Genomic DNA, 57,056 nt, shown 5'->3' with positions numbered 1-57,056 from the left:
AGCAGCTAAACAATCTGGTCTTCCTTTATCTACACATACGACACTAGGTACATGTGCGTTAGAACAAGTAGAGATGTTTCAAAAAGAAAACTTACCGTTAGATCAAGTCATTATCGGTCATCAAGATTTAAACACATCAGATGGGATCGTTCTTGAAGTACTGGAAAGCGGTGCTTTTGTTGCACTCGATACCATCGGAAAAACGAACTATCGGAGTGACGAAGACAGATTAGCATCACTGATTGCTTTTATTGGAAAAGGATATGAAGACCAAATCCTCCTTTCGAGCGACCTAACCCGTAAGTCACACTTAAGTGCTTTCGGAGGTCAGGGGTATGATGTGGTGCTGCGTGCGTTTATACCAGCTTTGCGACGAGAAGGCGTAACAGAGGATGTAATAAATAAACTCCTTGTTAAAAACCCGCAAAAAGCATTTAGCATACACAGCAGGAAGGGTGATTTACGTTGACACAAAAGTATGCTGATTCCATACTGCCGAATTTAACATTACAAGAAGCGACAGAACTGCAGTTTAAACTGCTTGATGATGTCACGAAGGTATTCAAGCATAACTCTTTCTTTGAAACAGGTGATGTTGGACTCCACCCTGACTATCATCGCCCGAAAACGACTGCTCTTGTGGAACAGGTATTAGCCTCGACTTTTAACACTGAAGCATGTGCTTTAGTTAGGGGAAGTGGAACAGGTGCGATTCGAATTGCGTTGAGTATGGTCGTAGAACCCGGTGATTCGGTCATCGTACATACCGCTCCTATGTATACGACGACAAAAGATACCTTTCGATTAATGGGGCTTAAACAAAACCCCGCAGATTTTAACGATGAAAAACAACTTCAAACAGTACTTGAGGGCGATCGTGAATCGAAAGTCTTTTACGTACAGCACGCGAGACAGCAGCCGACAGATACTTATTCCTTAAAAAATGTAATCCAAACCGTAAAGAAACTGCGTCCTGACTTATGTGTGATCGTGGACGATAACTACTGCACAATGAAAATGAAAGGAATTGGAGTAGAATACGGAGCGGATGTTTCAACTTTTTCTGGATATAAATTGATGGGGCCAGAAGGAATCGGAATTATTCTGGGTTCGAGTGATCTTATCAAAAACATTCATCAGCAGAACTACTCTGGAGGCGGCCAGGTTCAAGGCCATGAAGCGCATGAGCTACTTCGCAGTATGGTGTTTGCACCAGTTATGCTTGCCATTCAGAACGAGCAAGTTGAGCAACTGTGTAGCAGGCTGAACCAAAACGAACTGCCGCTAGTGAGGGAAGCTTATATCACGAACTCACAATCGAAGAACGTCATTCTGGAATTAGAAGAACCGATTGCACAAGTGGTGATCGCTAAGGCATCGGCATATGGAGCTGCTACATATCCGGTCGGTGCAGAGTCGAAGTATGAGCTGTTGCCGATGATTTACCGTGTATCAGGGAGTTTTATGGAGAGCAATCCTGAATTAAAGCATTCTGGAATACGCATTAATCCAATGAAATCTTCTGCAGATACTGTTATTCGCATCTTAAAAGAAGTGTTTACAGAGATAAGGGGTTGACCACAGCATGTTTTTACAGATGACCGCTAAACGAAACCCGGCATTGATAAGTTCAGCAGTGAAATTACATCAGAGTGGTGTAATCCCCCCTAACACATATGTAATTGATTTGGACAGCCTTTCATCCAATGTTCAAAGCTTAAGTGAGACGGCAAAAGAGCACGACATCAGCCTTTATTACATGACTAAGCAGATTGGCAGAAGCGGTTTTATTGGAAAAATCATAGAGAAAAACGGGATTGAACGAGCAGTTGCTGTGGATATTGATGAAGCGGAAAACCTCACTGACCACAACTGTAAGATCGGAAATATTGGTCATCTTGTTCAGCCTGGAAAACATCAATGGAAGCGTGTACTGACTGAAATGCAGCCAGAAGTCATCACCCTCTTTTCTTATGAGAGAGCGGTGCAGCTATCTCAGGAAGCAGAAAAAATTGGTCTTAAACAGGACGTGATTTTACGAATAGTTGGCGAAAACGATCTTATCTACCCGGGGCAATTTGGCGGTATACCACTTGCTGATTTAGAAGGTGCTGCTAGAGAAATAAAAAAATTGCCTGGAATCCAGATTACAGGCTTAACGAACTTCCCGATTATGCAGTTAAATACATCCCAGACAGATTATGAATTTACGCCTAATTTAAATACCCTTCTTAAAGCTAGTGAGATTTTTGGAAACCTCGGGATTAATGTAAAGCAATTAAACGCTCCAAGTTCCACCAGCTGCCATACGATTCCTTTATTAAAACAGCATGGCATTACACACGGAGAGCCAGGCCACGCCATAACAGGAACAACACCGCTGCATGCTTATGATGAAAATCAAATAGAGATTCCATCAATGGTTTATGTATCAGAAATTTCCCATATGGATAAGGATCATGCCTACACGATAGCGGGAGGTTACTATTCACGCTCCAATATGGAAAACGTCCTTTACGGAAACAACGAGAGTTCCATTCTTGAGAAAAGTACTCCTATACAAAAGGTTTCTATTGAAAATATTGATTACTACGGCTGTGTGAGAAAAAAGCAAGATATGCAAGTGGGCGATACGGCAATCTATGCGTTTCGCGCACAGATTTTTGTGACAAGAGCCCATATTGCATTTGTAAAAGGAGTAGATTCCCAATCACCAGAGGTCGTTTATTTTCAGAGAAGAGGGATGTAAATCATGGGGAAAATTACACTGTTAGTACTTGATGGGTTTGGTATTGGAGCAATGGAAGACTGTGCAGAAGTAAAGCCCGAGGACATGAAAGCGAATACCTATAAACATTTAAGAGAAGCGACCAAGTTGCACATACCATTTTTATATGAGTTAGGTTTGTGCAGACTTGTTGATCAGCAAGGTGAACCTAAGGCAGCATATGGAAGAAACAACCTTGCTCATCATGGTGCTGACACATATATGGGTCATCAAGAGCTGATGGGAAGCAGACCTGGGATTCCTCAAAAAAGATTTATGAAGGACACAGGGAATCAAATAAAAAAAAGTCTTGAAGATGAGGGCTACCAAGTTTCACATCCTATGGAGGGTGCAAGCATACTGCTCGTTGAAGGCTGTATTGTCGTAGGCGATAACCTGGAGTCTTCGCCAGGTAATATTATCAACGTCGTATGTGATATTAATCAGATTACGTTTGAAGAAGCAAGCAAGATCGGACGGATGGTGAGAAGCTGTGTAGATACGAGCAGGGTGATTGTCTTTGGTAATAAAAAGTCAGATATAGCGGACATTCTTTCTGCAGTAACCGAAAAGAATGGCATCCAATGGGGAGTAGACAGCCCAAAAACGAATGTTTACGGAGAAGGCTACCACGTTCTGCATTTAGGGTTTGGTGTAGATTTTCATAAGCAGTTCCCGTATATTGCTGAAGCCAATCACGTTCCGGTGTATCGCATCGGAAAAACAGCCGATGTTATCCAGGCATCCGGTTTTAAGGATCCAGTCGTTGATACGAGAGATGTTTTAAACAGATTTCGAGAATATCACAGAAAAGCCGAGAATAATGCTGTCCTTTTAGTTAATGTTCAAGAGACAGATTTAGCTGGTCACAAACAAGATGTTAACTGGTATAAGGATGTTTTGGAAGTGTCAGATCAATTTATCGGAGAGTTTATTGAAGAGATGGATGAAGAGGATGTTCTTTTGATCACAGGCGATCACGGAAACGATCCGACTATCGGACATTCCAATCATACAAGAGAACAAACACCACTTCTTGTGGTTGGAAAAAAGATAAACCCCGTTAATCTTGGTGTGAGAAGTACGATGGCTGATATTGCTGCCACCATGGCAGAACTGGCAGGTGTACCTCAGCCTGAATATGGTACAAGTTTTTTAAAAGAAGTAATGAGAGCTTAACAGATTCCTAACTAAAATACAGGAGGACTTAAGATGAGAAAAACGTTATCAGTTATGATGTTTATCACTCTTTGCTTTGTAACTTTATTAGGAAACATGAATGTAGGTCATGCACAGCCAAAAGCTACTAAACTTTCTTATGGAACACCTGAACGAGTTGGAATGGATGGAGAAAAGTTGTCAGAAGTAGATCTAGCAGTGGAAAAAGCCATCTCCGACGGAATTACACCAGGCGCCACTTTATTGATTGCAAAAGACGGTAAAATTGTAAAAGAAAAAGCGTACGGATATGCACAAAAGTATGACATGGGAGAGTTATTGGACAAGCCTAATCCTATGAAAAAAGACACGATGTTTGATCTTGCCTCTGTCACAAAAGTGATGGGCACAACTCAAGGGATCATGAAACTCGTAAGTGAAGGCAAACTGTCTGTCGATGATAAAGTTACAGAATATATTCCTGAGTTTGGGGCAAACGGGAAAGAACATGTTACGGTTGCAGATCTATTAACACACACATCTGGACTGACCCCTTGGTATCCAACCTATCTTTTTGTTCAAACACCTGAAGGAGTGCTTGATTACATTAATCAGCTGCCTCTAGAATATGAAACAGGTACAAACAGAAGATACAGTGATTTTAGCTTTATGACACTAGGATTTATCATAGAAAAAATAACAGGCCAACAGCTTGATGTGTATCTTGAATCTGAAATCTATGAGCCTCTTAAAATGAAGCATACGATGTTTACTCCTGACTATGTAAACAAGAAGAAAATAGCGGCTACTTCCTGGGGTAATCCTTATGAATATAAAATGATTGATGATCCAGATTTCGGTTATGATGTGGAAGAGAGTCCAGATTTATTTGTTGGATGGAGAGACTACACGCTGATTGGTGAAGTAAACGACGGCAACAGTTTCTATGGCAATGGCGGAGTTGCAGGACATGCCGGCCTCTTTTCAACAGCTAAAGACCTTGCGAAGTTAGGACAGCTTATGCTCAATGGCGGTTCATACGGGAAAACGGAGTTATATGACGAAAAAGTTATAGAAGATTTTACTTCGGAACAAGCATTTGGACAAGGCTATGGCTGGGAAAGACAGAAGAACTGGTACATGGGTGACCTATACTCTGACAAAGCATTCGGACATACCGGGTTTACAGGAACACAAGTTATTTTCGATCCGGAATACAACTTGCAGATTATCCTATTAACTAATAAACAAAACAACGGACCAAAACCGAATGGATCTTACCATAGTACTGGACCTTTATCTAAAGAGATTGCGAATATTGTTTATGAGTCCATTACAAAATAGAAAAAATAAAGAGCTGCCAACATTGGCGGCTCTTTAACTTTCTCTGTATAATCTATCAGCTCTTCGAACACTCAATATTAATATGACGAATGAAAAGACAATGGTTGAGATCCAAAAACTGTTGTTTTTAGACGCGATAAGGATCGCCATTACGTTCAATATGATTGCTAGACTAAAGCCGGTTACTGTCATCTTATCTTTTAATACTACCCAGTTCATTACTTACCTCCTTTTTCTTAACTGCTAGCTACATATTAACATATTTTTCCTTTCTAACTCGAAATTAATGTCTCCATAAAAAAACGAGTAAGCACTCTCTGCGATACTCGTTTTACTTCTTCTTTAGTTTCGATACCTTTCCAAAATCTGTTCGGTCAAGCTTTCCATATTTTTGTTTTCTCTTTTAGCCTCGGCATATCTCTCATAATCCTCAGCAGAAACCTCCAACAAAAAACTCTTCGGAAAGATATAAGGCTTTCCTTGATCCTGTTCGTCCAAGTTGTTCAACACTTCTAGCTCGTCTTCGTTTTCCTTGTTGCGTGCAGGATCATATACAAACATCTTTCCATACTCTTCTTCTACACTTTTGTTCACATTGATAAAATACTTCATTCACACAACACTCCTGTTTTTTGATTATGTAACTGTTATTCCCTAGACACGTTGTCATCAGACATATAAAGGCACAAAAAGGGAAGATAACCTATAAAAATTGTACAAGCACGACTCGTCATATTTCGAACTTTGTCCCGATATGATGTAGAGAGAGCCTGACAAGCACAGGCTTATCAAGCGGAAAGGGAGTTGGAAGTTATGAAAACTGCAGGTTCTTGGTCTCATTCGTTAAAATTTCTTTTGTTCAGTGCAGTTGGTATTTTCATGTTCTTCATTCCGATCACAGTGAAAGGAAAGTCATCGATCCCACTCGATCATCTTGTAACATGGGTGAGAGATACAGCGGGTGAAGCTGTACCGCTTTATGCATTGCTCGTCATATTGCTCGGTGCTGTTTATCCGTTCTACAAAAAAACGTGGAACAAAGACCGAGTCATGACCACCTTCTCATTGCTAAAAGTTGTGGGACTCGTTGCAGCTGTCCTACTTTACTTTGAATGGGGTCCGAGCTGGTTAAGCGATCCGAACATGGGACCGTTCTTATTTGAGAAACTCGTGATCCCTGTTGGGTTGCTCGTTCCACTCGGCGCTGTCTTCCTTGCCTTTATTGTAGGATATGGTCTGATGGAGTTTATTGGGGTGCTCGTGCAAAAGATCATGAGACCTATCTGGAAAACGCCGGGCAGGTCAGCGGTTGATGCCGTCGCTTCATTTGTCGGCAGTTATTCGATCGGTCTACTCATCACGAACCGCGTGTTTAAAGAAGGAAAGTATACGGTGAAAGAAGCAGCTATCATTGCAACTGGTTTCTCTACCGTTTCTGCAACGTTCATGATCATTGTGGCAAAAACGCTAGGTCTGATGGAAATGTGGAACACCTACTTCTGGACGACGCTTGTGGTAACTTTCTTAGTAACGGCAATCACAGTGAGACTTCGTCCGTTAAGCAGAATGGATGATACGTATTCTGGTGGGGAAGGTCAGCCGGAAGAAGAGGTGAATGAGAAATACTTGCAAACGGCTTGGCGAAACGCGATGGATTCATCTCAGAACGCCCCTGCATTCTTGACTAACATTTGGTCTAATTTAAGAGATGGCTTTCTGATGGCGATGAGTATATTGCCTTCCATTATGAGTGTCGGTTTAATCGCCCTTTTGTTGGCAGAATACACGCCTGTCTTTGACTGGCTGGGTTACGTTTTCTACCCGATCACATGGGCGCTGCAGCTTCCCGACGCTATGCTTGCGGCAAAAGCGGCTTCCATCGGGGTTGCTGAAATGTTCCTGCCTGCACTCTTAGTAGCTGAAGCGGCACTTGTAACGAAATTCGTAATCGGCGTCGTATCCGTAGCTTCCATTCTGTTTTTCTCAGCTAGTATTCCTTGTGTGTTGTCTACAGAAATTCCGGTGAGTGTGCCGAAGCTTGTGCTGATCTGGTTCCAGCGCACGGTGCTGGCGTTAATCCTAGCGACTCCACTGGCTTATCTGCTTCTATAAAAAAATAGATTCGTAAGGGTGCTGCTGAAGTGTTTCGGCAGCACTTTTTTATGTTATTTAGTAATCTAGAACTATTTTCTAAAATTATCAAAATATATCTTTATTTTCCCAGTTGTTATTGTATGATAATGAAGCAGTGATATGAATGGAATGGGGAGAAGAAAGAGTTGAAAAGGAAATTAGGTTCATTATTTTTAATGGCAGTATTGGTGTTAAGCATTTTTCCTTTTACTAGTTTTGCAAACGATGACTTTCCGAGGTATGAGAGTTTATCAGTAAGTCCGCAACAAGCAAAAATAAACGAACAGGTTGGGTTTGATCTTTATGCACCTGATTCTGCCTATTTTATGCTGGAAGCGCGTCTCACGTATCTGTCTCCGCAGGGAGAAGAGCATGTAATTGAATTATTGGGTCCAGACCATTGGAGTGGACAGTTTACAGCTACTTCTTTAGAAGACGTAGGTACGTGGCAGCTTCAAAGTATTTATCTATACGATGACAGCTATAACAGTAGTACGTTTACACGTGAACAAATAGAGCACCCTGAAGATTACGACTTTACTATATTAAATGAAGTGCAAGAAGTAGATGTAACAGCGCCAACTGTGGATGCAATTGCGTTTGAAAAAGAACAAGTACAAGCCGGTGATTTTACAAAGGTTACTGTAACAGCGAGTGATGATACAGAAGTAGAATGGATAACTCTTGGGCTTTATAATACAACTGGACGAGGAAACAATCACGTAACTGATTTTATAAAAACAGAAGATGGAACATTTGAAGCAACGTGGTGGATTCCGCAGTTTACAGACCCTGGTGAGTGGAGAGTGGACTGGATATATGCTGGTGATGCAGCAGGCAATCAGTATAATTGGGACGATTATATGGGTGAATACCCAACATTCTTTGACACCATTCAAGTGTTAAATGACAATCCTGACAATACAGCACCAACGGTATCAAGCATTCAATTTGTGAATGAAAGCGTAGAAGCAGGCAAAGATAATACCATTCAGCTTGTAGCAGAAGATGACGTCTCTGGAATCAACTTTCTTTCAGTAGAATTGAGAAATGAAATGGGACAACGACTTTATATAGATGGAATCTATCCAAATGAAGAGGGTTCATGGTCAGCCGATTTTGTCGTTCCATCTTATATGAAAAATTCAACGTTTAAAGTATGGAATGTATACACACAGGACAATGCAGGAAATGTTGATCATCAGTTTTATGAAGAAGAGTATCCAGTTGGATTTGATACATTTTTGGTTGTAAACGATAACGACGATGTGAATGCACCAATGATTGAAAGTGTAACATTTGAAAAAGATTCAATGGTTACTGAAGATTCCAATACAGTAAGAGTTGCGGCAAGTGACGATAACAGTGGTATCGAAAGTATTGAGATTTACATGACGAGCCCTACCGGTAAAGCAGAAACGAGCACAGCCCTTTTTCCTAACGATGAAGGCATCTTTTTAGGGGAGTTTACAATTCCGCCTTACACTGAACCAGGTGAATGGAGAGTTTCTAAAATTATCGCTAAAGACTTTGCAGGTAATGTTTTAGATAATGTGTATACAGCAGAAAACTATCCAATTACATTTGATACGTTTTCTGTAGAAAACACGGAATTTGATTTTACACCTCCAACAATTAATAAAGTGATTTTCCATACACCAGAAGTAAAAGGTAACGAAGAAGCAAAACTTACCATTTACGCTGAAGATTCTCAAACCGTACCAGCATATATAGAAGTTGAATTAGTGAGTCCAAGTGGTACTCAGATGTTAAAAGGAAGCTCTGATTATTTGGATGAAAGCGGATTGATGCACATCTCAATATCAATACCTAACGATGCTGAGTATGGAGATTGGTTTGTAAAGAATATAAAAGTTATAGATTTAGCCGGAAACGAAGCGAATTATTCATACAGTAGTGATGACTATCCATCTGAATTTGGTAAGCTTTTTGTAAACAACGATAAGATTGCTCCAAGCATCCCTTTTGTTAATGAAGTTAGCGATAATACTACTATAATAACGGGCAATGCAGAGCCGCTATCAACAATTACTGTTTTAGTAGGTGGAGAGTTGTTGGCAAAAGGCCAGGCGACAAAAGATGGTGCTTTTACCATTGAAATCCCATCACAAAAAGTAGGAACTTTATTAACAGTAAGTTCTGCTGATGCAGCGGGCAACGAGTCAAAAGTTGTAACTATTACAGTTTCAGATAAAACTGCGCCTAAAGCTCCAACCATTGTTAAAGTGACAAAGGAAATGATTGCAGGGATGGCAGAACCTCAATCAACTGTTACAGTTACCGATCAGGTAGGAAAAGTGATTGGTTCCTCTAAAGCAGATGAAAAAGGAAGCTTTGTAGTGAGATTCATCAAACAAAAAAATCATGCCGTTTTGTTTTTGAATGCAATAGATTCTGCCGAAAACAAAAGTGATAGGGTAGAGATTTATATTAAGGAAGCTAGAAAATAGATAAATACCAGTCTGAGTATTTTACTTCGACTGGTTTTTTTGTACCTTATTTTCTGCAACTGGTTGTTATGAAAGCCCTTTATCGATAGAATAGTAGTATATAAAATTAAATAATCATTACCACTAGGGGTGCCTTTGTTAAGGCTGAGATTAAAGTGAACTTTAAGACCCTTGGAACCTGATTTGGTTAGAACCAGCGTAGGGAAGTGGTGTGTGGATCAGATACTACGCTATAAATTCTTAAAACTGTGAAACCACCTCTTTGCTACATAAAGGAGGTGGTTTTTTATTGTGGAAAAACAGCTTCATGTAATTACTACGGGAAGGCAAAGTGATGAAGAGTTGGTTAAGATAGCGAAACTCATTCATCCGTACATCACGGCGCTGCATGTACGAGAAAAAACAAAGTCTGCGAAAGAACTCAGTCATCTTATCCATCTTCTGCAGAAAGCTGGAGTGCCTCCCTCTAAAATTATCGCAAATGATCGGGTGGATGTAGCGCTTTGTACAGGTATAAAAGGTGTTCAGCTGACACATCACAGTTTAGATGTGTCACAAGTGCGAAGAGCTCTGCCTGAAATGATGCTCGGCTGCTCTGTCCATTCTGTTTCAGAAGCACAGGATGCTGAACAAAACGGCGCCGACTTCATCATGTATGGTCATATTTTTAAGACTTCTTCCAAACGTGATGCGGAGCCAAGAGGGTTAGATCAGCTTCAACGTGTGGTAGATCAAATCACAATTCCGGTCATCGCGATCGGAGGCATTACACCAGAAAACGTACGGAATGTCATCGGAACAGGTGCATCTGGAATCGCCGTAATGTCAGGCATTTTAGAAGCGGAATCACCACTAAAAGCGGTGAAGCTGTACAAACAACAACTGGAGGTGTGGGATGCGCACAACGTATGATGCCATCATTATTGGAGGCGGCGTGATCGGCTGTTCCATCGCCTATGAGCTTTGTAAACGAAACAAACGTGTGCTGCTTCTTGAAAAAGAAACAATTGGGAGCAGGGCTTCAAGTGCTGCAGCTGGCATGCTCGGTGCAGAGATGGAGTTTGAGACCAATCATCCACTCTATCTGCTCGCAAAAGAAAGTCGGGACTCTTTTACCCCTTTATCACAGGAGCTTTTCGATGTTTGTGGGATAGACATTGAACTGATCCAGAAGGGGATTTATGAACTCGCGTTTACAGAGGAAGAAGCGGATGATTTAAAAAGAGAAGCGGCCAAGCGTCGAGATCAAGATGAAGAGGTTTTCTGGCTTTCAGCTGAAGAACTGATCATAAAAGAACCCGCATTATCCTCACTTGTAAAGGGAGCTCTCTATTTTGAAAAAGATGCTCAAGTGTCACCTGTTAAGCTTACTCGAGCCCTATATCAGTCCGCAAAAATTCTCGGTGCCGAGATAAAAGAGCATACCGAAGTGGTTAGGCTTCTCCAAACCAACAACAGAGTCACAGGTGTCGTAACAACGAAGGAAACGTTTCATGCTGATTCCGTCATAGTAGCTTGTGGGGTGTGGAGCTCAGATATCGAGCCTTCACTAAAAATGGTGCCTGTAAAAGGGGAATGTCTTTCCTTTAAAACACAGCGTCTACTACTCACAGGTACGGTAAAATACAAAAATTGTTACCTCGTTCCAAAGCGAGAAGATCGAATTTTTGTTGGCGCGACAAGTACATCACACGTCTTTAATGAAGAGGTTACATTTTCAGGTCTATTTGAATTGATGGAGAAGGCAAAACAAATCGTTCCTGAACTAAGTGGTGCTCATTTTGAAAAAGCATGGGGAGGCATCAGGCCCCAAACGCTATCCGGTCAACCCTATATCGGTCCTTCTCCACATAAAGAGGGGCTCATTCTTGCAACGGGGCACTATCGAAACGGCATTCTGCTTTCCGCTATAACTGGAAAAAGGATTGCTGACCATATTGAAAGCGAGGTATATCATTCGTGAAACTTATGATAAATGGAGAAGCGGTCATGGTGCCAAATTCTTTGCAGTCGATCACAGATCTGCTGAAGCACCTTAACTTACATGACCAAGTGGTGATTGCGGAAGTAAACGAAGAGATCATCAATAATCAAAAACAAAGTGAAACTCAAATAAAAGAAAACGACAAGATCGAACTTGTTCGATTTGTTGGCGGAGGTTGATTGTATGTTAAACATTGGACACTATTCCTTTTCATCTCGATTACTTTTAGGTACAGGCAAATACCCGGACTTTAAAACACAAAAAGAAGCGGTAGAAGCTTCTGGTTCTGAGATTTTGACGTTTGCAGTTCGTAGAATGAACATCTTTGAAGAAAGCCAACCAAACTTTTTAGAGATGCTTGATCTGAAAAAATACACATTGTTACCGAACACAGCAGGTGCGAAAACGGCAGCAGAAGCGGTACGCATTGCAAAACTGGCGAAAGCATCGGGATTATGTGATATGGTAAAAGTAGAAGTCATCGGATGCGACAAAACGCTGTTGCCGGATCCAGTGGAAACGCTTAAAGCCACAGAAGAGCTATTAAAAGAAGGGTTCATCGTGCTTCCTTATACGTCAGATGATGTGGTCCTCGCGAGACGATTAGAAGAGCTTGGTTCACATGCAATCATGCCTGCCGCTTCTCCAATCGGTTCCGGGCAAGGAATTATTAACCCGCTCTATTTAAAATTTATTATTGAGCAAACGAAGGTTCCGGTTATAGTTGATGCAGGGATCGGTAGTGCGAGTGACGCGATGATTGCGATGGAGCTCGGAGCAGACGGTGTGCTATTAAACACAGCCGTAGCGGGTGCGAAGGATCCTGTAAAGATGGCCCTTGCAATGAAAATGGCGGTAGAAGCTGGAAAGTTAGGGTATGAAGCGGGAAGAATCCCGAGAAAAGAAACGGCAACAGCGAGCAGTCCTTTAGAAGGGTTGAGTGTGAAGTGAATGAGCGTTATTCAAGACAGGAATTATTTAGCCCGATCGGTATAGAAGGGCAATCAAAAATTCGAACAAAAAGCGTGCTCATCGTTGGAGCAGGTGCCCTTGGAGCAGGAAGCGCTGAAGCTCTTACTCGTGCAGGGGTAAAACGGATTGTTCTTGTTGACCGCGATTACGTGGATTGGACGAACCTTCAGCGTCAGCAGCTCTATTCGGAAGAAGATGCAAGAAAACAGCTGCCAAAAGTAGTCGCTGCAAAAAACAGATTGAATCAGATTAATTCTGAAGTAGAAATTCAGGCACATGTGATGGACATGGGGATTGAGGAAGCAGAAGAACTGATCTCGGGTATCGATCTGATCATGGATGCGACCGATAATTTTGAGACGCGGTTGTTGATTAACGATTTGGCGCAGAAATATAAAGTTCCGTGGATTTATGGAGCGTGTGTTGGAAGCTACGGAATTTCTTACACGATTTTACCTGGAGATGGACCGTGTTTGAACTGTTTGCTTGATAAGATTCCGGCGAACGGACAAACATGCGATACAGCAGGAATTATCTCTCCAGCTGTACAGATGGTCACCGCTTATCAAACAGCCGAGGCGTTAAAGATTTTAGTTGAAGACTATGCATCTATCAGGAAAAAGATCGTAACATTTGATACGTGGACCAATCAGCACGTTCAATTAGGGATAGGAAAAGCGAAGAAGGTAGATTGTCCATCTTGCGGAGCTAACCCAACATATCCTTATTTAGAAAAAGGCGCTGCATTAAAAACAGCTGTTCTTTGCGGTCGGGATACTGTTCAAATCCGTCCCGCTCATGCTGTTGAAATTGATTTACAAGAGATGGAGAAAAGATTATTGCCACATGGTGACGTTCGCTGTAATCCTTATTTACTGGAGCTTCAAAGTGGCAGTCACCGCCTCGTTCTTTTTAAAGATGGACGTGCACTTGTTCATGGAACGAAGAATACGACAGAAGCGAAATCTCTGTATCATAGATTTATAGGGTAAGAATTTTGTATAATGAAGTATAGGAGGTGATTTGATTTATGGAGTTTTTTGATCTGCTGTATCAAACGGACGCATTAGTTTTATCCATTAGTATCGCACTAACGTTCATTATAGCTAAGCAGCTTTCGGTCGTTCATCGATCTCTTGTTCATAGATCAAATCACCATGTGAAGCAGGACAGGCTATGTTACGAGAAGAGAATGACCGACTCTCACCTCGTTCAAAACTATTGCTTCATTCGAGACGAGATCGCACGGACAATGTTTAGAAAAGAAACGCCAGATGATAAAGAAGGGCACGTTTACTCCTTGTTTGCTTAGATTTTTTTAAAAACAAGGAGGAACAAATTTGAAGAAATATATATCCATTCTTTCATTGCTAGCGATTTTTCTATTATCCGGGTGCAATAACACACCGATTACAGCAGAAAGCCCAGGTGTGTGGAACCATTTTTTCATCTACCCGTTTTCAAAGCTCATTCAATATGTGGCGTATCTGTTTAACGATAGCTATGGGATTGCGATCATCCTCTTGACGATTGTGATACGATTCCTGATCATGCCGTTAACGTTAAAACAAACGAAAAATCAGGAAAAGATGAAGGAAATTCAGCCGGAGATTCAACAGCTTCGTGAAAAACACACGGGGAAAGATCGAGAATCTCAACTGCAATTACAGAATGAACTGATGGCTGTTTATAAAAAACATGAAGTTAACCCGTTATCGATGGGGTGTTTGCCCCTCTTGATTCAGATGCCGATTCTGTTTGCGTTTTATTATGCAATCATCAAAACGAAAGAGATCGCATTGCACAACTTTCTTTGGTTTAACTTAGGCACAGCAGATCCTCTGCATCTGCTTCCGGTATTAGCGGCTTTAACAACGTTTATCCAATATAAAATGAGTACAACGGAGCTTGCTGCTTCAAATCCGCAAATCAAAATGATGGGTTACGTGATGCCGATCGTTATCCTATTTTCGGCATGGAAGCTTGCTGCCGTTCTGCCTCTTTATTGGATGGTCGGGAATGTGTTTTTAACGATTCAAAATGTGGTGCTGCAGAAACGGAAGAAGAAAACGGCTTCTGCTAGCTTGTAATAAGAAAACGACCAGATTTTTTTAATCTCTGGTCGTTTTTTATGTTCGTATGATGCTCTCTTTATGCCGCGTGTTTTTTGCGCAATCTTTTGTTCCGAATCTCTTCAACAGCACCAGATCCTAAGAGGACACCTGTGATGATAAGCAGAAATCCGAAAACATGCTGAAACAAGATTTGTTCACCTAAAAAGAGATACGCACCCACAAGAGCGAAAAATGGATTCAGGTTAATAAAGATGGAAGCTTCTGATGCTCCGATTTTACCGATGGCCTCATTATAGAGCATATGACCGACTGCTGTCGCAATACAAGCTGAAGCGAAATAGATCAGCCATAGCGAAACGGTCGAATTCTCAACAACTCCTGCAAATCCTTGTGGCTCTTCGATCAATCCGATTACGATCAGGAACAGTGAACCGATCACCATCATATAGCCGGTCATGAGTCGTGGATCTAACGTGTGCGCCACACGCTTGATCAGGATAAAGCTTACAGCTTGCGTGAGAACAGATAATAAAATGTATCCGTCACCGAACGAGATTCCTGCTACCTGACTGTTTCCTTCTAAAACGATGAATGCAACACCTGAGAACCCAAGAAGAAGTCCGATCGATTTTAAGAGCGTAAGAGGTGTTCCTAAAAACGAGATGGCAAGAATAGTCGTTAGAAGTGGCGACATTCCCATGATCAACCCGCCGTTCGTGGCTGTTGTTTCGGTTAACCCGATGGATAAAAAATAATGATGCGCAACAACATTAAAGATCGACGCCAGAAAGACATACCAAAACTCTTTTTTCGTAAGCCACCGAACTTTTTTTATTATAGAGAGAAGCAGAAATACGGTTAAGCCCGCAGTTAGAACACGAATTCCAGTGATTGTAACAGGCAAAAAGTTCGTAACCAAAATTTTCGTCGCGGTTACGTTTAACCCCCACACCACCATCACTAGGAATAAAATCACATACGTCCGATACGCTTTCATTATGTCATCTTCTTTCTTCTGCTTTTTACTTCATAAAGTAAAGTATTTCAATGATTTTAATTTCCATTGTACAGCATTCAAAGTGGATTTACAGGAAAAAAGCTTACAAATTTTAGATTGAGGCGAAATGACCATATCTACTTTAAAAGGTAGTCTGCTATAGTGGGAGAAAATGATTTTGAAGTTGTTGATAAAGGGTCTGTCAGGTTCCATTTTGTCGAATCGCCTTTATTTTTGATTTTTGACTTAATTGGTCGCTGTTTTGACTTAATGCGTGGCTGATTAGACTTAATCTGCTATGAAAACGACCTTATTGAACCCCAAAACGACTTAATCTCTAAAAAAGAGGTGATCCACAGCATGCAAAGAGTTAACCCGTATGTACTTTTAGTGATCGCAAACTTAATATGGGGCGGGAATTTTGTGATTGGACGTGCGATAGCGAGCAGTTTACCGCCAGTAACACTCTCTTTTTTGCGATGGTGCATCGCATTTCTCATTTTTCTTCCGTTCGCGGTCCCGTTTTTACGAAAAGAGTGGCCGATGCTAAAAAAACACTGGCAAGTCGTCCTTATCTTATCGATCACTGGGATCACGGGCTTTAACACGCTTTTATACATTGCCCTGCACTATACGACGTCAATAAATGCATCCATCGTTAACACATCAACACCGATTCTGCTCTTCCTATTGTCGTTTGTTTTTCTCAAAGAGAAGCTTAACACCAAACAGGTGGCAGGAGCGTTACTTTCACTCGTTGGACTTCTATTTATTATCTCTAAAGGCTCACTCGCTGTTTTACTGCAGCTGTCGTTTAATAAAGGTGACTTGATCGTGATTGGGGCTGTTATCTGCTGGAGTATTTATTCGCTTCTTATTCGAAGATATGCGGGGATTCTCCCTACATACAGCACGTTTGTTGTAACGGCATTTCTTGGCATCCTCATCTTGCTGCCATTTTCAATAGTAGAGATGCAAACTAAAGAAATTGTATGGTCATTAGCTACTATCGCAACCATTCTTTATACGGGAATCTTTGCATCGATCGTTGCGTTCATGTCCTGGAATACAGCGGTTGAGCGGGTCGGGCCGAGTAAAGCTGGAGTCTTTTTGAACCTTATTCCTGTGTTTGCTGCGATCTTTGCTGTTCTTTTTATCGACGAAACGCTCGCATGGTATCAAGCAGCTGGAGGTATGCTCGTTATACTAGGTGTTTTTATCTCAACACGCGTTACAAAAAAAGAAAAGCATATACAAAAGGCAAGTAGAAGCGTTAAAGTGATAAGTAAATAATTTACAAAATTTACGAAACTTTTCTTATGATTCACTCGTATTAGAATGTGAAAAGAGAGAGTTATGATAGGAGGAATTGGGGAGCACATGACAACACATACGTTAGAACTTAAGAACTTAACGAAAAAGATCAAAGGCAAGACCATTGTGGATGATCTATCGTTTTCTGTAAGAGAAGGTGAGATTTTCGGTCTGCTCGGTCCGAACGGGGCGGGTAAGACGACAACGATTCGAATGATCGTTGGGCTGATCTCTATTACGGACGGAGACGTTCTGATCAACGGTGACAACATTCGAGGTAACTTTGAAAAAGCGATGGAACGCGTTGGTGCAATCGTTGAAAACCCGCAGCTGTACGATTATATGACAGGCTATAAAAACCTCATGCAATATGCGAGGATCATGCCGGATGTGACAAAGGAAAGAATTGACGAAGTCATTGAACTCGTTGATCTGAAGTACGCGATTCACGATAAAGTAAAAACATACTCGCTTGGTATGAGACAGCGACTGGGTGTAGCTCAGGCACTTTTACATAAGCCGAACGTGTTAATCCTGGACGAACCGACGAACGGACTCGATCCACAAGGAATTTATGATCTTCGTAACTATTTGCGTCTGCTAGCAAACAATGGAACTTCTGTAATCGTATCTTCACACATGCTTGCTGAGATGCAGATGATGTGCGACCGTGTTGCCATTATTCAAAACGGAAAACTGGTCCGTATCGATGAAATTCTAAACCAGGAAGACGAAGCAGACGTGAAGGTTCACTTCCAAATCGAAGGCGACGTTTCGCAGGCAAAACAAGTACTTATCAAAATGAACGAAGAGCTGAACGTCACAGAGTCGGCACAGGAACTAATTGTCCAAACATCGGACGTACGATCCATTGCAGAACTTAATAAACAACTTGTTCTAGCAGGCGTCCTCGTTGTGGGGATCCAACGCAAAACGAAGACGCTCGAAGAACGATTCTTAGAAATGACAAAGAAAGGGGGAGATCTGAATGAAGTGGCTATCCCTGTTAACGAATGAGTGGATTAAAATTTTTAGCCGCATGCGCACATGGATCTTCCTTGCCATTCCAATCGTTATCATTATCGGTATCGCTGTTTATGACAAAGCAACAACAGATGTTGAAGTAAATGAAAATTGGAAGCAAGAACTGACGCAAACTGTTAAGGATGATAAGAAAGCTTTAGAAGAAATGAAAAAAAATAACGGTGATGATTTTTCAACCGAGTTTCTAGAATCAAACATCAAGCAGAACGAATACGCCATCGCTAATGATATCTCTCCTTATGAAACAACTGCATGGCAGTTCATGAAAGACATGGCTTGGATCTCAATCTTTATCGGATTGTTTGTAATCGTAGTGGCTAGTGATATCGTATCGAATGAATTTGCAAAAGGGACGATCAAGATGCTTCTGATCCGCCCTTATAGCAGGTGGAAGATTCTTTTATCTAAATTCGTTGCAACGCTTGGCTTTGCGTTCTTGATGTGGCTCGTTGTCATCTTAGTGACATGGCTTGTTGGTGGCCTTGCCTATGGATTTGGAGGCATGGATCAGTCGTACTTGATCACAGCAGAAGATGGGCAAGTGAAAGAAAGGCTGATCGTGGAGTACGTGTTTGCTAACATTGGAGTAGAATTTATCGAATTAACAACACTTGTGGCTATGTCATTCATGATCTCAACTCTGTTCTTGAGTAACTCGGTGGCAATCGGTGTAGCAATGTTTACAATGTTTGCCGGAAACATTATTGTTACACTTCTTGCTACAAAAGACTGGGTGATCTACACATTGTTCGCCAATATGGATCTTAGTGTATTGATCGATGGACAGAACCAGATGGTTAAGGATTTAACGCTGCCGTTCTCCATTAGTGTGCTCGCGGTATACACTGTGATCATGCTCGCGATTACGTTTACAGTTTTCCAAAAGCGCGATGTAAAAGCTTAATAGAACGAGTAAGAGGCTGACTCTCGTATCAGCCTCTTTACTTTATTTTTCGCTCTTTTCTAAAAGATTGTTGCTTTGTACCCATGTCACCTTTGACAATTGATTGTAGTGGAAGGTGCGAGACTCCTACGGGACAGGCGGGCAGCTGAGACCTTAAGAGTGAAACGTACGAATGTGGCTCAGCGCCTGCCCCGTGGAAAGCGAGCAACCTAGAACGGAAATCAACACTTCCAAGAGCAACAAGGTTTACGAAAACAGCCTTATTTTTTTAACAATACAGGCTGCTTTTCCATAAAAACAAAGATGGTTTCTTCAAAGTCTAATTTATGTGTTTTAAACGCTTTATAGCCTAACTTTTCGTAAAAAGAGATATTCTTAACGCTTTTGCTGCCAGTGTATAATTCGTAACGCGATCCAGCGAACAATTGCTCAATCTCCTGTACTAACTTTCTTCCGATTCCTCTGTTTTGAAAATTAGGATGAACCATGAGCTTACCAATAAAACACGTTCCTTCATTTTCATGAGCTTTGACGGAGCCAATGATTTTACCGTTAAGAAGATACTTTAATACGTGGTGGGTTCTTATGCTTTCTTCCACATCAGTAACCGATTGTGTAAGAGGCTGAATATCATAGTTGCCGTATAGTTCAGCCTCACTCACATAAGCCATTTTTTGTAGCGCAAGTATTTCAGCAGCATCAAAAACAGTAGCCGTTTTTATAATTTCCATAACATGACTCCTGACATGTTTAATTTTAGATATAATATTCCGTATAGAGTCACTTTATCCTTCATGGAAAATAGAAGTGCGAAAAGACAAACATTAGAAAGAGGACAAACATTGGAAACCCAAACAAAACAAAAAGAAGATCTGAAAGGTTTAGGGGGATGGCTGTTATTAGTAGGAGCTGGACTACTTTTAGCGTTGCCGTTTAAACTAAATGCTGTACAAGTGGGATTTGATGCGATCAAAGGTTATAAATTCCATTCGTTATTATTAAAATACGTTGTATATGGAGAATTAATCTTTAATATTGGATTGATCGGATTGAATATCTATCTTCTCTATCTATTTTTTACGAAGAAGAAAGCGTTCGTAAAGACGTGGGTATTTTTGCTTCAGATCACGTTAATCTTTGCGGTTCTAACAGATATTCTGCTTCTGTTTGTAGATGAAGTGAATACAGGAACGCCTTTTGTAAACTCAGCTTCTGCTCTATTAGCGTTTTTCATCTGGTCCACGTATGCAAAGAAATCGTGGCGCGTTCACAATACATTTGTAAATTAGACTCTAAAAAAGGACAAGGGCATCTGCTCCTGTCCTTTCTTCTATATATCTATATATCTCCTATCCAATAACTCTATCTCTACGCTTTTTGTGACTGAAATTGATCTTCTTCTGTAGATCCTTTTAGAGCTGTTGTTGAAGCTGTACCACCCGAAACGAGCTGTGTGACTTCATCAAAATAGCCTGTTCCTACTTCACGCTGGTGGCGCGTTGCCGTATAGCCATCGATCTCACTATCAAACTCTCTTTGCTGCAACTCAGAATAAGCACCCATACCTCTCGCTTTATAGCCTTTTGCTAGTTCGAACATGCTATGGTTCAGCGCGTGGAAACCAGCCAACGTTACGAACTGGAACTTATAGCCCATCGCTGCAAGCTGCTGCTGGAACGTTTCAATTGTTGCGTCATCCAGTTTCTTTTTCCAGTTAAAAGAAGGAGAACAGTTGTAAGCTAATAGTTTACCAGGGAACTGCTCATGGATTGCATCGGCAAAACGCTGCGCTTGTTCTAAGTTCGGTTCACTCGTTTCGCACCAGATCAAATCCGCGTAAGGTGCATAGGCAAGTCCTCGTGCGATCGCTTGATCAAGGCCAGCATTCGTACGATAAAAGCCTTCAGCTGTTCGCTCACCTGTAATAAAAGCGCGGTCGACTGGATCGATGTCACTCGTGATCAAATCTGCAGCATCAGCATCTGTACGGGCGATCAGAATCGTTGGCGTGCCCATAACATCTGCCGCAAGACGAGCAGAGATTAAGTTACGTACAGCCGTCATCGTCGGCAATAGTACTTTTCCACCTAGATGTCCGCACTTTTTCTCAGATGATAACTGATCTTCAAAGTGAACAGCCGACGCTCCAGATTCAATCATGCCTTTCATCAGTTCGAAAACGTTCAGTTGTCCGCCAAAACCAGCTTCTGCATCTGCAACGATCGGAAGGAAGTAATCGACTTCGTTTCCGCCTTCCATGTGCTGAATCTGATCAGCGCGCTGAAGAGCAGAGTTGATGCGTTTTACCACGTGTGGCACAGAGTTTGCTGGATATAAACTTTGGTCAGGATACATGTTTCCAGAAAGGTTGGCATCTGCTGCGACCTGCCAACCGCTTAAGTATACGGCTTTCAGACCTGCCTTTGCTTGCTGAACAGCCTGATTTCCCGTTAGTGCTCCTAAAGCGTTTACATATGTTTCGTTTTGAAGGAGATCCCAAAATTTTTCGGAGCCCTTTTTAGCAAGTGTATGCTCGATATCGATGGACCCGCGTAAACGAATAACCTCTTCTGCTGTATAAGGACGCTGAACTCCTGACCAGCGCTCTTCGTTTTGCCACATATCCTGTAATTTTTCCACACGTGATTGATTCATTAATCTCTCTCCTTAGGGTTTATTAGTTTTTTGTGAGTTGATGATTCTTAGACATAATTAGATAAATCTCTTAATGCAATTGGAACGCGGGCATTTTGAGATATTAAGAATTTTGGTTTTATGGTACGTGTTTTTATATTTGTTACATGTTCGCTCAAACAGGACACTGTTTCGCTCCAAAAACCCCTCATTTCACTCAAAAAGTCAGTTGTTTCGCGCACAAACACTATCGTTTCGCTCGGTAAAGCCCTTATTTCTTCTCAACTATGATCAATACAAACTTCTCACAAGGTTAGGGGTTCTATAATCGGGCTGATACTCCATGAAATGGGTTAATCATTCATTAATTAATATGAAAATCTAAAAGTTGGAACAAAAAATTGATAAAAAGATATACCTACAAAACCTCATAACCTCGATTAGTTAAGAAATCTTGAAACTCATTATTGCGAATCAGCTCATCAAACAACGCAACTGCTTCCATAAAACGGCCAGAATTGAATGACGCCTCATTCATTCCTTGCTTTAACTTTTGAACTTCCTGCAACTTTAGTTCCTCTACCAGCTCGAACGTCACTTTGCGTCCGTCGCGTAAAATACCTTTAGGGTGTCTGATCCATTGCCATACTTGAGCTCGTGAGATTTCTGCCGTAGCTGCATCTTCCATGAGATGGTTGATTGGTGCAGCTCCTTTACCTCTCAGCCAAGAGGCGATGTATTGGATGCCGACACTAATGTTGACGCGCAAACCTTCTTCTGTGATTTCGCCTTCTGGTACAGCCACTAAATCATCAGCCGTTACGACTACATCTTCACGTTTTCGATCGATCTGATTAGGTGTTGGCATGATGCGGTCAAATACTTCCATAGCAACAGGCACGAGTCCCGGATGGGCAACCCATGTCCCGTCATGACCGTCAGAAGCCTCGCGCTCTTTGTCAGCACGAACTTTTTCAAAAGCAGCGGCATTCGCAGCTTCATCGTTTTTAATTGGAATCTGAGCAGCCATTCCACCGATCGCAGGGGCGTTTCGTTTATGGCACGTTTTTATGGCCAAAAGAGAATACGATCTCATGAACGGAACAGTCATTGTAACGAGCGAGCGATCAGGAAGAATGACGTGTGGCTGATTACGGAACTTCTTAATATAGCTGAAAATATAATCCCATCTACCACAGTTAACGCCTGCGGAATGTTCACGAAGCTCGTATAAAATTTCGTCCATCTCAAAAGCCGCAACAATGGTCTCGATGAGTACAGTTGCTTTAATGGTACCTCGTGGAATCCCTAGCTGTTCTTGTGCGTAAATAAACACATCATTCCAAAGGCGAGCTTCTTTATGACTTTCCATTTTGGGAAGATAGAAATACGGTCCAGACCCATTTTCGATCAGTGTCTTTGCATTGTGGTAAAAATAAAGGCCAAAATCTACTAAGCTACCAGACATCGGTTCGTTGTCGACAACAATATGTTTTTCTTCAAGATGCCAGCCACGTGGACGTACGATGAGCGTGGCGGTCTTTTCGTTCAATGTATACGTTTTTCCGTTTCCATTATCAAAAGAAATAGAGCGGTTAACGGCATCCTTTAAGTTGATCTGACCATCAATCGTGTTCTCCCAAGTAGGAGAGTTGGAATCTTCAAGATCTGCCATGAATAGCTTAGCTCCTGAGTTAAGCGCGTTTATCACCATTTTGCGGTCAACAGGACCTGTGATCTCTACTCGCCGGTCTTGAAGATCTTGGGGAAGTGGTGAGATGGTCCAATCACTGTTACGGATATGTTCGGTTTCTGGTAAAAAGGTAGGCATGATCCCAGCATCTATTTCACTTTGCCTCGCTTTACGTTGTTTCAGAAGTTCTTTGCGGGTGTTGTTAAAGTGAAGGTGCAATGACTTTAAGAAAAGAATGCTACCTGGTGTTAATATTTTTTCATACGCTGGGGTAATGTCGCCTAACACTTGTAGATTAGTAGTTTCAATCGTCACTTATTACACAGTCCTTTCTAAACATGTTATTAAACAGATGCACTTAAAATATTATTGTTATATAACAGAAGAGGTAAAAAAATTTACCTCTCGTGTTTTCCCATGCAGCGCTCGCACTCATAAAGATAAGATTCATGTTGTTCCTCGATCACACATCCACATTCCGAACACGTCTTCTTAGGAATATTACGGTGAAGCTCCAAGTAATTTTTCATTTTAAATTCCTCCTGTTTTGTTTTTGATTTGATTATAATGCATTGTATTATAACAGTTTATTTTTTGCAACACCTGTTTTATAACATTTTCTTGTTTTTTATAAAATTGAGTCATCTGTCCAACTGTTTATCCTTGTTATGACTGGGTTTCTTGGAATGTGTTAAATATTTTAAAACTGTTGTAATACAGGGTGAACACATTGCATTTTTAGCCCTTATTTGAATTTTGAGAAAATAACGCTTACAATGAATTCATTCAATGTAAGCGTGGTGATTGATTTGAAAATAGATGATACAGATCGAAAAATATTAGAGCTGCTAACACAAGACGGTAGAATGTCTTATGCAGAGATCGGTAAGGAATTAAGCCTTTCCCGTGTATCTGTTCGCGAACGTGTTAATCAGATGAGAAAAGCGGGAGTAATAGAAAAGTTCAGTGTGGTGATTGACTCAGAAGCAGCAGGAAAGACCGTTTCAGCTTTCTTTGAAGTGGACTGTGAACCAGCCTATTTAGTAAAAGTAGCAGAGAAACTCGTGAATAATCCAAGTGTCGCAAGCTGCTACCAGATGACAGGGCCAAGCACATTACATATGCACGTATTGGTAGAAGATTTTCCTTCGTTAGAGAAGTTTATCAATAATGAACTTTATGGCATCAAAGGTATTTCGAGAGTAGAATCACATATTCTACTCCGAAGATTCAAGAGCCGATCAGGGCTAAAACTATAAAGAATACAAAGAGGATTCGAATGGACAGCTATCCATTTCGAATCCTCTTTTATTATTCTAGTGAAGCAATTATATCAACTAGGTGCATCTTCCTATCTCAAAAACGTTTAGTAGTGCATTAGTTTATGTCCACTTACATAGGTACGGGAACAAAGAACCAAATTATGATTTTATATAGAAAATATTCTGAATATATTTTATAATCAGAAACAATATAAAACGTTTGTTAGTTTATATTTGATTTTTGGTTAACAAACGGAGGTCATTTCTACTTAATTGTACCGAAAAAGTGAAAAAAGGGGAGAGGTGAAGAGAAAATGGCAGGTTTGATTGTAAGGCGTGTTTTTCAGCTAATGCTCTTATTAATCGGTATTTCATTCATTGTTTTTATGAGTATGCATATTGCGCCAGGTGATCCGGCAAGTATTATCGGCGGACCGACGGCGACTCAAGAAGACGTTGAAGCGATCAGAGAAAATCTTGGACTAAATGAGCCGTTGCTCGCTCAATATTTCGATTACTTAAAAGGCATTTTTGCAGGTGACTTAGGGTTCTCTTATCAGACAAAACAAGCGGTGTCAGAAGCGATTATCGACCGTTTCCCAAACACACTGAACCTGGCTATCGCAAGCATTATTGTTGCGATTGTAATCGGTGTAACGGCAGGAATCATATCAGCATTAAAGCATAACACCTGGTTTGACGGATTGAGTACCATTATTGCTCTCGGGGGAATCTCCATTCCTAACTTTTGGTTAGGTGCCATATTAATCCTTATTTTCGCCGTTAACCTTCAATGGTTTCCTGTTGGAGGATTAACCGAACCGTTCTGGACCATCGAAGGAATGAAACAACTCGCACTTCCTGCTATTACTCTTGGGACAGGCTCAGCCGCCATGATCGCTAGAATGAGTCGATCGGCGATGTTGGAAGTTATCCGAGCAGATTATGTAAGAACGGCTAGGGCGAAAGGCGTTCGTGAAAAAACAGTCATCATGATGCATTGTCTTCGAAACGCAATGATCCCTGTGATTACAGTGATCGGCTTGAATTTTGGTTTCTTACTTGGAGGCACCATCATTACAGAATCTGTTTTTGCTATCAATGGGGTTGGCAGGCTCATGATTGAGTCTATTGCAGCTCGTGATTTTCCGATGGTTCAAGGATCGGTTCTTCTTGTAGCCACACTGTTCGTCTTAGTGAACTTAATTGTCGATATTGTATACGCCTTTATTGATCCAAGGATCAGTTACGAATAAACGCGAAGGGGGGATAACATGTCAACGGAAGTAGTAACACAGCAGTTACCGTCACATAAGAAAAAGAAAGAGTTTGCGCTTTTCAAAACGTGGAAACGGCTCATCAAGAATAAGATGGCTATCATCGGTCTCGTCATCATTGCTCTTCAGCTGTTTATGGCTCTTGCAGCTCCAGTCATCGTAGGAGTGGATCCGAACAAACAGAACTTGGAACTGAGTGAACTGCCAATTGGAACAGAAGGACATTGGCTAGGAACGGATAATTATGGACGAGATATCTGGAGCAGAATCGTATATGGGGCGAGGATCTCGTTGTTAGTAGGAATCGGTGCTGTATCTCTTGGTTTAGTGGGCGGAGTCGTACTTGGCTTACTATCTGGTTACTATAGAAGACTCGACGGCATCATTATGAGGTTCGTAGATTTAATGTTTGCTTTTCCTGGTATTCTGCTAGCTATGCTGATCATCGCGATCTTAGGGACAAGCCTTGTGAACGTCGTAATTGCGATCAGTATCTGGTCGATTCCAACGTGTGCGCGTATCGTCCGCGGAAGTGTTCTCTCCATTAAGAAGCAAGAGTACATTATCGCGATGCGATCACTTGGAGCAAGTGACCTTCGGATCATGGTCAGGCATGTCCTTCCCAATTGTATGGCTCCTATTATCGTCTTTGCGACGATGAGGATGGCAACTGCGATTCTATCAACGGCATCATTAAGTTTCCTAGGCTTAGGGGCACAGCCACCAACGCCTGAATGGGGTGCAATGATTGCTGCAGGACAGGAGTACATGTGGACATCACCTCATATGATCGTGATTCCGGGAATTGCCATCATGCTAGTTGTGTTTGCGTTTAATGTTGTCGGTGATGCGCTTCGTGACGCATTAGATCAAGGAATGAGTTTAGACAAATAAGAGGGGGATATGACGTATGGGAAAAAAGTGGTTTGCTAGTTTGCTAACGGTTCTTTTTGTATTGTCACTGGCTTTAGTAGGTTGCAGCAGCAATTCTTCATCAGGCGGAAGTGCAGGGAAAGCTGAACAAGAGCTAACCTATGCAACGACTTCTAAAGTGGTAGGTCTATCACCAATCCTAACAAACGATTCTGTTTCATCTACAGTGATCGAACAGATCTATGAAACGTTATTTGTTCGAGATAATAAAGGCGAAATCGTTCCACACCTTGCAGAATCCTATGAAAACCCAGACGAAAACACGTGGGTGATCAAGTTGAAGAAAGATATAAAATTTCACGATGGGACTCCGTTCAACGCAGAATCTGTTAAATACACGTTTGATAAATTAAAAGATCCAAAGACAGCAGCACCCCGTGCATCACTTTTAGCACGGTTGTTTTAAAAACAGAGAAGCCTTATGGACCGATGCTTGCGGCCTTAACACACTCAAATGCGGCCATCGTATCTCCAACAGCTGATCAAAAGCAAGATCTTATGAAAGATCCAGTAGGAACAGGACCATTTACGTTCTCTGAAAAAGTAAACGGCGATGACATCGTACTCGTGAAGAACAAGGACTATTGGCAGAAGCCGGCCAAACTCAAAAAGCTAACGTTTACAGTCGTTCCTGAAGTATCAACCGCGATCTCTATGCTGCAGACAGGAAAAGTTCAGTTGATCGATGGGCTGGCGCCTGAACTGATGCCGCGTCTAGAGAAGATTAAGAACGTTGATATTCAGAAGAAAGATGGAACACCCGTTTACTACTTGGCATTTAACATGGAAAAAGCACCGATGAACGACTTAAAGTTCAGACAAGCGGTTTCTCAAGCGATCAATCGTGAAGGATACTTGAAAAAGTTAAATGGTCTCGGAGTTTACTCGAACAGCTTCATCGGACCAGAAGTTTTTGGGCATAACGAAAGCAGTGATAAGGGACCAAAATTTGATCAGGCAGAAGCGAAGAAACTTGTGAAAGATAACGGGTTTGATAAAAAAGAGATTAAAATACTAGCTGCTAATACAAGTCAGTATATGAACATGGCTGAAGTCATTCAGTCACAGTTAAAAGAAGCGGGGATAAACGCAAACATCGAGACGATCGAGTGGGGTACTTACCTGGATGTTTCGAAAAAAGGTGACTTTGATATTACGATTGCCGGCTGGTCGAACGTTACAGGAGATGGAAGTGAATTATTGTTTCCACGACTTCATTCTGCAAACATTGATGCGACAAACTTAAGCCGTTATAAAGATGCTGAGCTCGATAAGCTGATCGATCAATCTCGTTCTGTTGTGGATCAAGAACAGCGTAAGGAAATCTTAACAAAAGCAGATGAATATGTGATGACACAGCTGCCGGTTCTGCCGATCTACCATGGCATCGCGTCAGCCGCTTACGATAAATCTGTTAAAGGCTTTGAGATGGAACCTACAGGACAGTGGTCATTATACGGCGTTTATAGAGAGTAGGGATGGATGATGAAAGAGACTGTTTTAGAGGTAAAAGATCTAGTGACAACGTTTAAATCAGCGGACGGTCCATTGCCGGCTGTCCGTGGCGCTTCTTTTTCGGTGAAAAAAGGAGAAACACTCTGTATCGTTGGAGAGTCGGGCTGTGGTAAAAGTATCACAGCTCTTTCTATCATGGGACTTCTGCCATCAAATGGAATGATAGCAGACGGTTCGATCTTCTTTAATCAAAGAAATCTTGCCGAGATGTCACCAAAACAGATGCAGAAGGTGCGCGGAAACGAAGTATCTATGATTTTTCAGGAACCGATGACAGCTTTAAACCCAGTATTTACAGTAGGTTTTCAGATTCGTGAACCATTGATGATCCATTTGAAGCTATCAAAAAAACAAGCACATATGAGAGGAATTGAGCTCTTAAAGATGGTTGGGATTCCTTCGCCTGTCGAACGGATGAATCAATTTCCGCATGAGTTGAGCGGAGGGATGAGACAGCGCGTCATGATCGCGATCGCACTATCATGCAACCCGTCTCTGTTGATCGCTGACGAACCGACAACAGCACTTGATGTGACCATTCAGGCTCAAATCATCGACCTTCTGAACGATTTAAAAGAACAGCTCGACATGAGCATGATTATGATCACGCATGATATGGGAGTTGTCGCCGAGATTGCTGATCGAGTGATCGTGATGTATGCAGGAGAAATAATTGAAGAAGGCCGTGTGGAAGAAATCTTTGAAAATCCACAGCATCCTTATACAAAAGGCTTGTTAGCTTCTGTACCGAATGTTGATGATCCAGAATTTGATCTGAAGCCGATCGCAGGATCGATGCCGATGCTACATGAGCAGATTTCGGGATGCCGTTTTCATCCGCGCTGTCCGTATGCTGTTGATAAATGTATGGAACAATCTCCAAAAACATTTCACGTTACAGATAAACAGAGTGTAAGATGCTGGCTGCAAGAAGAGGGGGTCGAACAGAATGGCGGTAGACGAGCAAGTTCTTTATAGCGTTAAAAATGTAAAAAAGCACTTTCCTGTGCGAGGCGGCATCCTGCAGCGAGTAAAGAACCATGTGAAGGCAGTTGACGGAATCACGCTTGATATTTATAAAGGAGAGACACTAGGTGTTGTTGGTGAATCCGGCTGCGGCAAATCGACGCTCGGAAGAACGATCCTTGGACTTGAATCGCTGACAGAAGGAGAACTCGTCTTTAACGGGAATAACATTAGTAACTATTCATCGAGACAATTAATGCCTTATAAAAAAGAGATGCAGATGATTTTTCAGGATCCGTATGCCTCACTTAACCCAAAACAACGGATTGGTGATGCTCTAGAAGAAGCGCTGATCATCCATACGAATCTATCCTCTTTAGAACGGAGAGAAAAGGTCCTTCAACTTTTAAACGAGGTTGGTCTAAAAGAAGAACACTATGAGCGCTATCCGCACGAATTTAGTGGCGGTCAGCGCCAGCGAATCGGGATAGCACGTGCGATCTCGATCAATCCATCCTTTATCGTATGTGATGAACCTGTGTCAGCATTAGATGTTTCCGTCCAAGCACAAGTGATCAAACTTTTACGTGATCTTCAAGAAAAGCATGGCCTAACCTATCTATTTGTGTCGCATGACCTTGGTGTAGTGCGTCATCTCTGCAATCGGGTACTCGTTATGTACCTCGGTCAGATGGTGGAACTCGCACCTGTTCATAAGCTGTACGAAAATCCGACACATCCATATACGGAGGCGTTATTGTCTGCCATACCAAGACCGACTGTTGGGAGAAAGAGAGAACGTATCCGGTTAAAAGGCGATCTGCCTAGTCCTTCTAATCCACCAACCGGATGTCCGTTCCATACGCGTTGTCCAATCGCACAAAGCAAATGTTCAACAGAAAAACCCGCATGGCGCGAAATTGATGAAGGTCATTTTATCGCCTGCCACGAAAGGTGAGAAGCATGAATCAAACGATACAGGATACACAACAAAAACTTCAGTACAATGCCCTTCATAACCCTTATCATTCAGATCGAATGAGCGTTTTTTCGAAAAAAGGGATGGTTGCGACGAGTCAGCCCCTCGCCGCACAAGCGGGGCTTGATATGTTAAAAAAGGGTGGGAATGCAGTTGACGCAGCCATTGCTACCGCAGCTTGCCTAACGGTTGTTGAGCCCACATCGAATGGGATTGGTGGGGATGCGTTCGCACTCGTCTGGATGAATGGTGAACTGCATGGCTTGAACTCGAGTGGTCCAGCACCAAGGAGCATCTCGATCGAAGAAGTAAAGAAAGCGGGACATGATATCATGCCAAAGTTTGGCTGGCTGCCTGTTACGGTGCCAGGTGCACCCGCTGCTTGGGCGGAACTATCCAACCGATTTGGCAAGCTACCGTTTAAAGAGGTGCTGCAACCAGCGATTTCTTACGCAGAAGAAGGCTACCCATTGACGCCTATTCTCGGTAAGTACTGGCGCAAAGCATATGAAACGTACAAGCGTGAATTAAAGGGCGAGGAGTTCGAGAACTGGTTCCAAACCTTTGCGCCAGACGGACGTGCGCCAGAAGTAGGAGAAATTTGGCGTTCACCTCACCATGCAAGCACATTACGAGATATCGCAGAAACGAAATCAGAATCCTTTTATAGAGGAACACTTGCACAAAAAATAAGCGAGGCGTCAGAAGCGCACGGCGGATTTCTCCGAAGTGAGGATCTCGCTACCTTTTATCCACAGTGGGTGAAACCGATCAGTGTGAACTACAGAGGATACGATGTTTGGGAGATTCCGCCGAACGGTCAAGGAATCGTTGCACTCATGGCACTAAATACGCTAAAAGGGTATGATTTTACCGAAAAAGAATCAGCGGAAAGTTATCATAAACAGATCGAAGCCATCAAACTAGCCTTTGTGGATGCGAAAAAATATGTAACAGACCCACTTAGGATGAATGTATCAGTTGAAGGATTGTTGTCGGAGAGCTATGCTGCAAAACGAAGAGACTTGATCGGTAGTGAAGCTCTTCAGCCAGAACCCGGCACACCGCCAAGTGGTGGAACGGTCTATCTGGCAACGGCAGATGAAGAAGGCAATATGGTCTCATTTATTCAGAGCAACTACATGGGGTTCGGTTCTGGCGTAGTCGTTCCTGAAACAGGAATCGGCCTGCAGAATAGAGGACATGATTTTTCGCTAGATCCAGATCACGATAATGCACTCGCTCCTGGCAAAAAGACGTATCACACGATTATTCCTGGCTTCTTAACGAAGAACGGAAAAGCCGTTGGTCCTTTCGGTGTGATGGGAGGCTACATGCAGCCTCAAGGTCACTTACAGGTTGTGATGAACACGGTTGATTTTCATCTGAACCCGCAAGCCGCACTAGATGCGCCACGCTGGCAGTGGATGGAGGATAAGAAAGTTCTAGTCGAACGCTCACTTCCACCGCATATTGTTGATGACCTAGCGAGAAGAGGTCATGTCGTTCAAGTGGCAGCAGATTCAGGGAACTTTGGGCGAGGGCAGATCATTTGGAGAGACCCAGAGACTGGTGTATTAGCAGGTGGAACGGAAGGAAGAACAGATGGCTCGATCGCTGCATGGTAACCTACTAAACTCAACTAAGAATAAAGGACTGATCATATGACGTATCTCAACTTGTTTCTTGCCTTCTTTCGGTCGGGCATGCTGGGGTATGGGGGAGGTCCTTCTTCCATCCCGTTGGTTCATAAAGAAGTAGTCGGAAAATACAAATGGATGAACGACGAAGAATTTGGAGATGTGTTGGCACTAGGAAACACGCTGCCTGGTCCGATCGCAACCAAAATGGCAGGTTATATCGGATATCGTGTAGCGGGCATTATTGGTCTCTTCGTTGCATTATTAGCGACAATTCTGCCGACCATTATTCTCATGATACTTCTATTAACCTCGCTCCGAGAATTTAAGGATCAACCATGGGTGCAAGGCATGACAAAAGGAGTCATTCCCGTTGTCGCTGTGATGCTAGCTGTCCTAACGTGGCAGTTTTTTGACAGCTCCAAAAAAGGATTAGGTTTAAAACTTAGCCTTCTTCACATCTTTGCGGGCGTGGTCCTTCTTCAATTTCTCGGTGTTCACCCTGGCATCATCATTGGTGCATTATTGGCTTTCGCTCTCTTTGGACCTTTAAAGGGAAAGAATAAACAGACAGTAAACGTGCGGGAAGGAGAGAAGACAGGATGACGTTTTGGCATATCTTTCTCGCCTTTTTTATACCTGGAATCTTAGGATATGGCGGTGGCCCAGCGTCGATTCCCTTGATTGAAAACGAAGTCGTTGACCGCTATGAATGGCTATCTGTTAATGAATTTACAGAAGTGTTGGCGCTCGGAAACGCACTTCCTGGTCCGATCGCGACCAAGATGGCAGGGTATATCGGATTTCAAGAAGGAGGCTGGTTCGGGGCGTTTGTTGGCGTGTTTGCAACCGTTGCGCCTTCCCTTTTATTGATGGTCGCGTTTCTTGGTCTCGTCTACAAATTTAAAGACTCACCGAGAGTAAAGAACATGAGCACGTATGTAAAGCCAACGATTGCTGTACTTCTTGGCATCATGGCGTATCAGTTCTTTGCAGAATCTTATATAAGCGTTGGATGGATGCACACGCTGTTTCTAGCTGCTGTCAGTTTTTTATTGATGGAGAAAGTGAAAGTGTCCCCGGTGTTCGTCATTATTGGATCACTCGGGTATGGAGCGGTGTTTTTGGCTTAGGTTAGGGGGAAGCGGAACTTCATTGAGGTTTCGCTTTTTTTGTATGTTGCAGAGTTGTAGGTTATGGTCGAAAATCGGATAAATGTTGGATTACCTCGTATAAATGGCAGTTTACCTCGTATAAAATACGGATTACCTCGTAAAAAAAGTGAATTACCACGTAATGAACGACCTCATTACCCAATCAAAGTGTCTTCCCAAATTCATACAACCATATGGTAAGATAATAAAAAAAGATAAGCATGTTGGACAAGGCAGATGCATACTTTTTAAAGGGAAACGGAGGACTTAACATGAGACCGATATGGCTTGGGATCGCGGCAGCCTTTTTCTTTGGCGTCACGTTCATATTGAATCGTTCTATGGACTTATCAGGCGGAAGCTGGCACTGGAGTGCAGCCCTTCGCTTTTTTTACATGGTTCCGTTATTGTGGATCATCGTTTGGATGCGTGGCAACGTGCGTCCTGTGTTCCAAGAACTTAAGAAACGATTTGGCACATGGTTTTTATGGAGTTCAGTAGGCTTTGTGCTCTTTTATGCACCGATTACATATGCAGCAGGTTTTGGAGAGGCGTGGTTAGTGGCAGCGACTTGGCAGATTACGATCGTTGCAGGCTCTCTTCTCGTACCGTTCTTTTATGAAGGGAACAAAGCGGAAGGAGCAACACGCCAAAGAATTCCTTTTAAAGGATTAGGCTTTTCGCTGATCATATTGGGAGGTGTCGCGCTCGTTCAAGTGCAGGAAGCAAGTGGTGTGAACGGCTCCGCTTGGTTGAACGTTGTGTTACCTGTTCTGATTGCGGCGATTGCCTATCCACTCGGCAATCGAAAAATGATGGTTGTGACAAACAAACGCCTCGATGCTTTTCAGCGAGCATTCGGCATGACGATCGCTTCACTTCCGTGGTGGATTGTTCTCGCCGGAATCGGATGGGTGGAGAGCGGACCTCCAACGAACGATCAGTTGTGGCAGACGTTCTTAGTCGCGATCTCATCAGGGGTTATCGCAACGGTTCTCTTTTTCCAAGCAACTGATCTTTGTGCGAACAATCCTGTGAAACTGGCAGGTGTAGAAGCAACGCAATCAGCTGAGATTATTTTTGTGTTAGCTGGCGAGATGTGGCTCTTATCGATCGCAAGCCCAACGTTCCTTTCTATGATGGGCGTTCTCATCATCATGCTGGGCATGTTTTTACACAGTTATTTCGGAAAAACAGAAGTCGTGCAAAAAAAATCTATGAAACTTGCAAAATGATGAATAAAAATATGTGAGCTGGGAATAGTAGTACTACCCCCCCTTTTTAAATAGTAATTTGGAACAGCCGTTGCCCGTAGCAGCGGTTGTTTTTTTATGTAGAAAAATCCGTTAAACTGTATACAGAGATTGTCGGGTGTCATCATCTTCCCCTTGTTATTCTTATTTTGAAAGGAGGCGTTGTCAATGGATTCGCTTAAGAGTATGAACGACGCGTTAGAGTATATAGAGGAGCATCTGCAGGATGAGGTCGACTTTAGGGAAGCAGCGAGACGTGCGTATTGTTCAGAGTATCATTTTAAAAGGATGTTTTCCTTTTTGGCAGGAATTCCACTGTCAGAATACGTTCGCCGCAGACGGCTGACTCTGGCAGCTTTTGAGTTGCAGCACAGCGACATAAAAGTAATTGATGTGGCAGTGAAATATGGCTACTCTTCACCTGATTCTTTTACAAAAGCATTTCAGCAGATGCACGGCATTACGCCATCAGAAGCACGTAAAAACGGTCAATCACTCAAAGCCTTTCCGCGCATGTCCTTTCAATTATCGGTAAAAGGAGGAAGTGAAATGAACTATCGTATCGTTGAAAAAGAGGCATTTTCTATTGTGGGTCTCAAAAAACGAGTTCCGCTTGTTTTTGAAGGGGTAAATCCTGAGATCGCCGCGATGTGGCAGAGCCTTACACCTGAATTGATCAGTGTGCTAAAGAAGTTATCGAATATAGAGCCAAGTGGCTTAATCAGTGCGTCAACGAACTTTTCGGAGAGGACGACTGAAAACAGTGAGCTTGATCATTATATTGGGGCAGCAACAACCAACGAATGTCCCGAGAGTATGTCGCAACTAAAGGTGGAAGCATCCACATGGGCAGTTTTTGAAGCAGTCGGTCCATTTCCAGAAACATTGCAGAACGTGTGGGGACGCATCTATTCAGAGTGGTTTCCTTCATCGTCGTACGAACAAACAGAAGTACCAGAGATTCTTTGGAACGCAGATAAAGATACGTCGTCACCTACATTTAGAAGTGAGATCTGGGTGCCGGTTAAGAAGAAATAATATAGTAATTTGGGAAGCATCGGCTAAGTGGCCGGTGTTTTTTTCATGGGAAAAGCAGCATCTGCATAAATTAGCGGATGCTGCTCCTCTCCATTAGATATTCTTCACTTTTTCTCTTCGATAACGCCACATAAACAATAGCGAACTAAGAACTAGAATGATAGCAAAAGAAATAGGTACGAGATAAGGATTTAAATAGATTGTAGTCAGGTTCTGAATAAGATAGTTAGTACCTGTACCAAACAGCAAGAATGCTAGCGGAACATGTAGACCTACACTCGTCATATAATTGGGAGCGATGCTTGATATCCAAGCTCCGACCAATACCAACGCGATCCCTAACAGATAGACACATAGAACAGTAAGAATTATGTATTGAAAAAAGGTTAGATCATACCATGAAACAAAGAAATTAAATATAGAGTTGATCGATAGCGGAAAGAACATGCTCGTGTCATTGCCTCTATACATGAAAAAGAAAAAAGCGAGCTGGGCGGTAATAATGATTAAGGATGCAGTCAAGCCAGTAAGGAGCTTTTGAGAGAAAAGTTTGCGTCCTATTTTTGAAGTATACTGCAGCAGCTGTACGTGATTTCGCTTGTCCCGAATGTATAGTGGCATAAGGATAATTATAATGTTTAGAAAGATAAGAATGGCTACATATTTCATTAAGACATTGTAGTTTTCAAACACCATATCCGTGAATATCGCCTCTGTTGCTCCATTTTCAACCACTTCATCCATGCGTGCATTTTGTTTTGGAGTTAGTTCATGCTCATTAAAACGTTCAGGATGCTCATATTTGTCGATGATCCCATCGCGTGCTTGAATCTCCCAAAATACATCTACATAGTCTTCAAAAATGATTTTGCTGTGCAGTGCAGCTAGTTTTTCGTTTTCTAGATCCATGTTGCTAAATTCCTCATACGTATCAATGCCTGCAGCAACCATTTCTTTCTGTGACTTAAGATACTCTGTCGCTTCAGCTATTCGTTGTTCCTTAATCTCTTTAAAATCTTGGAATTCCTCACTATCCATAGATTCGCCATAATCAACTAGCATTTTTTGCGTAGCACGGAAATCATCTAACAGTGGTCTGCCGTTAGGAAAATGCTTAAATTCAAACATAATAAACTGTTGGTACACAAAAAAGCTAACTAAAAGAAGCAGGAAGATTATTTTTACCGAAAACAGCTTTTTTACCTCATTAAATAAGATTCTCATATGTTCGCGTCCTATCTATATATTTTCTCTGGCAAAACGTTTGATTAACAGCCATGCTGTGAGCAGTAAAACGATTAACCATCCTGTTACCGTGATGATTTCATAATATTTGAACGTCGTAAAAACACCGCTTTCCATCCACCATTTCTTCACGTTCATTACTAGAATAAAAGGAGAGAAGTGCGTGTATAGAAGCATCGTGCTGTCCTTTGGCATGAGGCTCGGAACATAAAGACCTGCCAAAAAGATAACACCAAAAAGAGTGAAAACGATGTAACTGTTCCGTATGAGCATAGAGAGACAAAACGTGATCAGCACAAATAGTATATGGCAGAGTACAACTAAACCACATGACATTAATAGGTATTGGATGAACGTGACGTTCCACCAGCTAATAAAAGGTATTTTGTTTAATTCGATTAAGAACCCTGTACTAATCGGTACGTTCCACAGACCAGAATAATCAAACACTATAAAATAAACAGACAATGTTATAGCGAGAAGAGCTACAGTTACAAGTGTTGATGCGAAGGTGGACACAAGAAGCTTATCCCACATCAATCTTCTGCCTCGTTTTGTTGCATAAGTGACTAAAGCTGTTCTATGTTCAAACTCATAATTCACGATAAAAGCGGTGAACAGAACGATTAAGATCATTCCCTGAAAAAGCATAAACCCAAATAACGTTTTAAAAAGAAAAGAATGTGTACCAAACATTTTTCCATGAAAGAAAAGATGAAGATGTTCTTTGTTTTGGATTAGCTCTTCTACACGTGGTCTTAATACAGAGTATTGCTCCCGAACTTTTTCAGCTACAGCACCTTCCAAGCCGAAAAGGCGGATGCCTTCTTCTGCATTTTCCATGACGTTTAAAGTGCTGTACTTCGTTTCAATATCCTGAATAGAGTTTAGATACGTTTCTTTTATCGCTAGTTCATTGATGTCTTGCAATTCTGTTTCTGAATAAATGTTTGATTCAATCAAACTATAGTAGAGCTCTGGTTTATAAAAGTCCGCTGCGTTTTGATAGGTGTCTCCAGTTTTGCTTTGTGAGAGCTGATTCCAAGTATTTAAATCTTCTTCATGAGAGGTTTTCAGCTTTTCACGTCCCTCATCATTCATTAATGTTCCCGTTTCTTTCACGATTGGCTGAAGTGATTTCATATCATGACGCAGAGTTGATTGCTGATAGATGAGAAAGCAATTGAACAAAAGAAACAGTACAAATAATCCTAGAATAATAGGTGAAGAGATGATTTTTTTAAATTCAAGCCGTTTGATCATCAGAACGTACTCCATCTTGATAGATATACAAAAAGACATCTTCTAAGTTAGGGTGTACCGCTTTCCATTCGGGTTTCGCTGTATCTGTGGTTAAAAACCGCATGTACATGCTTCCGTTTTCTTGTTTTTCAGACAAGCTAAGGTAAGTTGTACGAAATTGTTCTGTTTGTTCATAACTCACTTCAGTCTCGTAAACAAGTCCATCAATTTTGCGGCAGATGTTAGAAACGGTATCTTTGTATAACACTTCTTGATTTTTAATCATGATGATTTCGTTTGCGATCGATTCTACATCTGAAACGATATGCGTGGATAAAATAACGATGCGATCGCGAGCCAGATTCGTAAGCAGATTACGAAAACGAACTCTTTCTTTAGGGTCTAAGCCAGCTGTAGGTTCATCTAGAATCAGAATCTTCGGGTCGTTCAGCATGGCCTGAGCGATCCCAACACGTTGAATCATACCTCCGGAAAACTTCTTCATCTTTTTATTTGCCACATGATCCAGTGCTACGGTTTTAAGCAATTCTTCAACACGAGTAATTGCCGTTTTTCGGTGTATTCCTTTTAACGCCGCCAAGTAAAGCAGATAGGAGGTAGGCGAATAATTTTTGTAATAACCAAACTCTTGCGGAAGATAACCGATCATCTCCCGGTACTTTTCATCCATCTTAATAATATCTTCTCCGTCATAACGGATGCTTCCGCTCGTCGGAAATAAGAGAGTTGTGAGCATTTTAATCAGTGTTGTCTTACCTGCTCCGTTCGGTGCCAACAATCCATACACGCCGTTATGAAACTCGAGGTTAATATTTTTTAGTGCATGAAACTGACCAAAATTTTTTGTAACATCTTCAACGATTAACATTTATAAAACTCCTTCTGCACCTCTAAATGCAATTAGTTTTTTTAGTGTTTTTACATAGAGCACGATGCTGATGATGAGTACGACTCCGTATACATATGTAGGTACATGACTTAAAAACATACTGTACATGTTCTGATTTAAGGTGGCTGGAAGAACATTCACTAACAGCCAGCTTGCCATCATAAGATATGTGGCGTACGGCCCTTTTGCATAGCGTAAGGCGTACAGGTAAAGGACCGAAAATAGGCTTAACGAGCTGCATGATAACAGCAGTGCATCTAGGATTTGAATCGATTGAAACAAGAACGATAGAACGATAATCAGTGCGATATTCATGAGCATCGTTAGCATACTGAAAATGAACATACGAAAAGCGGCTAGCTGAAACACATGGTACTTACAGGTCATCTCTACTGAAAAAGTGTCTTTCATTAAAGCACGTACTAAAAATAGAGAGGATAGAGCAAAGAAAAAAATAGGAGACAGCGTAAAGATGAAAGAATACAAATCTTGCAAGTCTATAGATGATTTCAGTGAAAATATGCCGTATAGCATTACAGCTAGCGCTAAACAGGTTGTAAACAGAATTTCAGTAGCATCTCGAAATAAATAGCGAAAGCCGAGCTGTTGATACATTTCAAGAAGATAAGATGGAAACGATTTGGGTTTAGTTAGACCGGCAGATACGATAGATGAGATCTGGTTTCTTCTTTCAAGATCCGTGGGATATTCGATGTGGAATTTTTGTTTCTCCATTTATTCAGCCTCCATTCGTTGCTTCACTTTTTTTATCGCAGCATAATACTTTGTTTTAATAGATGACTCAGGCATTTCGAGAGAACTTGCTATTTCGATAAACGTTTGCTCACCGAACAATTTGAGCCGCAAAACCTGCTGATCGATGATCGGGAACGTATTTATGAGCTGTGCTATCTTTTCGATATCCTCTTTCCATTCCAATTCGAGCGTGAAATCTGAAGGTGTAGCCACATCAACACCTTCCATCGAGTCTGTGGAACGATCATATGTATAGTTTTTAGACCTAAAATAGTCTACGAGTTTGTATGTTGCAATTCGGTATAGCCACGTTTTGAAAGATGCTTTTTTCTCATCAAACTGCTGGATGGATTGAAGCATGCTAATAAAGATATCTTGTGTTAGATCAAGTGATAGTTCTTTATTCAACGTTTGTTTATAAACATAGGCATAAATAGATTGATAGTAATGAGAGATCAGTTCGTTCGCCGCATGTTGATCGCCTTTTTTTTGAACAGAGCTGATCCATCTTTTCTGCTTCATCATGATTTTGTCTTCACTTCCAGACTAAAAAGGTTGTCTTGCTCATATATTCGTATATAAAAGATAAATAGTTTTACTTTTTATAAAAATATTTCCATTTTTATTATAGGTTCTTATAGAGGATTAAAGGAGAATTATATAGTTATAGCAAATAATAGAAGAACTATAGAAGAGTAGCTCTGTTCATAAATCGATTTTTAATAGAAAGCTAGGTGAATATATGTTTAATTTTGATCTGGATTACTTGGTGTACTTTGCAGTGGTCGTATTATTGTTATTTGTCGGAGTGGCGATTGCAGCTGTGAAGTCAAAAACAGCTTACGATGAGAAGGGGGAAGAGAAGATGTTTAGATATTTGTATATATATTTGGTGTTGTTTACGACGCTTGCGCTAACGATAGGAGGAAGTATTAGCGTATTTATGAGCGTGGTCGATATTGTGAGCCCGGATACGTATCAAGCTAGTTTTGCAGAATACAAACTCGGTTTAGCGGAAGTAGAATATGATGAAAACGGAAAGCCGTTGCCTAGTAAGAAAACAGAAGAAGAGATGCGGAAAGACTACGAGATGATGATTGAAAACGACAAGTTGCAGGAGAAAAGGAATGAGATGAATAATATTGTCAAAAGTTCTGGATTTATACTCATTCCACTTCCGATCTTTTTATATTTCAAGCGTCAGTTGCGTAAAAAAGAAGCTTATTAGCAAAAGAAAACGAGCGAAGTGGTCCGCTCGTTTTTTTGTACTTTTATTGCTCAACAATTTCCTTGAGCTTGCTCTGCCATTTGTCGTCGTCCAAAATGATCTGAAACGAGATGCGGCGGTTTTTTTGGAGCGCCTGAGAAGAGTTTCCTTCTGCAATCGGCTTATATTCGCTATATCCTGTTGCGGCGAGGTATTGAGCATACTCTTTTTTAGCGAGTTTCGGGTTTGCTTTTCCAAGATAATCAACGACTGCAACCGCACGCTGAGTAGAGAGCGACCAGTTGTCATATGGAACGGAATCTGTATGGCCTTCGATTAGAATGATATACAGATACTGACTCATGTCTTTTTCCTCGATGATTGCAGCGAGTGCGTCAGCGAGCGGGTCGAGCACTTGCTTACCTTTAGCTGAAATATCTGCACTTCCCGTATCAAAAAGGATGTTGCCTTCAACAGAGATCGTGTTGTTCGGTCCACGGATGATTTTATCTTTTCCAACGTTTTCTTCTAGCTGCTTTTGAATGAGATCAGAGATATGTTTTTTTACCTCTGCCACCTGGCCAAGCTCTCGTTTGATCTGAGCCTGATCATACGCGTTATAGATGCTCTGCACATAAGCGAGAATCGCGATAAAGACCATAACGAGCACCATCATCGCCATCATATCGGTAAAACTTGGCCAGAAAATTTCTTTTGTTTCTTGGCTGTCGTCGTTGTAGTAAGATTTGCGCGCCTTCATACCGATCACCGTCTCCTAAAATTTTGCGGCGAAACTTCTGGCATACGTTCATCTTCTACGTATTCGGGTGCGCGAGGACTGCGTGTTTCATAGATCACTTGGTTGGATGATTGGTTCATGGCCGCTTGATAGATGCGCTGCATGAGGTGGTACATGTCAGAGAGTGTACGATTGTTGTCGGTGATGCTTCGTGTTAAGCCGTGGTGCAGGTTTTCAAGCGTTCGTGCGAGCTCTCGCATATCGTCATCGCTTCTGTTTTGATTTTGTGAGTTGTTTAGGGCAGAAGCCAGCTGTCGGCTCTGACTGTCCATGATGTTTCGAACCTGATCTGTAAAATCTCGTTTGATGTGTTCGACCGCAGCGTAAAATCCTTTTTCGAGCTGTCCGACGCTTGAAGCGAAGTCAGCTGCCGCCCGGCCGTATTCGCCTTGTTTTTCAGCATAGCGGTAATGCCATTCGTCTTGCTTTTGCGCGAGACGGTTCTCGAGTGCGTCATGCTGATTTTGATAGTGCTGCAGCTGTTCTTGCATGCCGCGGAGCATCGATTGTGCATGTTCTTCAGACCGGCGCTGTGCTTCTTGCAGCATTTTATCAGAGCGTTGGATGAGCTGTTCAAACTTCTGCTGACCTTGTGTGTGACGGTCGTTGCTCGTTTTTAGCTGTTGCTCGAACGAAGAGATGTTCTTAGCGAGCGCGTTAATACTCGTGTCGACCGTTTTTTGAATGGTTCCGAGTTCTTTTGTTGTCTCGTTGAACCGCTGTCCGAACTGATCAAGCTGTGTAGCGGATGCACCGAACTTCTCTGCGTGCTCGCGCTGTGCTTCAAATATGCCATTCACGTCTTCCATCGCTTTTTGAAGCCCTGCCGTAAAATTAACCATCTGTGATGCGAACTCACCAAGCGTTTTGTCAAACGACGACTCGACGCGTGAGGCTAGGCGATCGAGAAGGCGCTCAACCGAGTCTTGCGGCTTATCGTTGATCAGGTCGCTGTTGATGTTGTGATCGAGATACACTTCACAATCAGCTAAAAGTTTGTTCTGCATATAAGACAGTGATGTTCCTTGCGAGAAGAAGCCAGACTGAATGGAATTGAGCAACAGTGCAGCCCCGATCCCGGCAATACTCGTATAAAAGGCAACACTCATCCCTTCAAATGGTGCGGTAAGGGAGGAGATGATCGAATTAAGCGTAAGGTTTGAATCAGCAGGCTGCGTACCAAGCGTCATGAGCGTATCTTGCATGGATAAAAGGGAGAGTGTTAATCCGACGAACGTTCCGAGTACACCAAGAATAATGGTGAAGGACGGAAGTTGGTTGAGCAGCTTTTGGATATTGCCGACCGGTACCCGCAAGACGCCAAGAAGCGGAATTCGTTCGTTGTATAGGTATTTTTCGATCAGTGCTTGCGTGTTGAGCTGTGGTACACCTGCAAGATGAAACTGTTTGTAATCGGCTGTGACACGTTGCAGCCATTGCGAATACGGCTGCTGATCTTTATTCGTTTCAAGCTGTTGAAGCTCTTTGTTCCATTTGCGAAAGTGATAAGCGGTTTGTGTGTGCCCCACAATCCCCATAAACACGAGAAACCCAATGACCCCGACAACGATTAAAGTAAGTTGATCCATCATGCCACCCCTTAGATGTCTTGTCTAACTGTCCTATATTGATAGATATGTCCTACTGTCGGGAAATATTTTAGGAAATGGGGTCTGACCCCAAACAAATACATAACCCCCTTAAATGTCCATTCAAGATGGACATTTAAGGGGGGAACTTTTTGGGTCATTTCTAGGCACATTGGCATAGAATAATGATGTTGTTAGGCAACGCCAACTCTAGTTGGAAAGTCTAAAATTTAAATGAAATGGGGATTACATCCATGCCAATCATTAAACCGTATTTCAATGTGAACGCCAGCAGATTTGCTTCAACCATCGCAAGTGGTACTGGAACGGGTGCGACATTTGAAATTGCAGCTACTGCTTTTACAGACGACACAGGTGCACCTGCTACAGCCTTTCCGACGACATATTCGTACTACAATCTATACATTAACGCCATGATTCAGACAGATGATACATCAACCTTAACGACTGCTGAGATCACCATTCCAAACGGCGATACACTTGCCGGTCAAACTCCTGTAATCATAGAATTTGTAACTACTTAATTAAAAACGTTTAAAGTGGAGCAGCAGCGGTGCAAGGTGCAAGGAACTAGAGCTAGACATGATAGGGGGAGTTTACGTTGTTCCAAAAACCGAATCATAGGTGTGATAAAAGAAAAACCTTGTTTGACCGCTGCTGTTCACAACATCAAACAAAAAGAACGCTTTTCTCGAACAAATCCTGCAGTTCATCATCGTCCTGCTGTATCTGTTGCGACTGTCCTTCTTGTGAAACTGACGACTATTATTATTTCTCGTGTCCAACACCTAGCCCGTATCCGCCGTATCCGCCTGTGCCGCCACCTTCACCAAGACTCCTCTGTGTAGAGGCGTTTCAATACACGACCCTTTCAGATGGTATTAAAAGAATATATACGAACGACGATCGATATCTTGAGTATGGAAGCACTGATATTTTAAATCCAACGACGGTCTCGTATATTAATTTATTTGTAAACGGCATGCTGCAGCCGTCCTCATTTTTTGAAGTGGAAGAAGGGAGACTGACGCTTCTACCATCAGCGGGTCCTGTTCCCGAACAAGGCGTTCCGCTCATCCTTCAGTTCATAAAAATCATAAACAGCGGCTAGCAGCTAGACAATTTCAACTTGGACAACCGTATCTGCGATCGTACTTATTAGTGCTGTAGAAACCTTTAAAGACAATGTGTCCCCAGTCTCATAGGTCAACGAAACGTCATCATTGATCGCAGAATTTTGTAAACCGTTCATAGAAGCAGTCAGTCCCGTGTCGTCGCCATTCTTACGGACCGTCCAGTTTACTGTGGTTCCTATACCAGGGCTGACGAGTGAACGAATGTTTAACGTTTTTACGATACACCTTTGGCTGATTCGTATGATAACCTCTGTACCCGTGAGAGACGCTGTCCCAGGACGGTAAAAGCTAGTGCCGAGACCGATAACACCAGGTTGAGCCCAAAAGAAGATAGAAGGCTGCCCGAAAGTTGAGAAACCAAGGCTGTTCGCTGTTGAATTGATCAATTGTGTACTTCCGATTGTTAAAGTACCAGCACTTTGCGAGATATCGGCCGTTCCTCCCTCAAGCGTACATCCAATCAAATTGAGTGAAGCCCCCGTTCGGTTTACTTCACCAGCGATATAGGATCCTGCACCTCCACCATTTATACTTTGAATCATGGCATTTTGGCAGTTGAACGTTTGTGGATTAGAGTCGACGAGTATCCCTCTTTTGTTTCCAAGCCCAGCAGATCGAACTGTTACACTCGAGTTAACAAAATTGCTTGTTCCAAACGTCGGATTTCCTGTTCCGAATGAATGAACCCCATACACGTTTGAAGTGCCGCCAGTACCCGCACCCGCGTTATCGACTCGAACCGCTAACCCCTTTGCGCTAGCAGATTGTGCAGTGGTACCAGGAAAAGCAATACCCGTTAGATCGACATGAACGGAAGAAGTTAATTGAAGGGTAATGTCCTCTACAGTCGTATTGTTCCCCATCGTAAGTAGCGTCGTGTTGGAGGATACGTTCTTTGAAAGGATGACGGTCGAAGCGCTTATACCCTTAAGCGAGTTACCATCTGGCAATGTAACGACCTCATCGTATGTACCTGGATATACCAAGATCGTGATTCCTTGTGCATTCGAAGCTACAATGGCAGAGATGGCTCCGTTGATCGTTTGAAAAGGATTCCCGCCGATCGAGGCCGTACTGTCGTTTCCTGATTTTGTTACGGTCGCCGTGTTTGCCCGAGCTAAAAGCACCTCAATAATACCCATGCGGAATCCCCCCCTTTAAAACCATTCATAATAAAGTATGTGAAGGAAGATTTTTTCATGAAAAAGAAGTGAAAAACCTCGAAGCAAAGGCCACGAGGTTTATAGAAACTTATTCTGCTTGATACTCGTTCACGCGATCGTTATAAAACGCAGCATACGAAGCGCTCATATATGGAGCGAGCCAAAAGAAACCAATACCAAGTGATAAAATGCAAAGAACTCCCCAACCTAGAAAGCTTAATTGTAAAACGAAAAATTTCCACTTATAGCCGTCCATCAACTGCCGGCTTTTCTTGATCGCAGCGTTAATGCCGATACCCGGATGATCTTTTAGAACAAAGTACGTTTGCGAATACGCGAATGCTTTAATGATTCCAGGGATCAGTAAAAGAAGAGACCAGAGAATCAAGTACACCATCATCACGAGATAGGAGCCGAGTATTTTTACATACGTACTGATCTCAGAAAACGCTTGAAATAGGCATGAAACGTTCATTTTCTCACCTGTTCGGATCACTGATAAAAAAGTCCACAAATATCCAATATATAAAGGCAGTAAAACGAGTGTGATGATGAACGTGCTGGACGTTGGTCCGTTAAGTTCGTCGGCGGGTTGATTCAACCAAGCATTCCAACCACCACTCAAATTCACTTCAATGATTAGTGGGATGAGGTAATAGATGCTCGAGAACAACAACGTGAATAACGCTGCTGTGCCCCATTGTCCTTTAAGTTGAAGCCGGGCTTGCTGTTTGATTTCTTTATTTTTCATGATGTATCACCTTTCTGAAGTTGTCCTATCTTTATACTACGGTTTAGAAGGCGGAAAGATGCGTTTTCATGAAAATTAATAGTAGACTAGAGGAAAGTATGTTTTGTTTTGAAAAGGGAGGTTTGGATGTGCAGAAATTTGATGAGGTAAAGGGTGCTGTACTTCTTTTTGATGGAGTTTGTAATCTTTGTAATGGGAGCGTGCAATTTATACTCAAACATGAAAAAAGTAACGAGTTAAAGTTCTCAGCCATACAGTCACAAGCTGGGCAGAAGCTGCTTTCACAGTACAACATGGATCCCGCACAAATGAATTCCGTTATTTTAGTTAAAGACGGAAAGATCTATACAGAATCAGATGCTGTAGCGGTAACCTCTCTGTTCCTAAGATTTCCATACAGCCTTGGCCAATATCTAAAGATTGTTCCACGGCCGATTCGCAACGCTTTCTATAAAAAGGTCGCCAATAATCGATACCGATGGTTTGGGCAAAAAGAGAGTTGCATGATTCCGACACCTGACCTTCGAAATAGGTTTTTGCAATAGTTTCGACCACCAAACTTCATAAGTGCGCAGATCGCCTAATAAGATAGAACAAATGCCTATAAAGGGGAACTGTACGATGGGACAAAAAGTTCTGTTCTTTGGTGACGCTGGAATAGACGATACGATTGCCTTAGCTTATGCGTTTTTAAGTGATGAAATTGATATCGTTGGTGTTGTGGCGGACTATGGCAACGTATCGAGAGAACAAACAGTAGCAAATGTAAAATATATTGCTAAAACATTTAATTTTCCACAGGATGTTAGGATCATCGGTGGAGCAGAAGTTCCGATGACTGGGGAACAGCCTACCTTTTATCCAGATGTTCATGGTGTTTACGGGTTAGGTCCAATCGAACCGGGTGTACCTGAAGGATTTATTGAGAACTTTTTTGAGATCGTGAACGTGATTGAACAGTATCAAGATGATCTGATCATCGTGAATGCAGGTAGGTTGACGTCTCTTGCAACGATGTTTATTTTGTTTCAGTCACTTATGAAAAAAGTAAAAGCGTACTATATTATGGGGGGAGCGTTCTGGGTGCCGGGAAACGTGACGGCAGTGTCAGAGGCGAACTTTTACGGTGATCCGATCGCGGTCAGAATCGTGTTAACGTACGCAGAAAACGTAACAATCATCCCGTTGAATGTGACGGATAGGGCAGTTGTTACTCCGGAGATGGTTAATTATATTGATTACAAAGGCAAGGTTCCGATTCTAAAACCGATGCTAGACTTTTATTACAACTTTTACAAAAGCAGAAACCCAGAAATACTCGGTAGTCCTGTTCACGATGCCATTACGTTGATGGCCTGCATAAGAGAAGATATGTTCACGTATAAGTCGCTGCCGGTACATATTGTGATTCAAGATGGCAATACGGCAAGAGGTCAGAGTATTACCGATGTTCGGCCGTATGCACAGTTTGCAGATGATGAAAAACGACACCGAATCGCGTTTGATTTTGATTATAGCTATTTCTTCCGAGATTTTATGCGTATTATGACGGGTGAGACATTTTCATAGTGTTAGTTTAGAATCGTGGAAGGAAGTTAGGGGTTTTTAAGATCGTTTTAAGAGAAGGAGGAAAGGGTAGAAACGGCATCATAATAAAAAACCGGTGATTCTACGAAACGTACGAACCCCGGTCGAACTTTAAGTGTCGTTTTATGTGATTAAGCGCAATTTTTAATTTGATCTAGTTTGTTTAGCTTTTCGTCTAGTATTTGGCTCAACTGAACAAGAAGCGGATCTGCAAGACTATTAACCTTTTTACTTACCTCATACATGGTCGTGCGAATGGCGTCTATCTCTGTAGTTAAGACAAGAGCATTGCTTCGGCTCATGGTCCATTCCCCCTCTAATATAATAACCACTTCTGCACCATTAATATCGGTAAATCTTGTAAATATTATATACCATATTTTGTGTCAAGTCTATTAATTTTTTACACATATAGGGGGACAGACCCCTTACAATTACACTTTTACACATTTTGTACTACTCCAGTAGACAAAATGTGCTTTTTTTCCTGTAAAACTTTGTTGCTTTCTGTCGATATACTTTTTGCTGCTTAGTAAAAAGTAACTGCAGGAGGAAGAAATGATTAAAAAAAGTCTACAGAGGCAAATTCTTGTGCCTTTTCTATTACTTATTGTGATGACTGGTTTCGTAGTGAGCGGAGTTAGTTATATGTTTAGTAAGCAAACAACCGTTGATAATTCATCGAAGAATACATCAGAACGCATGCATGATCTAGATGAGACGCTCAACGGATTTTTAAAAGACAATGCCAATTTCGTTTCTGCTTATGCAGATTCGGCAACGATCAAGCTCCATGCAAAAGGAGATAGCCCAGACTATATTATTTCTAAGTTCGAAGACTATCATCTAGCAAATGAAGCAATCATGAACAGCTATTTCATTTCGGAAAGCAAAGAAGTGGTCATGTATCCTATACCTGCATCACCAGTTGAGGACATGACGTTAACGCCGTGGTATCAACAAGCAACTAAAAATCCGGACCAAGTCTTCTGGACAGATCCGTTTATTGACGAAGCGACAGACCGCCCGGTAGTAAAAGCCGTAAAAGCGGCTGAATACAGCGGGAAAGTCGTGGGTGTAACGGCAATTGATATCGCCGTAAATGATATCTTAACACTTATGCAAAATGTGAAAATCGGGGACACTGGTTATGCTCTTCTCATCGATAATTCGGGGAATTATATGGTGCATCCTGATGCAAAGATGCTGGGAAAAAGCGCAACAAAAGAATCATTTTATAAAGGTATCACGAAAAAAAATGGAACGATCACGACCGACATCAACGGTGAAGAAAGAGTGGTCAGCTACACAAAGAACGACACAACTGGTTGGAAATTAGCAGGAACTGTAGCACTTAGTGAGTTTGAACAAAAAGCTACTGTCATTCTTTTACCGATTGGGATTGCTTTACTCGTCACTCTTTTAGTAGCGGCAGTCATCTCGCTGTTTGTTTCAAGAAGAATTACGGTGCCTGTGAATCAATTAAAGAATGCGATGCATGAGATCAAGAATGGAAATCTGCAGACAAGCGTCTCTATACAAAGAAAAGATGAGATCGGTGAACTAGCTTCAAGCTTTGATGAGATGTCTAATCAGATGCGGACGTTGATTGCCGAGATGGCTCAGATTACCGATCATGTGACAGATGCGTCTCAAACGGTCGTTGCGAGTGCGGAAGAAAATTCAGCATCCGCACAAGAAGTTTCAACGACGATGCAGCAGATCGCCGCGGGCTCTTCTCATCAAGCAGAGTTGATGGATGAGAATGCAAAAGCTGCGAACGTACTAGCTGAGCGAATCAGTCAAGTTCATGCGCATGGCGAGACGATCGAAAAAGCAACACAGCAAATGAATGAAGAATCATTGACCGGTGTAAAAAAGGTGAGCATGCTAAAAGAGAAGTCTTTGATGACAACAGAAATGACAAAAGAGATGATTTCTTCTATTAAAAAACTTGATGAAACATCTGGCAGCGTTCAACAGATTGTTCTAACGATAAGCGATATAGCAAACCAAACGAACTTATTGGCGCTAAACGCAGCAATCGAGGCGGCTAGAGCAGGAGAATCTGGAAGAGGGTTTGCGGTCGTTGCAGATGAAGTAAGAAAACTTGCAGAGCAGACTGAGCTATCTTTGAAAGATATTAGCGCATTGATTGCGGATATGCAGCAAGTAACCGAAAACACCGTCGGACAAGTTCAAGAAGCAGCGGCTCTCATTCTTTCACAAAGTGAAGCGGTTGAAGAGACAGAGCGAAGCTTTACCGCGATTTCTAGTGCCGTCAAAGGAAATGCAGAAGCATTAAAAGATGTGATTCAGTCAGTGGATGAAATGACGAAGCAAAAAGATGTACTGCTTGAGAATGCGTCCCATATCTTGGCGATCACGCAAGAAACAGCGGCTGGAACAGAAGAGGTTTCCGCATCAGCCGAACAGCAATCCGCGTCGATGGAGCAGTTGAACCACTTAGCGGATCAGCTTGAACAGTATGCGGAACAAATGCGTACCCACGTCCAGCGGTTTACATTCTAGGGGTCTGACCCCACACAATTACATTAGTGCCGTTTTTGTCTTTTTCAAAAAGACAAAAACGGCTTTTTCTTTGCTATGAGTGACTTTTTGAAAAAGGAAAGAGTGTAATTTCACATCTGAACTAAAAGGGTTTAAAGCTCTACTACAGGGGTAATCTTGCTTTCAACATAATCTCGATATTGAGATTTCGAATTGCTAAACTGCTCAAGAAGGGTTGAGGTGTGTACAAAAGGGCACACCGATGGGGTTACATAATAGCGGTAACTGCTCCATTGATATTCTAAGGGGTACATGACCAGGTCAGCAGAAACGGGATTCAAATGAATATAGCGACTCGTGTCTAACAGATGTGACCGATCTTCGATTAATTCTGCTCCGTATCGACCTTGAAACACATGGCCAGTCAGTTCGTATTTCTTGTTGAAATACATAGCGTACGTTTCATTTAATTCTTTCATGAAATCTCCAGGTGGTGATTTGCTGCACAAAATTTGTAAGTGAGTGTGGTTTGTCATGAGGCAATACGAGAAGAGCTCAACAGCATGCTTTTTAACACAATGACTTAAGATCTTTAAATAGCGATGGAAATCTAAGTGGGAATAAAAAAGAGGTTCCCTGCGATTTCCGCGGGTAGTCACGTGATAAACAGCATCAGGATACCAAATGCGAGGGGATCTAGGAATGTTTTTCACCTCCTTTCAATCGTATTTACATTATACGTCTAGCAAGGGAATCTGGGAAATGGGGACTGACCCCAAAAAATTTATTTCCCTCGTTGTTTTCAAGCAAAACCTTTATATCAGTTTTGGAATGCAACCGGTTCGAAACTTCTCTTTTCAGGAAGTTATCTTTTTTAGCAGAATTCCCATAAAAAAATGTCGAATTCAATCCATTAAACGAACTTTTTATCAAATTTCCCCGGAAATTATTCATGGGAAAGGGAATAGAGTTTTCCATTCTACATAAAATAACCCCGTATTTTTATTTAACGGAGGTATGTCATTTGAATCAGAACCAAAATCAACCTAACATGAATCCGCAAACAGGGAACAGCAATCCTGAATTCAACCATGTAAATATGCAGACCGGACAGGTACCTGCTCAATTAAACCATGGTGGGCATGAGATGTTTGATGTTCATGAGATGCTAAGCGGAATTGTTGGAACATTGAACTTATATACACTTTGTAAAGGACATGTTCAGGATCCTGAGCTCAAAACGATGCTCGACCGTCATTATCAACACATTACAAAAGAATATAACGCGTGTGTACAAGCTTTTCAGACAGGAAAAGACCCAGCAATGCGAACAGAATCATACAAGATGGCTCAAGATAATAATTTTGTATATGGTTTGAAACCTGCGCAACCCGTCAAACCTATTCAAAGCGTTACAGAATTAAACGATCAATCCGTTTCGACTTTAATTCTAGGAACTTTGAAATCGAATGCTTCTCTAAGAGGTATGGCTACACTTGAAGTTACAAACCCAGTGCTTAGACGCGTATTAGCAGATGGAATTCCGAACTGGATCGAGATGGCATACGAATTGTCTATCTGGCAGAATAAAAATCATTACTACCAAATTCCTCAACTGAACCAACAAGATATGACGAGTATGCTTGGTGCATACGCTCCGTCTACTCAAACACAGCCACCTCTTCAATAAATGACTTAAACGAGTACCGATAATGGTGCTCGTTTTTACTTTTACACATACTGAAACAGGGATATCATGAGAAGAAATAGAAAATTTTATAATCGTCGAAGGGCTCGACAACGAGAAATGAATTTGCCATAGTAATGAGTGGACTTATATTTTGTACTGAAACTCCAGGGGGTTAAGGATATGAAAAAGGGAACAGACTGGCGGTATCGTGTATCGAATAGAGAAGCCATCATGGGTACAGTGCTTGCCATTTTGAACTTTATTTGGTGGTATGCGTTTGCATACGGTCTAGGCGGACGTCCTATTAAAGAATACACATACATACTTGGCTTTCCATCATGGTTTTTTTATAGCTGTATCGTAGGATTTGTTGTTTTTACAATTTTAGTTTGGATTATGGTGAAGTTCTTCTTTAAAGAGGTTCCGTTTGAACTTGATGAAACGAACGAGAATGAGGAGGGAGATGTCCAATGAATTGGGATGTGATTCTTCCTTTAGTAATCTTTTTGATCTCAGTGTTCTTTGTAGGGATTTATACATCTCGGCACATTAGAAACGGATCGTCATTTTTACAAGATTACTTCTTAGCAGGCAGAGAACTTGGTGGATTTGTTCTTGCGATGACGATGGTAGCGACATACGGAAGTGCGTCGAGTTTTATCGGTGGACCTGGTGCAGCCTATCAATTAGGACTTGGTTGGGTGCTACTTGCTATGGCGCAGCTTGTGACAGGATACTTCACCCTTGCTGTGCTTGGTAAAAAGTTTGCTATCGTTGCACGAAAGATTAACGCAGTTACACTGATAGATTTTCTAAAAGCACGATATGAAAGCAAGTGGGTCGTTATTTTATCTGCAATAAGCATTGTGGTCTTCCTATTTTCTGCAATGGCCGCTCAATGGGTAGGCGGGGGACGGTTGATCGAATCGTTTACCGGAGTTTCCTATACGACAGCGCTTTTCATCTTCTCTGGCTCTGTCCTCGTTTATGTAATCGCTGGCGGTTTCCGAGCTGTTGTGATAACAGATGCGATACAAGGAGTTGTTATGGTAATCGGAACCGTCATCATATTGGTCGGTACGATTATTGCAGGTGGAGGTATCGAGAACATCATGAGCGAGTTGCGAGCGGAGAACCCGAATCTTATTTCGCCTTATGGTTCTGATCAATCGCTTACTCCTCTCTACGTATCATCGTTTTGGATTTTGGTTGGTGTTGGAGTCGTAGGATTGCCGCAAATATCGGTGAGAGCGATGAGCTACAGAAATGCAAAAGCGATGCATCGGGCGATGATCATCGGAACGTTCGTTGTGGGGTTCATCATGCTAGGTATGCATCTAGCTGGTGTATTCGGAAGAGTCGTGCTACCGGGAATTGAAGTGCCGGATAAAGTGATGCCGCTTCTAGCACTCGAAGTATTGCCAGGGTGGTTAGCCGGTATCGTGTTGGCAGCGCCTTTAGCTGCGGTCATGTCGACGGTGGACTCAGTGCTCTTACTTGTAAGTTCTGCAATTATTAAGGATGTGTATATTAATTACATTAAACCAGATGCTGAAGAGCAATTTGTAAAAAAATTGAGCTTTGGTATAACAGCTGTAGTTGGACTGAGCGTATTCGCTATGGCGATTAACCCGCCTGACTTGTTGATCTGGCTGAATCTGTTTGCCTTCGGAGGACTAGAAGCTGCCTTCATATGGCCAATCGTATTGGGGCTATATTGGAAAAGAGGAAACGCGAACGGAGCGATTGCCTCTCTGATCGTAGGGGTAGGATCCTATATGTTCCTACATCTTAACTATCCAAATCTTTGGGGCATGCACACAGTAGTGCTGCCAATCGTACTTTCCTTGATCGCATACATTGTGGCGAGTTTCACAAAGGGGGTCAGACCCCAGACAAATACATTCTAGAAGACAATGTCCACACTCGGTGGACATTGTCTTCTTTCATTTCTCACCTTCAGCACCACCTTCTTTTCTACAATAAAATACTAAAAAAACAATTTATAGTAATATCTTACTAAATACCCATTTACAGAGAATGTGGCTGGTGGTAATTTTATATCAGAATATAATTAGATAAGTGTGGAGCTGTGAAGGTTATTCTGTATGTGGGCGCTTGGAATAACTGAAGCTAGTAGCGCAACCGACCGCTTTCTTTATTTGTTCTCTAGATAAAGGAAGGGGTATTTATTATGGAAATTTCACGCAAAGAAAAATTCAGTACGAAGAAAAAGACAACTAAGAAATGGCCGAAGATAGTTTTAGCGACTACGATTGCACTTGGTGTAGGTACTACATCTGCGTATGCAGCAAATCCAAATCTTGCAAACGACTTATATAATAAGATTATGGAATATACATACCAATCTGAGATCGAGAGTGAGTTAAACAAAGAGAAGAATGACTTGCTTAAGAATGTGAATGTAGCGATAAAAGGAATTGTTGCGGATGCCAAGAAGGATTTGGATTCTAACAAAGAAAAGATCATTCAAGACAAGAAAAAAGAACTAGAAACGCATTATAAACAAGAACTCGCAGAAATAACGAAAAGAAAGAACGAAGCAGTAAATAAAAAGACCGAGAACATGAGCACGGATGCGACACGTTCTTCCGAGCAAAAGAAAGCGGACATTTCTTCAGCCATTCAAAAAGAAATTCAAGAGTCTGATATAAATAAAAAATAATAACTTATTAAAAGAGCGGAATCTTCATTCTCCGCTCTTTTCCTTTTTCTGATATCCTAGAATATAGAAAATCTATGAACGGAGACAACACTATGAAAAAACTATTTCTAACACTTGGGGTCCTCTTTGCTGTATACGCAACGGCCATGCTGCTTCAAACGACCAACATGGATATGGGTCTTGCGGTTTTCTTCTTGTTAGGTGCATTTTTCTTCATCCTTTTCTTCCGTTACAACACAGCTATGAAACTATTTAAAACGTACAAAAAAACGACGCTGACCGTCCTAATTACAACCATTCTATTTGCAGCAACGCTAGAAACTCTTATTCTTACATCTGCCAACACTGATCCTGAGAAGGTTTCCTCCAAGATAGATTCGATCCTCGTGCTTGGTGGTGGGACAAAGAATAATCGTCCGGGTGCTGTCCTAAAAGGTCGGCTAGATCAAGCTCTCGCGTACGCAAAGGAACATCCAAATGTTATCTTCATCGTAAGCGGTGGTCTTGGATTTGGTAAAATGACGAGCGAAGGATCTATCATGAAAAATTATCTCGTTGAAAATGGAATAGAACCAAACCGGATACAGATTGAGGAAAAAGCTACGAGTACATACGAAAACTTATTATATACAAAGGAAATGATACAACCGAGCGACCAACTGCTTATCGTAACGAGTGACTTCCATCTTTTCCGAACAAAGATGATCGCAAAGCGTGTTGGCATTGAGGCAGAGGGACTAGGCTCACCGTTGAGAATTTCTTCTGTCCCACAAGCTCACGTTAGAGAGTATATGGCGATCATAAAAAGTTATTTTACTGACAGATAGAGGAGGGTGGCTTCCATGAACAAAAATAAGTATCATTGCTGCGCGACTTGTATAAATTTTAAACCTGAAAAAGCGAATCAAGGGATGCGCTATCACTGCGTGCGTTTAGGGTATGAGACGAAACCAGACTATCAGTTCAATTGTTGGGAGCCCAAACCTCACGTGGTGGAGCTCATGAATAAGAAAAAATAATTTTTGGGACAAATTAACACAAATGCCTTGCATTACAAGTTAGTGCCGCATATACTAATGGTATATCTTGTTATGCAAGACATTCTTTTTTTATTTATAACTCTTGTAATACAAGATAGTGAAATGAGGTGTAGCACATGTCGAACACTCAAATGTTAAAAGGAATTCTCGACGGCTGCCTTTTAGCCATCATCAACGAAGGAGAAGTTTATGGCTATGAGTTAGCTGAAAAGCTTGAGACATACGGATTTCAACAGACGAGTGAGGGAACGATCTATCCACTATTAATACGAATGCAAAAAGAAGAACTTGTTACGACGACGCTAAAAAAATCAACGGCGGGGCCAAGGCGGAAGTATTATTCACTTACCTCAAAGGGCGAGGAAGAACTTCAAGCATTTATTAAAAGATGGAATCAACTTAGTCATTCGGTCGATCAAATTTTACAAAAGAGAGGAAGCGGAAAATGAATGCGCCCAAACATACGTTAACAGCTGAAAGTCAGGATTTTTTAGATAACCTAAGCCTTTACTTGTTTTCGAGTGGAAAAAAAGAGGAAGAGGTGAAAGAGATCGTAGAAGAGTTGGAAGATCACCTGATCGAAGCAGAAAAGCGCGGAAAATCAGTATCTCACATCATCGGCCATTCACCAAAAGCTTATATGGAGCAGCTTTCAGAAGAAATGTCTTTTGATTTCAAATGGCTCTCTTACTTGCCGATCATCGTTCTCGGTGTTTTCGCCTATGTTTTGCTTGGTGATTCGATAAGAGGAGGCGTGCAGTATACATTGCTTCAAGTGGTTGGTTATCCAGCGGTTTGTATCATACTCGTGCTTTTCTATTTAAGAATGTTCAAGTTCTTAGCGAGCACTAAGCTTTCTAAAACAAAGACCATCATCACCACATTGACCTTAGGAATCTTACCGATTTTGTTCTTTTTAGGTCTTATGTTTGCAAACGATGCCTATAAGACTCCGGTCGTCATAAAGCTTGGAGCAACAGGAAACATTATCGCCGCACTCCTTGCTATCTCCATCTTTATTGGAATCGCTTTATGGAGCAAAACCTGGTTTACAATCGTCATTCCAACCATGCTTTTTCTACCTGAATTTCTAATCAGTCTGACCTCATTCGAAAAAGAAACGAAAGCCATTTTAACAATAAGTGCGCTGTTTGTAACACTTATTATCTATAACGTGTATACGTTTAAAAAAGCGAAAAAAGAGAACCGAATCTAA

General features: G+C 41.8%; 62 protein-coding genes and 2 riboswitches (1 of these 64 running past the window's edge). Of the genes, 44 read left to right on the top strand and 18 right to left on the bottom strand.

Annotation, left to right across the window (positions count from 1 at the left end; genetic code table 11):
• The 5 genes in view from IHV09_RS18450 to IHV09_RS18430 are tightly spaced (at most 33 nt apart) and all read left to right on the top strand, a layout consistent with a single transcriptional unit that may run on beyond the window.
• Positions 1–469, top strand: the 3' portion of a protein-coding gene (locus IHV09_RS18450; protein ID WP_197190139.1) for a phosphotriesterase family protein. It extends 464 nt beyond the left edge of the window; only the last 469 of its 933 coding nucleotides appear in the window; its start codon lies beyond the left edge, outside the window; the stop codon is at positions 467–469.
• Positions 466–1,578, top strand: a complete 1,113-nt coding sequence (locus tag IHV09_RS18445) for an aminotransferase class V-fold PLP-dependent enzyme (RefSeq protein ID WP_197190138.1) — start codon at positions 466–468, stop codon at positions 1,576–1,578. The genes IHV09_RS18450 and IHV09_RS18445 overlap by 4 nt, the downstream gene beginning before the upstream one ends.
• Before the next feature lie 7 nt (positions 1,579–1,585).
• Complete coding sequence (locus tag IHV09_RS18440; protein ID WP_197190137.1) at positions 1,586–2,749, top strand: YhfX family PLP-dependent enzyme; 1,164 nt, start codon at positions 1,586–1,588, stop codon at positions 2,747–2,749.
• A gap of 3 nt (positions 2,750–2,752) precedes the next feature.
• The gene (locus IHV09_RS18435) at positions 2,753–3,946 is read left to right on the top strand and encodes a phosphopentomutase (RefSeq protein ID WP_197190136.1); all 1,194 of its coding nucleotides are present in this window, start codon (positions 2,753–2,755) and stop codon (positions 3,944–3,946) included.
• Between the two features lie 33 nt (positions 3,947–3,979).
• Positions 3,980–5,269, top strand: a complete 1,290-nt coding sequence (locus tag IHV09_RS18430) for a serine hydrolase (RefSeq protein WP_197265171.1) — start codon at positions 3,980–3,982, stop codon at positions 5,267–5,269.
• Between the two features lie 33 nt (positions 5,270–5,302).
• Here the strand turns inward: IHV09_RS18430 and IHV09_RS18425 are convergent, their stop codons facing one another.
• The gene (locus tag IHV09_RS18425; RefSeq protein ID WP_197265170.1) at positions 5,303–5,488 is read right to left on the bottom strand and encodes a hypothetical protein; all 186 of its coding nucleotides are present in this window, start codon (positions 5,486–5,488) and stop codon (positions 5,303–5,305) included.
• 123 nt (positions 5,489–5,611) lie between these two features.
• Positions 5,612–5,881, bottom strand: coding sequence for a hypothetical protein (locus IHV09_RS18420; protein ID WP_197190132.1), 270 nt, complete (start codon positions 5,879–5,881; stop codon positions 5,612–5,614).
• Positions 5,882–6,082: 201 nt separating this feature from the next.
• Here IHV09_RS18420 and IHV09_RS18415 point away from each other — a divergent pair, with 201 nt between their 5' ends.
• From IHV09_RS18415 to yidC, 9 genes are all read left to right on the top strand, one after another.
• Complete coding sequence (locus IHV09_RS18415) at positions 6,083–7,381, top strand: YjiH family protein (protein ID WP_197265169.1); 1,299 nt, start codon at positions 6,083–6,085, stop codon at positions 7,379–7,381.
• A gap of 167 nt (positions 7,382–7,548) precedes the next feature.
• Positions 7,549–9,873 carry an Ig-like domain-containing protein gene (locus tag IHV09_RS18410; RefSeq protein WP_197265168.1) on the top strand — a complete coding sequence of 775 codons (2,325 nt, stop codon included), beginning with the start codon at positions 7,549–7,551 and terminating at the stop codon, positions 9,871–9,873.
• A 115-nt stretch (positions 9,874–9,988) separates the two neighbouring features.
• A riboswitch (TPP riboswitch) is annotated at positions 9,989–10,095 on the top strand.
• A gap of 69 nt (positions 10,096–10,164) precedes the next feature.
• Positions 10,165–10,785, top strand: coding sequence for a thiazole tautomerase TenI (gene tenI / locus IHV09_RS18405; RefSeq protein WP_197128338.1), 621 nt, complete (start codon positions 10,165–10,167; stop codon positions 10,783–10,785).
• The gene (thiO, locus tag IHV09_RS18400; protein ID WP_197265167.1) at positions 10,769–11,836 is read left to right on the top strand and encodes a glycine oxidase ThiO; all 1,068 of its coding nucleotides are present in this window, start codon (positions 10,769–10,771) and stop codon (positions 11,834–11,836) included. Before tenI ends, thiO begins: the two co-directional genes overlap by 17 nt.
• A gap of 5 nt (positions 11,837–11,841) precedes the next feature.
• Positions 11,842–12,036 (top strand): sulfur carrier protein ThiS, encoded by a 195-nt coding sequence (thiS, locus tag IHV09_RS18395; protein WP_231618404.1) that lies wholly within the window; start codon positions 11,842–11,844, stop codon positions 12,034–12,036.
• 4 nt (positions 12,037–12,040) lie between these two features.
• Positions 12,041–12,808, top strand: coding sequence for a thiazole synthase (locus IHV09_RS18390; protein WP_137791075.1), 768 nt, complete (start codon positions 12,041–12,043; stop codon positions 12,806–12,808).
• Entirely contained in the window at positions 12,805–13,821 is a 1,017-nt protein-coding gene (locus tag IHV09_RS18385; protein WP_197265166.1) for a MoeB/ThiF family adenylyltransferase, read from the top strand. The genes IHV09_RS18390 and IHV09_RS18385 overlap by 4 nt, the downstream gene beginning before the upstream one ends.
• A gap of 38 nt (positions 13,822–13,859) precedes the next feature.
• Complete coding sequence (locus tag IHV09_RS18380; RefSeq protein ID WP_197128343.1) at positions 13,860–14,141, top strand: hypothetical protein; 282 nt, start codon at positions 13,860–13,862, stop codon at positions 14,139–14,141.
• Positions 14,142–14,169: 28 nt separating this feature from the next.
• Complete coding sequence (yidC, locus tag IHV09_RS18375; protein WP_197265165.1) at positions 14,170–14,919, top strand: membrane protein insertase YidC; 750 nt, start codon at positions 14,170–14,172, stop codon at positions 14,917–14,919.
• 61 nt (positions 14,920–14,980) lie between these two features.
• Here the strand turns inward: yidC and IHV09_RS18370 are convergent, their stop codons facing one another.
• On the bottom strand, positions 14,981–15,901 hold the full coding sequence (locus tag IHV09_RS18370) for a DMT family transporter (protein WP_197190125.1): 921 nt from the start codon (positions 15,899–15,901) through the stop codon (positions 14,981–14,983).
• Positions 15,902–16,261: 360 nt separating this feature from the next.
• Here IHV09_RS18370 and IHV09_RS18365 point away from each other — a divergent pair, with 360 nt between their 5' ends.
• The 3 genes from IHV09_RS18365 to IHV09_RS18355 all read left to right on the top strand — a co-directional run bounded on the left by IHV09_RS18365 (position 16,262) and on the right by IHV09_RS18355 (position 19,163).
• A complete protein-coding gene (locus tag IHV09_RS18365; protein WP_197265164.1) occupies positions 16,262–17,194 on the top strand; it encodes a DMT family transporter in 933 nt (310 codons plus the stop codon).
• An 87-nt stretch (positions 17,195–17,281) separates the two neighbouring features.
• Complete coding sequence (locus IHV09_RS18360) at positions 17,282–18,232, top strand: ABC transporter ATP-binding protein (RefSeq protein ID WP_197265163.1); 951 nt, start codon at positions 17,282–17,284, stop codon at positions 18,230–18,232.
• Positions 18,204–19,163 (top strand): ABC transporter permease, encoded by a 960-nt coding sequence (locus IHV09_RS18355; RefSeq protein ID WP_197265162.1) that lies wholly within the window; start codon positions 18,204–18,206, stop codon positions 19,161–19,163. Before IHV09_RS18360 ends, IHV09_RS18355 begins: the two co-directional genes overlap by 29 nt.
• Before the next feature lie 260 nt (positions 19,164–19,423).
• Here IHV09_RS18355 and IHV09_RS18350 read toward each other — a convergent pair whose 3' ends face one another.
• Positions 19,424–19,894 carry a GNAT family N-acetyltransferase gene (locus IHV09_RS18350; RefSeq protein ID WP_197265161.1) on the bottom strand — a complete coding sequence of 157 codons (471 nt, stop codon included), beginning with the start codon at positions 19,892–19,894 and terminating at the stop codon, positions 19,424–19,426.
• A 111-nt stretch (positions 19,895–20,005) separates the two neighbouring features.
• Here IHV09_RS18350 and IHV09_RS18345 point away from each other — a divergent pair, with 111 nt between their 5' ends.
• A complete protein-coding gene (locus IHV09_RS18345) occupies positions 20,006–20,452 on the top strand; it encodes a DUF2569 family protein (RefSeq protein WP_197265160.1) in 447 nt (148 codons plus the stop codon).
• A 79-nt stretch (positions 20,453–20,531) separates the two neighbouring features.
• On the opposite strand, the gene aceA is transcribed toward IHV09_RS18345, so the two are convergent.
• The 3 genes from aceA to yhfH all read right to left on the bottom strand — a co-directional run bounded on the left by aceA (position 20,532) and on the right by yhfH (position 24,020).
• Entirely contained in the window at positions 20,532–21,818 is a 1,287-nt protein-coding gene (gene aceA, locus IHV09_RS18340; RefSeq protein ID WP_197128356.1) for an isocitrate lyase, read from the bottom strand.
• A 397-nt stretch (positions 21,819–22,215) separates the two neighbouring features.
• Positions 22,216–23,805: a malate synthase A gene (gene aceB, locus IHV09_RS18335; protein ID WP_197265159.1), complete on the bottom strand. Its 1,590-nt coding sequence runs from the start codon at positions 23,803–23,805 to the stop codon at positions 22,216–22,218.
• An 83-nt stretch (positions 23,806–23,888) separates the two neighbouring features.
• Complete coding sequence (gene yhfH / locus IHV09_RS18330) at positions 23,889–24,020, bottom strand: protein YhfH (protein ID WP_137791063.1); 132 nt, start codon at positions 24,018–24,020, stop codon at positions 23,889–23,891.
• 279 nt (positions 24,021–24,299) lie between these two features.
• Here yhfH and IHV09_RS18325 point away from each other — a divergent pair, with 279 nt between their 5' ends.
• From IHV09_RS18325 to IHV09_RS18275, 12 genes are all read left to right on the top strand, one after another.
• On the top strand, positions 24,300–24,749 hold the full coding sequence (locus IHV09_RS18325) for an Lrp/AsnC family transcriptional regulator (RefSeq protein WP_191754264.1): 450 nt from the start codon (positions 24,300–24,302) through the stop codon (positions 24,747–24,749).
• A gap of 317 nt (positions 24,750–25,066) precedes the next feature.
• The gene (gene nikB / locus IHV09_RS18320; protein WP_197265158.1) at positions 25,067–26,008 is read left to right on the top strand and encodes a nickel ABC transporter permease; all 942 of its coding nucleotides are present in this window, start codon (positions 25,067–25,069) and stop codon (positions 26,006–26,008) included.
• Positions 26,009–26,026: 18 nt separating this feature from the next.
• On the top strand, positions 26,027–26,923 hold the full coding sequence (locus IHV09_RS18315) for an ABC transporter permease (RefSeq protein WP_197265157.1): 897 nt from the start codon (positions 26,027–26,029) through the stop codon (positions 26,921–26,923).
• 16 nt (positions 26,924–26,939) lie between these two features.
• Positions 26,940–27,368, top strand: a complete 429-nt coding sequence (locus tag IHV09_RS22850; protein ID WP_370568999.1) for an ABC transporter substrate-binding protein — start codon at positions 26,940–26,942, stop codon at positions 27,366–27,368.
• A gap of 23 nt (positions 27,369–27,391) precedes the next feature.
• Positions 27,392–28,438 carry an ABC transporter substrate-binding protein gene (locus IHV09_RS18310; protein WP_370568998.1) on the top strand — a complete coding sequence of 349 codons (1,047 nt, stop codon included), beginning with the start codon at positions 27,392–27,394 and terminating at the stop codon, positions 28,436–28,438.
• Positions 28,439–28,447: 9 nt separating this feature from the next.
• Positions 28,448–29,455: an ABC transporter ATP-binding protein gene (locus IHV09_RS18305; protein WP_197265199.1), complete on the top strand. Its 1,008-nt coding sequence runs from the start codon at positions 28,448–28,450 to the stop codon at positions 29,453–29,455.
• Positions 29,427–30,401 (top strand): ABC transporter ATP-binding protein, encoded by a 975-nt coding sequence (locus IHV09_RS18300; protein ID WP_197265156.1) that lies wholly within the window; start codon positions 29,427–29,429, stop codon positions 30,399–30,401. Before IHV09_RS18305 ends, IHV09_RS18300 begins: the two co-directional genes overlap by 29 nt.
• Before the next feature lie 5 nt (positions 30,402–30,406).
• Positions 30,407–32,050, top strand: a complete 1,644-nt coding sequence (locus IHV09_RS18295) for a gamma-glutamyltransferase family protein (RefSeq protein WP_197265155.1) — start codon at positions 30,407–30,409, stop codon at positions 32,048–32,050.
• Between the two features lie 36 nt (positions 32,051–32,086).
• Complete coding sequence (locus IHV09_RS18290) at positions 32,087–32,668, top strand: chromate transporter (protein WP_197265154.1); 582 nt, start codon at positions 32,087–32,089, stop codon at positions 32,666–32,668.
• On the top strand, positions 32,665–33,195 hold the full coding sequence (locus tag IHV09_RS18285) for a chromate transporter (protein ID WP_197190111.1): 531 nt from the start codon (positions 32,665–32,667) through the stop codon (positions 33,193–33,195). Before IHV09_RS18290 ends, IHV09_RS18285 begins: the two co-directional genes overlap by 4 nt.
• A 293-nt stretch (positions 33,196–33,488) precedes the next feature.
• The gene (locus IHV09_RS18280) at positions 33,489–34,451 is read left to right on the top strand and encodes a DMT family transporter (protein ID WP_197265153.1); all 963 of its coding nucleotides are present in this window, start codon (positions 33,489–33,491) and stop codon (positions 34,449–34,451) included.
• A 186-nt stretch (positions 34,452–34,637) separates the two neighbouring features.
• On the top strand, positions 34,638–35,507 hold the full coding sequence (locus IHV09_RS18275; RefSeq protein ID WP_197265152.1) for an AraC family transcriptional regulator: 870 nt from the start codon (positions 34,638–34,640) through the stop codon (positions 35,505–35,507).
• Between the two features lie 93 nt (positions 35,508–35,600).
• On the opposite strand, the gene IHV09_RS18270 is transcribed toward IHV09_RS18275, so the two are convergent.
• The 5 genes from IHV09_RS18270 to IHV09_RS18250 are packed head-to-tail and all read right to left on the bottom strand — an operon-like array spanning position 35,601 to position 40,185.
• Positions 35,601–36,731 carry a hypothetical protein gene (locus IHV09_RS18270; RefSeq protein WP_197265151.1) on the bottom strand — a complete coding sequence of 377 codons (1,131 nt, stop codon included), beginning with the start codon at positions 36,729–36,731 and terminating at the stop codon, positions 35,601–35,603.
• A gap of 15 nt (positions 36,732–36,746) precedes the next feature.
• Positions 36,747–38,015: an ABC transporter permease subunit gene (locus IHV09_RS18265; protein ID WP_197265150.1), complete on the bottom strand. Its 1,269-nt coding sequence runs from the start codon at positions 38,013–38,015 to the stop codon at positions 36,747–36,749.
• On the bottom strand, positions 37,999–38,883 hold the full coding sequence (locus IHV09_RS18260; RefSeq protein ID WP_197265149.1) for an ABC transporter ATP-binding protein: 885 nt from the start codon (positions 38,881–38,883) through the stop codon (positions 37,999–38,001). Before IHV09_RS18260 ends, IHV09_RS18265 begins: the two co-directional genes overlap by 17 nt.
• A complete protein-coding gene (locus IHV09_RS18255) occupies positions 38,884–39,639 on the bottom strand; it encodes a hypothetical protein (protein WP_197265148.1) in 756 nt (251 codons plus the stop codon).
• A complete protein-coding gene (locus IHV09_RS18250) occupies positions 39,640–40,185 on the bottom strand; it encodes an RNA polymerase sigma factor (protein WP_197265147.1) in 546 nt (181 codons plus the stop codon). It abuts the gene before it with no gap.
• 217 nt (positions 40,186–40,402) lie between these two features.
• Between IHV09_RS18250 and IHV09_RS18245 the strand changes: the two genes are divergently transcribed.
• Positions 40,403–40,888: a hypothetical protein gene (locus IHV09_RS18245; RefSeq protein WP_197265146.1), complete on the top strand. Its 486-nt coding sequence runs from the start codon at positions 40,403–40,405 to the stop codon at positions 40,886–40,888.
• Positions 40,889–40,931: 43 nt separating this feature from the next.
• Here the strand turns inward: IHV09_RS18245 and IHV09_RS18240 are convergent, their stop codons facing one another.
• Together IHV09_RS18240 and IHV09_RS18235 are read right to left on the bottom strand one after the other, a co-directional pair.
• Positions 40,932–41,627 (bottom strand): OmpA/MotB family protein, encoded by a 696-nt coding sequence (locus IHV09_RS18240; protein WP_197195231.1) that lies wholly within the window; start codon positions 41,625–41,627, stop codon positions 40,932–40,934.
• Between the two features lie 5 nt (positions 41,628–41,632).
• Complete coding sequence (locus IHV09_RS18235) at positions 41,633–43,255, bottom strand: hypothetical protein (RefSeq protein WP_197265145.1); 1,623 nt, start codon at positions 43,253–43,255, stop codon at positions 41,633–41,635.
• A gap of 254 nt (positions 43,256–43,509) precedes the next feature.
• On the opposite strand from IHV09_RS18235, the gene IHV09_RS18230 reads away from it, so the two are divergent.
• Both IHV09_RS18230 and IHV09_RS18225 read left to right on the top strand, forming a co-directional pair.
• Positions 43,510–43,800, top strand: coding sequence for a DUF4183 domain-containing protein (locus tag IHV09_RS18230; protein ID WP_197265144.1), 291 nt, complete (start codon positions 43,510–43,512; stop codon positions 43,798–43,800).
• Between the two features lie 77 nt (positions 43,801–43,877).
• The gene (locus IHV09_RS18225) at positions 43,878–44,387 is read left to right on the top strand and encodes a DUF4183 domain-containing protein (RefSeq protein ID WP_197265143.1); all 510 of its coding nucleotides are present in this window, start codon (positions 43,878–43,880) and stop codon (positions 44,385–44,387) included.
• A 3-nt stretch (positions 44,388–44,390) separates the two neighbouring features.
• Here IHV09_RS18225 and IHV09_RS18220 read toward each other — a convergent pair whose 3' ends face one another.
• The gene (locus IHV09_RS18220) at positions 44,391–45,554 is read right to left on the bottom strand and encodes a hypothetical protein (protein WP_197265142.1); all 1,164 of its coding nucleotides are present in this window, start codon (positions 45,552–45,554) and stop codon (positions 44,391–44,393) included.
• A gap of 109 nt (positions 45,555–45,663) precedes the next feature.
• Positions 45,664–46,326 carry a DUF975 family protein gene (locus tag IHV09_RS18215; RefSeq protein WP_197265141.1) on the bottom strand — a complete coding sequence of 221 codons (663 nt, stop codon included), beginning with the start codon at positions 46,324–46,326 and terminating at the stop codon, positions 45,664–45,666.
• A 128-nt stretch (positions 46,327–46,454) separates the two neighbouring features.
• Here IHV09_RS18215 and IHV09_RS18210 point away from each other — a divergent pair, with 128 nt between their 5' ends.
• Positions 46,455–46,871: a thiol-disulfide oxidoreductase DCC family protein gene (locus IHV09_RS18210; RefSeq protein WP_370568997.1), complete on the top strand. Its 417-nt coding sequence runs from the start codon at positions 46,455–46,457 to the stop codon at positions 46,869–46,871.
• A gap of 76 nt (positions 46,872–46,947) precedes the next feature.
• On the top strand, positions 46,948–47,895 hold the full coding sequence (locus tag IHV09_RS18205; protein WP_197265140.1) for a nucleoside hydrolase: 948 nt from the start codon (positions 46,948–46,950) through the stop codon (positions 47,893–47,895).
• Between the two features lie 149 nt (positions 47,896–48,044).
• On the opposite strand, the gene IHV09_RS18200 is transcribed toward IHV09_RS18205, so the two are convergent.
• Entirely contained in the window at positions 48,045–48,215 is a 171-nt protein-coding gene (locus IHV09_RS18200) for an aspartyl-phosphate phosphatase Spo0E family protein (RefSeq protein WP_082861519.1), read from the bottom strand.
• 256 nt (positions 48,216–48,471) lie between these two features.
• On the opposite strand from IHV09_RS18200, the gene IHV09_RS18195 reads away from it, so the two are divergent.
• Positions 48,472–50,445: a methyl-accepting chemotaxis protein gene (locus tag IHV09_RS18195; protein WP_197265139.1), complete on the top strand. Its 1,974-nt coding sequence runs from the start codon at positions 48,472–48,474 to the stop codon at positions 50,443–50,445.
• A gap of 131 nt (positions 50,446–50,576) precedes the next feature.
• Here the strand turns inward: IHV09_RS18195 and IHV09_RS18190 are convergent, their stop codons facing one another.
• Positions 50,577–51,083 (bottom strand): transposase, encoded by a 507-nt coding sequence (locus tag IHV09_RS18190; protein ID WP_197128397.1) that lies wholly within the window; start codon positions 51,081–51,083, stop codon positions 50,577–50,579.
• 392 nt (positions 51,084–51,475) lie between these two features.
• Here IHV09_RS18190 and IHV09_RS18185 point away from each other — a divergent pair, with 392 nt between their 5' ends.
• The 8 genes from IHV09_RS18185 to IHV09_RS18150 all read left to right on the top strand — a co-directional run bounded on the left by IHV09_RS18185 (position 51,476) and on the right by IHV09_RS18150 (position 57,056).
• Positions 51,476–52,114, top strand: coding sequence for a spore coat protein (locus IHV09_RS18185; protein WP_197190368.1), 639 nt, complete (start codon positions 51,476–51,478; stop codon positions 52,112–52,114).
• 180 nt (positions 52,115–52,294) lie between these two features.
• Complete coding sequence (locus IHV09_RS18180) at positions 52,295–52,588, top strand: YhdT family protein (RefSeq protein WP_197265138.1); 294 nt, start codon at positions 52,295–52,297, stop codon at positions 52,586–52,588.
• Entirely contained in the window at positions 52,585–54,024 is a 1,440-nt protein-coding gene (gene panF, locus IHV09_RS18175; RefSeq protein ID WP_197265137.1) for a sodium/pantothenate symporter, read from the top strand. The genes IHV09_RS18180 and panF overlap by 4 nt, the downstream gene beginning before the upstream one ends.
• A gap of 167 nt (positions 54,025–54,191) precedes the next feature.
• Positions 54,192–54,274, top strand: a riboswitch (cyclic di-GMP riboswitch).
• Between the two features lie 34 nt (positions 54,275–54,308).
• Positions 54,309–54,800 (top strand): hypothetical protein, encoded by a 492-nt coding sequence (locus tag IHV09_RS18170; RefSeq protein ID WP_197128403.1) that lies wholly within the window; start codon positions 54,309–54,311, stop codon positions 54,798–54,800.
• Positions 54,801–54,892: 92 nt separating this feature from the next.
• Positions 54,893–55,627 (top strand): YdcF family protein, encoded by a 735-nt coding sequence (locus tag IHV09_RS18165; RefSeq protein WP_197265136.1) that lies wholly within the window; start codon positions 54,893–54,895, stop codon positions 55,625–55,627.
• A gap of 15 nt (positions 55,628–55,642) precedes the next feature.
• Entirely contained in the window at positions 55,643–55,819 is a 177-nt protein-coding gene (locus tag IHV09_RS18160; RefSeq protein ID WP_197128407.1) for a hypothetical protein, read from the top strand.
• A 137-nt stretch (positions 55,820–55,956) separates the two neighbouring features.
• On the top strand, positions 55,957–56,289 hold the full coding sequence (locus IHV09_RS18155; protein WP_197128409.1) for a PadR family transcriptional regulator: 333 nt from the start codon (positions 55,957–55,959) through the stop codon (positions 56,287–56,289).
• Positions 56,286–57,056 carry an HAAS domain-containing protein gene (locus tag IHV09_RS18150; RefSeq protein WP_197190094.1) on the top strand — a complete coding sequence of 257 codons (771 nt, stop codon included), beginning with the start codon at positions 56,286–56,288 and terminating at the stop codon, positions 57,054–57,056. Before IHV09_RS18155 ends, IHV09_RS18150 begins: the two co-directional genes overlap by 4 nt.

It is taken from the genome of Fictibacillus sp. 23RED33, from assembly GCF_015903925.1.
GTDB classification, from domain to species: domain Bacteria; phylum Bacillota; class Bacilli; order Bacillales; family Fictibacillaceae; genus Fictibacillus; species Fictibacillus phosphorivorans.
This window is presented reverse-complemented; position numbering and strand designations above follow the sequence as displayed.

What these genes read in the sequence shown, in the direction of transcription:
- IHV09_RS18440 (WP_197190137.1), top strand. Translation starts at nt 1,586, where the DNA reads ATGTTTTTACAGATGACCGCTAAACGAAACCCGGCATTGATAAGTTCA.
- IHV09_RS18435 (WP_197190136.1), top strand. Translation starts at nt 2,753, where the DNA reads ATGGGGAAAATTACACTGTTAGTACTTGATGGGTTTGGTATTGGAGCA.
- IHV09_RS18430 (WP_197265171.1), top strand. Translation starts at nt 3,980, where the DNA reads ATGAGAAAAACGTTATCAGTTATGATGTTTATCACTCTTTGCTTTGTA.
- IHV09_RS18425 (WP_197265170.1), bottom strand. Translation starts at nt 5,488, where the DNA reads ATGAACTGGGTAGTATTAAAAGATAAGATGACAGTAACCGGCTTTAGT.
- IHV09_RS18420 (WP_197190132.1), bottom strand. Translation starts at nt 5,881, where the DNA reads ATGAAGTATTTTATCAATGTGAACAAAAGTGTAGAAGAAGAGTATGGA.
- IHV09_RS18415 (WP_197265169.1), top strand. Translation starts at nt 6,083, where the DNA reads ATGAAAACTGCAGGTTCTTGGTCTCATTCGTTAAAATTTCTTTTGTTC.
- thiO (WP_197265167.1), top strand. Translation starts at nt 10,769, where the DNA reads ATGCGCACAACGTATGATGCCATCATTATTGGAGGCGGCGTGATCGGC.
- thiS (WP_231618404.1), top strand. Translation starts at nt 11,842, where the DNA reads ATGATAAATGGAGAAGCGGTCATGGTGCCAAATTCTTTGCAGTCGATC.
- IHV09_RS18390 (WP_137791075.1), top strand. Translation starts at nt 12,041, where the DNA reads ATGTTAAACATTGGACACTATTCCTTTTCATCTCGATTACTTTTAGGT.
- IHV09_RS18380 (WP_197128343.1), top strand. Translation starts at nt 13,860, where the DNA reads ATGGAGTTTTTTGATCTGCTGTATCAAACGGACGCATTAGTTTTATCC.
- IHV09_RS18370 (WP_197190125.1), bottom strand. Translation starts at nt 15,901, where the DNA reads ATGAAAGCGTATCGGACGTATGTGATTTTATTCCTAGTGATGGTGGTG.
- IHV09_RS18365 (WP_197265164.1), top strand. Translation starts at nt 16,262, where the DNA reads ATGCAAAGAGTTAACCCGTATGTACTTTTAGTGATCGCAAACTTAATA.
- IHV09_RS18360 (WP_197265163.1), top strand. Translation starts at nt 17,282, where the DNA reads ATGACAACACATACGTTAGAACTTAAGAACTTAACGAAAAAGATCAAA.
- IHV09_RS18355 (WP_197265162.1), top strand. Translation starts at nt 18,204, where the DNA reads ATGAAGTGGCTATCCCTGTTAACGAATGAGTGGATTAAAATTTTTAGC.
- IHV09_RS18350 (WP_197265161.1), bottom strand. Translation starts at nt 19,894, where the DNA reads ATGGAAATTATAAAAACGGCTACTGTTTTTGATGCTGCTGAAATACTT.
- aceA (WP_197128356.1), bottom strand. Translation starts at nt 21,818, where the DNA reads ATGAATCAATCACGTGTGGAAAAATTACAGGATATGTGGCAAAACGAA.
- yhfH (WP_137791063.1), bottom strand. Translation starts at nt 24,020, where the DNA reads ATGAAAAATTACTTGGAGCTTCACCGTAATATTCCTAAGAAGACGTGT.
- nikB (WP_197265158.1), top strand. Translation starts at nt 25,067, where the DNA reads ATGGCAGGTTTGATTGTAAGGCGTGTTTTTCAGCTAATGCTCTTATTA.
- IHV09_RS18315 (WP_197265157.1), top strand. Translation starts at nt 26,027, where the DNA reads ATGTCAACGGAAGTAGTAACACAGCAGTTACCGTCACATAAGAAAAAG.
- IHV09_RS22850 (WP_370568999.1), top strand. Translation starts at nt 26,940, where the DNA reads ATGGGAAAAAAGTGGTTTGCTAGTTTGCTAACGGTTCTTTTTGTATTG.
- IHV09_RS18310 (WP_370568998.1), top strand. Translation starts at nt 27,392, where the DNA reads ATGCTTGCGGCCTTAACACACTCAAATGCGGCCATCGTATCTCCAACA.
- IHV09_RS18305 (WP_197265199.1), top strand. Translation starts at nt 28,448, where the DNA reads ATGAAAGAGACTGTTTTAGAGGTAAAAGATCTAGTGACAACGTTTAAA.
- IHV09_RS18300 (WP_197265156.1), top strand. Translation starts at nt 29,427, where the DNA reads ATGGCGGTAGACGAGCAAGTTCTTTATAGCGTTAAAAATGTAAAAAAG.
- IHV09_RS18295 (WP_197265155.1), top strand. Translation starts at nt 30,407, where the DNA reads ATGAATCAAACGATACAGGATACACAACAAAAACTTCAGTACAATGCC.
- IHV09_RS18290 (WP_197265154.1), top strand. Translation starts at nt 32,087, where the DNA reads ATGACGTATCTCAACTTGTTTCTTGCCTTCTTTCGGTCGGGCATGCTG.
- IHV09_RS18285 (WP_197190111.1), top strand. Translation starts at nt 32,665, where the DNA reads ATGACGTTTTGGCATATCTTTCTCGCCTTTTTTATACCTGGAATCTTA.
- IHV09_RS18280 (WP_197265153.1), top strand. Translation starts at nt 33,489, where the DNA reads ATGAGACCGATATGGCTTGGGATCGCGGCAGCCTTTTTCTTTGGCGTC.
- IHV09_RS18275 (WP_197265152.1), top strand. Translation starts at nt 34,638, where the DNA reads ATGGATTCGCTTAAGAGTATGAACGACGCGTTAGAGTATATAGAGGAG.
- IHV09_RS18270 (WP_197265151.1), bottom strand. Translation starts at nt 36,731, where the DNA reads ATGAGAATCTTATTTAATGAGGTAAAAAAGCTGTTTTCGGTAAAAATA.
- IHV09_RS18265 (WP_197265150.1), bottom strand. Translation starts at nt 38,015, where the DNA reads ATGATCAAACGGCTTGAATTTAAAAAAATCATCTCTTCACCTATTATT.
- IHV09_RS18260 (WP_197265149.1), bottom strand. Translation starts at nt 38,883, where the DNA reads ATGTTAATCGTTGAAGATGTTACAAAAAATTTTGGTCAGTTTCATGCA.
- IHV09_RS18255 (WP_197265148.1), bottom strand. Translation starts at nt 39,639, where the DNA reads ATGGAGAAACAAAAATTCCACATCGAATATCCCACGGATCTTGAAAGA.
- IHV09_RS18250 (WP_197265147.1), bottom strand. Translation starts at nt 40,185, where the DNA reads ATGATGAAGCAGAAAAGATGGATCAGCTCTGTTCAAAAAAAAGGCGAT.
- IHV09_RS18245 (WP_197265146.1), top strand. Translation starts at nt 40,403, where the DNA reads ATGTTTAATTTTGATCTGGATTACTTGGTGTACTTTGCAGTGGTCGTA.
- IHV09_RS18240 (WP_197195231.1), bottom strand. Translation starts at nt 41,627, where the DNA reads ATGAAGGCGCGCAAATCTTACTACAACGACGACAGCCAAGAAACAAAA.
- IHV09_RS18235 (WP_197265145.1), bottom strand. Translation starts at nt 43,255, where the DNA reads ATGGATCAACTTACTTTAATCGTTGTCGGGGTCATTGGGTTTCTCGTG.
- IHV09_RS18230 (WP_197265144.1), top strand. Translation starts at nt 43,510, where the DNA reads ATGCCAATCATTAAACCGTATTTCAATGTGAACGCCAGCAGATTTGCT.
- IHV09_RS18220 (WP_197265142.1), bottom strand. Translation starts at nt 45,554, where the DNA reads ATGGGTATTATTGAGGTGCTTTTAGCTCGGGCAAACACGGCGACCGTA.
- IHV09_RS18215 (WP_197265141.1), bottom strand. Translation starts at nt 46,326, where the DNA reads ATGAAAAATAAAGAAATCAAACAGCAAGCCCGGCTTCAACTTAAAGGA.
- IHV09_RS18205 (WP_197265140.1), top strand. Translation starts at nt 46,948, where the DNA reads ATGGGACAAAAAGTTCTGTTCTTTGGTGACGCTGGAATAGACGATACG.
- IHV09_RS18200 (WP_082861519.1), bottom strand. Translation starts at nt 48,215, where the DNA reads ATGAGCCGAAGCAATGCTCTTGTCTTAACTACAGAGATAGACGCCATT.
- IHV09_RS18195 (WP_197265139.1), top strand. Translation starts at nt 48,472, where the DNA reads ATGATTAAAAAAAGTCTACAGAGGCAAATTCTTGTGCCTTTTCTATTA.
- IHV09_RS18185 (WP_197190368.1), top strand. Translation starts at nt 51,476, where the DNA reads ATGAATCCGCAAACAGGGAACAGCAATCCTGAATTCAACCATGTAAAT.
- IHV09_RS18180 (WP_197265138.1), top strand. Translation starts at nt 52,295, where the DNA reads ATGAAAAAGGGAACAGACTGGCGGTATCGTGTATCGAATAGAGAAGCC.
- panF (WP_197265137.1), top strand. Translation starts at nt 52,585, where the DNA reads ATGAATTGGGATGTGATTCTTCCTTTAGTAATCTTTTTGATCTCAGTG.
- IHV09_RS18170 (WP_197128403.1), top strand. Translation starts at nt 54,309, where the DNA reads ATGGAAATTTCACGCAAAGAAAAATTCAGTACGAAGAAAAAGACAACT.
- IHV09_RS18165 (WP_197265136.1), top strand. Translation starts at nt 54,893, where the DNA reads ATGAAAAAACTATTTCTAACACTTGGGGTCCTCTTTGCTGTATACGCA.
- IHV09_RS18160 (WP_197128407.1), top strand. Translation starts at nt 55,643, where the DNA reads ATGAACAAAAATAAGTATCATTGCTGCGCGACTTGTATAAATTTTAAA.
- IHV09_RS18155 (WP_197128409.1), top strand. Translation starts at nt 55,957, where the DNA reads ATGTCGAACACTCAAATGTTAAAAGGAATTCTCGACGGCTGCCTTTTA.
- IHV09_RS18150 (WP_197190094.1), top strand. Translation starts at nt 56,286, where the DNA reads ATGAATGCGCCCAAACATACGTTAACAGCTGAAAGTCAGGATTTTTTA.